The sequence below is a fragment of the Phormidium sp. FACHB-592 genome (assembly GCF_014695795.1).
GTDB lineage: Bacteria > Cyanobacteriota > Cyanobacteriia > Leptolyngbyales > Leptolyngbyaceae > Stenomitos.
This window is the reverse complement of record NZ_JACJOZ010000069.1, coordinates 1-57,671: the sequence shown is the minus strand read 5'-3', so window position 1 is coordinate 57,671 and position 57,671 is coordinate 1. Positions and strand designations below refer to the sequence as shown.

General features: G+C 49.3%; 48 protein-coding genes and 1 riboswitch (1 of these 49 running past the window's edge). Of the genes, 23 read left to right on the top strand and 25 right to left on the bottom strand.

Annotated elements, in window-relative coordinates; genetic code table 11:
- A protein-coding gene (locus H6F86_RS17810) for a hypothetical protein (protein WP_190450067.1) crosses the window boundary here: on the top strand, positions 1–642 show its 3' portion. 150 nt of this gene lie to the left of the window's left edge; only the last 642 of its 792 coding nucleotides appear in the window; its start codon lies off the left edge, out of view; it ends in the stop codon at positions 640–642.
- A gap of 225 nt (positions 643–867) precedes the next feature.
- On the opposite strand, the gene H6F86_RS17805 is transcribed toward H6F86_RS17810, so the two are convergent.
- The 3 genes from H6F86_RS17805 to H6F86_RS17795 all read right to left on the bottom strand — a co-directional run bounded on the left by H6F86_RS17805 (position 868) and on the right by H6F86_RS17795 (position 3,646).
- The gene (locus tag H6F86_RS17805) at positions 868–1,311 is read right to left on the bottom strand and encodes a response regulator (protein ID WP_206756053.1); all 444 of its coding nucleotides are present in this window, start codon (positions 1,309–1,311) and stop codon (positions 868–870) included.
- Between the two features lie 77 nt (positions 1,312–1,388).
- Positions 1,389–2,339, bottom strand: a complete 951-nt coding sequence (locus H6F86_RS17800; RefSeq protein ID WP_190450065.1) for a branched-chain amino acid ABC transporter permease — start codon at positions 2,337–2,339, stop codon at positions 1,389–1,391.
- A gap of 68 nt (positions 2,340–2,407) precedes the next feature.
- Positions 2,408–3,646 (bottom strand): ABC transporter substrate-binding protein, encoded by a 1,239-nt coding sequence (locus tag H6F86_RS17795; RefSeq protein ID WP_190450064.1) that lies wholly within the window; start codon positions 3,644–3,646, stop codon positions 2,408–2,410.
- A 603-nt stretch (positions 3,647–4,249) separates the two neighbouring features.
- Between H6F86_RS17795 and H6F86_RS17790 the strand changes: the two genes are divergently transcribed.
- The 4 genes from H6F86_RS17790 to H6F86_RS17775 all read left to right on the top strand — a co-directional run bounded on the left by H6F86_RS17790 (position 4,250) and on the right by H6F86_RS17775 (position 8,484).
- Positions 4,250–4,567 (top strand): hypothetical protein, encoded by a 318-nt coding sequence (locus H6F86_RS17790; protein WP_190450063.1) that lies wholly within the window; start codon positions 4,250–4,252, stop codon positions 4,565–4,567.
- A gap of 79 nt (positions 4,568–4,646) precedes the next feature.
- Entirely contained in the window at positions 4,647–5,270 is a 624-nt protein-coding gene (locus tag H6F86_RS17785; RefSeq protein ID WP_190450062.1) for a DUF3859 domain-containing protein, read from the top strand.
- A gap of 29 nt (positions 5,271–5,299) precedes the next feature.
- Positions 5,300–7,150 (top strand): asparagine synthetase B family protein, encoded by a 1,851-nt coding sequence (locus H6F86_RS17780; protein ID WP_190450061.1) that lies wholly within the window; start codon positions 5,300–5,302, stop codon positions 7,148–7,150.
- Positions 7,144–8,484, top strand: a complete 1,341-nt coding sequence (locus tag H6F86_RS17775; RefSeq protein ID WP_190450060.1) for a decarboxylase — start codon at positions 7,144–7,146, stop codon at positions 8,482–8,484. Before H6F86_RS17780 ends, H6F86_RS17775 begins: the two co-directional genes overlap by 7 nt.
- Before the next feature lie 33 nt (positions 8,485–8,517).
- On the opposite strand, the gene H6F86_RS17770 is transcribed toward H6F86_RS17775, so the two are convergent.
- Positions 8,518–9,096 (bottom strand): Npun_F5749 family FMN-dependent PPOX-type flavoprotein, encoded by a 579-nt coding sequence (locus tag H6F86_RS17770; protein WP_190450059.1) that lies wholly within the window; start codon positions 9,094–9,096, stop codon positions 8,518–8,520.
- 128 nt (positions 9,097–9,224) lie between these two features.
- Positions 9,225–9,935: a SprT family zinc-dependent metalloprotease gene (locus tag H6F86_RS17765; protein ID WP_190450058.1), complete on the bottom strand. Its 711-nt coding sequence runs from the start codon at positions 9,933–9,935 to the stop codon at positions 9,225–9,227.
- Between the two features lie 122 nt (positions 9,936–10,057).
- On the opposite strand from H6F86_RS17765, the gene H6F86_RS17760 reads away from it, so the two are divergent.
- From H6F86_RS17760 to H6F86_RS17740, 5 genes are all read left to right on the top strand, one after another.
- The gene (locus H6F86_RS17760) at positions 10,058–10,204 is read left to right on the top strand and encodes a hypothetical protein (protein ID WP_190450057.1); all 147 of its coding nucleotides are present in this window, start codon (positions 10,058–10,060) and stop codon (positions 10,202–10,204) included.
- A 94-nt stretch (positions 10,205–10,298) separates the two neighbouring features.
- Positions 10,299–10,970, top strand: coding sequence for a GNAT family N-acetyltransferase (locus H6F86_RS17755; RefSeq protein WP_190450056.1), 672 nt, complete (start codon positions 10,299–10,301; stop codon positions 10,968–10,970).
- 53 nt (positions 10,971–11,023) lie between these two features.
- Positions 11,024–11,281 (top strand): TIGR03643 family protein, encoded by a 258-nt coding sequence (locus H6F86_RS17750; RefSeq protein ID WP_190450055.1) that lies wholly within the window; start codon positions 11,024–11,026, stop codon positions 11,279–11,281.
- Positions 11,282–11,424: 143 nt separating this feature from the next.
- On the top strand, positions 11,425–12,372 hold the full coding sequence (queG, locus tag H6F86_RS17745) for a tRNA epoxyqueuosine(34) reductase QueG (protein WP_190450054.1): 948 nt from the start codon (positions 11,425–11,427) through the stop codon (positions 12,370–12,372).
- A 133-nt stretch (positions 12,373–12,505) separates the two neighbouring features.
- Positions 12,506–13,216: a HAMP domain-containing histidine kinase gene (locus H6F86_RS17740; protein ID WP_190450053.1), complete on the top strand. Its 711-nt coding sequence runs from the start codon at positions 12,506–12,508 to the stop codon at positions 13,214–13,216.
- A gap of 16 nt (positions 13,217–13,232) precedes the next feature.
- Here H6F86_RS17740 and H6F86_RS17735 read toward each other — a convergent pair whose 3' ends face one another.
- Together H6F86_RS17735 and H6F86_RS17730 are read right to left on the bottom strand one after the other, a co-directional pair.
- Positions 13,233–13,739 (bottom strand): hypothetical protein, encoded by a 507-nt coding sequence (locus tag H6F86_RS17735; protein WP_190450052.1) that lies wholly within the window; start codon positions 13,737–13,739, stop codon positions 13,233–13,235.
- Positions 13,740–13,908: 169 nt separating this feature from the next.
- The gene (locus H6F86_RS17730; RefSeq protein ID WP_190450051.1) at positions 13,909–16,641 is read right to left on the bottom strand and encodes an RNA helicase; all 2,733 of its coding nucleotides are present in this window, start codon (positions 16,639–16,641) and stop codon (positions 13,909–13,911) included.
- Positions 16,642–17,117: 476 nt separating this feature from the next.
- Positions 17,118–17,248: riboswitch (cyclic di-AMP (ydaO/yuaA leader) on the top strand.
- Between the two features lie 128 nt (positions 17,249–17,376).
- Here H6F86_RS17730 and H6F86_RS17725 point away from each other — a divergent pair.
- Positions 17,377–18,051, top strand: a complete 675-nt coding sequence (locus H6F86_RS17725; RefSeq protein WP_347240604.1) for a universal stress protein — start codon at positions 17,377–17,379, stop codon at positions 18,049–18,051.
- Between the two features lie 89 nt (positions 18,052–18,140).
- Here H6F86_RS17725 and H6F86_RS17720 read toward each other — a convergent pair whose 3' ends face one another.
- Positions 18,141–19,127, bottom strand: a complete 987-nt coding sequence (locus tag H6F86_RS17720) for a M48 family metalloprotease (protein ID WP_190450050.1) — start codon at positions 19,125–19,127, stop codon at positions 18,141–18,143.
- Between the two features lie 74 nt (positions 19,128–19,201).
- Between H6F86_RS17720 and H6F86_RS17715 the strand changes: the two genes are divergently transcribed.
- Positions 19,202–19,360 carry a hypothetical protein gene (locus tag H6F86_RS17715; protein ID WP_190450049.1) on the top strand — a complete coding sequence of 53 codons (159 nt, stop codon included), beginning with the start codon at positions 19,202–19,204 and terminating at the stop codon, positions 19,358–19,360.
- A 69-nt stretch (positions 19,361–19,429) separates the two neighbouring features.
- Positions 19,430–19,975, top strand: coding sequence for a GUN4 domain-containing protein (locus tag H6F86_RS17710; RefSeq protein WP_190450048.1), 546 nt, complete (start codon positions 19,430–19,432; stop codon positions 19,973–19,975).
- A 61-nt stretch (positions 19,976–20,036) separates the two neighbouring features.
- On the opposite strand, the gene H6F86_RS17705 is transcribed toward H6F86_RS17710, so the two are convergent.
- The 5 genes from H6F86_RS17705 to H6F86_RS17680 all read right to left on the bottom strand — a co-directional run bounded on the left by H6F86_RS17705 (position 20,037) and on the right by H6F86_RS17680 (position 24,459).
- Positions 20,037–20,711, bottom strand: coding sequence for a carbonic anhydrase (locus tag H6F86_RS17705; protein WP_190450047.1), 675 nt, complete (start codon positions 20,709–20,711; stop codon positions 20,037–20,039).
- 369 nt (positions 20,712–21,080) lie between these two features.
- Positions 21,081–21,305 (bottom strand): transposase, encoded by a 225-nt coding sequence (locus H6F86_RS17700; RefSeq protein WP_190450046.1) that lies wholly within the window; start codon positions 21,303–21,305, stop codon positions 21,081–21,083.
- Between the two features lie 832 nt (positions 21,306–22,137).
- The gene (locus H6F86_RS17690; protein WP_190450044.1) at positions 22,138–23,316 is read right to left on the bottom strand and encodes a YeeE/YedE family protein; all 1,179 of its coding nucleotides are present in this window, start codon (positions 23,314–23,316) and stop codon (positions 22,138–22,140) included.
- A complete protein-coding gene (locus tag H6F86_RS17685) occupies positions 23,313–23,456 on the bottom strand; it encodes a hypothetical protein (protein WP_190450043.1) in 144 nt (47 codons plus the stop codon). Before H6F86_RS17685 ends, H6F86_RS17690 begins: the two co-directional genes overlap by 4 nt.
- Before the next feature lie 10 nt (positions 23,457–23,466).
- A complete protein-coding gene (locus H6F86_RS17680) occupies positions 23,467–24,459 on the bottom strand; it encodes a sulfurtransferase (protein ID WP_190450042.1) in 993 nt (330 codons plus the stop codon).
- Between the two features lie 566 nt (positions 24,460–25,025).
- On the opposite strand from H6F86_RS17680, the gene H6F86_RS17675 reads away from it, so the two are divergent.
- Positions 25,026–25,943: a PhnD/SsuA/transferrin family substrate-binding protein gene (locus H6F86_RS17675; RefSeq protein WP_242033579.1), complete on the top strand. Its 918-nt coding sequence runs from the start codon at positions 25,026–25,028 to the stop codon at positions 25,941–25,943.
- Positions 25,944–25,983: 40 nt separating this feature from the next.
- Here the strand turns inward: H6F86_RS17675 and H6F86_RS17670 are convergent, their stop codons facing one another.
- The 3 genes from H6F86_RS17670 to H6F86_RS17660 form a co-directional block, all read right to left on the bottom strand.
- The gene (locus tag H6F86_RS17670) at positions 25,984–27,282 is read right to left on the bottom strand and encodes a tetratricopeptide repeat protein (RefSeq protein WP_199305355.1); all 1,299 of its coding nucleotides are present in this window, start codon (positions 27,280–27,282) and stop codon (positions 25,984–25,986) included.
- A gap of 176 nt (positions 27,283–27,458) precedes the next feature.
- Positions 27,459–28,796 (bottom strand): vanadium-dependent haloperoxidase, encoded by a 1,338-nt coding sequence (locus H6F86_RS17665; protein WP_190450041.1) that lies wholly within the window; start codon positions 28,794–28,796, stop codon positions 27,459–27,461.
- Positions 28,797–29,049: 253 nt separating this feature from the next.
- The gene (locus tag H6F86_RS17660; RefSeq protein ID WP_190450040.1) at positions 29,050–30,711 is read right to left on the bottom strand and encodes an iron uptake porin; all 1,662 of its coding nucleotides are present in this window, start codon (positions 30,709–30,711) and stop codon (positions 29,050–29,052) included.
- Positions 30,712–31,116: 405 nt separating this feature from the next.
- Between H6F86_RS17660 and H6F86_RS17655 the strand changes: the two genes are divergently transcribed.
- The 5 genes from H6F86_RS17655 to H6F86_RS17635 all read left to right on the top strand — a co-directional run bounded on the left by H6F86_RS17655 (position 31,117) and on the right by H6F86_RS17635 (position 36,248).
- Positions 31,117–32,160 (top strand): sulfonate ABC transporter substrate-binding protein, encoded by a 1,044-nt coding sequence (locus H6F86_RS17655; protein WP_199305354.1) that lies wholly within the window; start codon positions 31,117–31,119, stop codon positions 32,158–32,160.
- Positions 32,161–32,228: 68 nt separating this feature from the next.
- Positions 32,229–33,278, top strand: a complete 1,050-nt coding sequence (locus tag H6F86_RS17650; protein WP_190450039.1) for a sulfonate ABC transporter substrate-binding protein — start codon at positions 32,229–32,231, stop codon at positions 33,276–33,278.
- A gap of 153 nt (positions 33,279–33,431) precedes the next feature.
- Entirely contained in the window at positions 33,432–34,571 is a 1,140-nt protein-coding gene (ssuD, locus tag H6F86_RS17645; RefSeq protein WP_347240650.1) for an FMNH2-dependent alkanesulfonate monooxygenase, read from the top strand.
- A gap of 82 nt (positions 34,572–34,653) precedes the next feature.
- Positions 34,654–35,439: an aliphatic sulfonate ABC transporter permease SsuC gene (gene ssuC / locus H6F86_RS17640; protein WP_190450038.1), complete on the top strand. Its 786-nt coding sequence runs from the start codon at positions 34,654–34,656 to the stop codon at positions 35,437–35,439.
- A gap of 11 nt (positions 35,440–35,450) precedes the next feature.
- Positions 35,451–36,248: an ATP-binding cassette domain-containing protein gene (locus H6F86_RS17635; protein ID WP_190450037.1), complete on the top strand. Its 798-nt coding sequence runs from the start codon at positions 35,451–35,453 to the stop codon at positions 36,246–36,248.
- Positions 36,249–36,418: 170 nt separating this feature from the next.
- Here the strand turns inward: H6F86_RS17635 and H6F86_RS17630 are convergent, their stop codons facing one another.
- On the bottom strand, positions 36,419–37,600 hold the full coding sequence (locus tag H6F86_RS17630) for an RtcB family protein (protein ID WP_190450036.1): 1,182 nt from the start codon (positions 37,598–37,600) through the stop codon (positions 36,419–36,421).
- Positions 37,601–37,642: 42 nt separating this feature from the next.
- On the opposite strand from H6F86_RS17630, the gene H6F86_RS17625 reads away from it, so the two are divergent.
- Together H6F86_RS17625 and H6F86_RS17615 are read left to right on the top strand one after the other, a co-directional pair.
- Positions 37,643–37,852 carry a hypothetical protein gene (locus H6F86_RS17625; RefSeq protein ID WP_190450035.1) on the top strand — a complete coding sequence of 70 codons (210 nt, stop codon included), beginning with the start codon at positions 37,643–37,645 and terminating at the stop codon, positions 37,850–37,852.
- 330 nt (positions 37,853–38,182) lie between these two features.
- The gene (locus tag H6F86_RS17615; protein WP_190450034.1) at positions 38,183–38,332 is read left to right on the top strand and encodes a hypothetical protein; all 150 of its coding nucleotides are present in this window, start codon (positions 38,183–38,185) and stop codon (positions 38,330–38,332) included.
- A 197-nt stretch (positions 38,333–38,529) separates the two neighbouring features.
- On the opposite strand, the gene H6F86_RS17610 is transcribed toward H6F86_RS17615, so the two are convergent.
- From H6F86_RS17610 to H6F86_RS17595, 5 genes are all read right to left on the bottom strand, one after another.
- Positions 38,530–39,984, bottom strand: a complete 1,455-nt coding sequence (locus H6F86_RS17610; RefSeq protein ID WP_347240597.1) for an alpha/beta fold hydrolase — start codon at positions 39,982–39,984, stop codon at positions 38,530–38,532.
- Between the two features lie 67 nt (positions 39,985–40,051).
- Complete coding sequence (locus H6F86_RS32880; protein ID WP_277881686.1) at positions 40,052–40,180, bottom strand: hypothetical protein; 129 nt, start codon at positions 40,178–40,180, stop codon at positions 40,052–40,054.
- Positions 40,181–40,243: 63 nt separating this feature from the next.
- Positions 40,244–40,528 (bottom strand): HNH endonuclease, encoded by a 285-nt coding sequence (locus tag H6F86_RS17605; protein ID WP_190450033.1) that lies wholly within the window; start codon positions 40,526–40,528, stop codon positions 40,244–40,246.
- A gap of 498 nt (positions 40,529–41,026) precedes the next feature.
- A complete protein-coding gene (locus H6F86_RS17600) occupies positions 41,027–43,384 on the bottom strand; it encodes a response regulator (RefSeq protein ID WP_190450032.1) in 2,358 nt (785 codons plus the stop codon).
- Between the two features lie 9 nt (positions 43,385–43,393).
- On the bottom strand, positions 43,394–49,420 hold the full coding sequence (locus H6F86_RS17595) for a hybrid sensor histidine kinase/response regulator (protein ID WP_190450031.1): 6,027 nt from the start codon (positions 49,418–49,420) through the stop codon (positions 43,394–43,396).
- A gap of 756 nt (positions 49,421–50,176) precedes the next feature.
- Between H6F86_RS17595 and glgX the strand changes: the two genes are divergently transcribed.
- A complete protein-coding gene (gene glgX / locus H6F86_RS17590; protein WP_190450030.1) occupies positions 50,177–52,306 on the top strand; it encodes a glycogen debranching protein GlgX in 2,130 nt (709 codons plus the stop codon).
- 386 nt (positions 52,307–52,692) lie between these two features.
- Positions 52,693–52,863: a hypothetical protein gene (locus tag H6F86_RS17585; protein ID WP_190450029.1), complete on the top strand. Its 171-nt coding sequence runs from the start codon at positions 52,693–52,695 to the stop codon at positions 52,861–52,863.
- 64 nt (positions 52,864–52,927) lie between these two features.
- Here H6F86_RS17585 and H6F86_RS17580 read toward each other — a convergent pair whose 3' ends face one another.
- The 3 genes from H6F86_RS17580 to H6F86_RS17570 all read right to left on the bottom strand — a co-directional run.
- The gene (locus H6F86_RS17580) at positions 52,928–55,915 is read right to left on the bottom strand and encodes a PAS domain-containing protein (RefSeq protein ID WP_190450028.1); all 2,988 of its coding nucleotides are present in this window, start codon (positions 55,913–55,915) and stop codon (positions 52,928–52,930) included.
- Positions 55,912–56,211, bottom strand: coding sequence for a helix-turn-helix transcriptional regulator (locus tag H6F86_RS17575; RefSeq protein WP_347240593.1), 300 nt, complete (start codon positions 56,209–56,211; stop codon positions 55,912–55,914). Before H6F86_RS17575 ends, H6F86_RS17580 begins: the two co-directional genes overlap by 4 nt.
- A gap of 593 nt (positions 56,212–56,804) precedes the next feature.
- Positions 56,805–57,671: GspE/PulE family protein (locus tag H6F86_RS17570; protein WP_190450027.1), on the bottom strand; the 867-nt coding region annotated here is incomplete at its 5' end.

Sequence of the window (57,671 nt, the reverse complement as noted above, 5' to 3'; positions counted from 1 at the left end):
AGTGAAGTCGTGCTAGTCACGATCATGCCGGATGATTCTGGCTCGATCGAGTATGGCGGCAATGCGGCGATCGTTCGTGCTGGGCACAACACCGTTCTGGATGCCTTGCTCAACTCCAACCAGCAAGACAACATTCTGGTACACAATCGTTACCTGAATGGGTTTGTCCTGTATCCCTACTGCTCCGTCTCGCAAGCCGTGCGGATGGACGCTCAGAACTATACGCCCAATCAGGGAACGCCCTTGTATGACGAAGCGGTTGTGCTTTTGGGAACCGTGTTGGCAAAAGCGCAGGAGTTTGCCGATAACGGAGTACCTGTACGAACCGTAACCCTGATCATTTCTGATGGAGCCGATGCCCATTCTCACCGAGCGTCTGCTAAAACCGTGCGATCGCTCGTTCAAGATCTGCTGCGAACCGAAAATCATATCATCGCTGCTATGGGCATTGACGATGGTGGCACCGATTTCCATCAGGTTTTTCGAGAGATGGGGATTCGAGAGCAATGGATTCTTACCCCAGGCAACAGTCAGAAAGAGATTCGGAATGCCTTTCAGGTCTTTTCGCAATCGGCTGTGCGTGCCAGCCAAAGCGCGGGTGGCTTTAGCCAAGCGTCATTAGGCGGGTTTAGCGCTTCATAGTAAAAACCCCTATTAAAGAGCATGATGAGTTTTTTGAACTGCACCAATTGATGCCGTTGATGCCGCAGTTGAAGCTAGAGGTAGGGTGTTTCCATGAGCTTTTGCCTGTTCCAAATCTGGCTAATGCAGTCCCATCCGGTTGCTAGATCGATCGGCTCTTGAGGCTACTTGCTGGAGATGAAGGGGTATGGTGTCTGCAAGTGGAAACGGCTGTAATGGCTGGTTTCAAGGACGTTCACCAGTAGCCGCAATTGCTGCCAGGACTTTAGTTAACAAAAGCTGGTAGTCAAAGGGTTTATCAACGAAGTCTTGAAAGCCCGCTGTGACTGCCCGACTTTTGTTAGCCTCGGTGACAGCAGCAGTCAGAGCAATGGCAGGAGTCAGAACAAGACCTTGCTCTCGTTCCCGTTGTCGCCACTGCTCAAGAAACATATAGCCGCTGGCATCAGGGAGCACGATATTAACCAAAATAATGTCAAACTTTTGCTGTTCGAGTATGGTTAGTGCCTCCTGCCCCGTGGTGACAAGGCTAACAGTAGCACCGGCATAGTCCAGAATATCCAGTAGGAGTCGTTGCGTCGTCGGCTCATCTTCGATGGCAAGTATGGTTAAGCCCTGAAGAGCAGGGGCGTTCTGAGTCACAGCATTACCACCTGTAGCGAAAGACATCCGTTGCCATTTTACTGCGGGGCACTGACAGGCCTTTATTAAATAAGACTGTTAGAACCCTCTGTCTCGGTCTGAAACTAAACTTTTTGCACGAACGATCGTCCTAGCAAGCCCTGGGGTCGTACCATCAGCATGATGAATAAAAGCCCAAAGGCGATCGCATCTCTGTAGGCAGAGTAGTCTCCTGGCACAAACGCTTCTACCAACCCGATGACCAGACCGCCCACAACAGCACCGGGAATACTGCCCAAACCACCTAGCACAATGACTGCTAGCCCTTTTAGCCCAAAGCCAATGCCAAAATACGGTCCTGCAATGCTGACGCTGGAGCCAACGAGCGTGCCTGCCAAACTGCCCAAAAAGCCGCTGATAAAGAACGTCAGGACGATAAAGCGATCGGTATCAATGCCTAGCAAACTTGCTGTCGTGGCGTCTTCCGCCACTGCCCGCATTGCTTTGCCATACTTGGTGGCATTAATTAAATAAGTAAGAAGGGACAAAATCACGACCGAAACGGCGAAGATTACAATTTGCACACTGCGGATCGGGATAGGATTCTCAACTGTCCCAAAATTGATTGCAGGCGGCAAGTTGCCATAAATATCTGCCGGAAAGGTATAGCTCTCTGCACCAACGAGATACTGAATCACGTTGACAATCACGAACGCGACACCGAGGCTAGAAACAACTGTTAGCAGAGGATCTGCGCCTCTTCGTCGGAGGGGTCGAAACGCCAAACGCTCGACCAGCACACTCACGAAACCAGAGAGAATGCTACTCACGACGATCGCCACTGCAAACGGCATTTTCACCGGTAACATCGCATTTGCCAGCAAGCCGTTAAACCCAAACGCTCCGCCAATCAACACATAGGTAAAGTACGCACCCAGCGTAAAAATTGCGCCGTGGGCAAAGTTGATGATGCCCAAAATGGAAAAGACGAGCGTGTAGCCTAAGGCAAAAATGGCATAGACACTGCCGATCGACAGCCCATTCAAAAAGTTTTGCAGAAAGATAGTCAGACTCATGACGTGTGTTCAATGTTTCAAACCGTCAACCGATAGACAGATGAATTAGCATTCCCTCTTGGCAAACCTCATTTCAAATAAGCAAACGTGCCGCTATTACCGTTTGCATCCATCTTGATTTGGGCAACGTAGAATTCTTTCTGCACAATTTCACCTTCAGGCGTAAACGAAATTTCGCCTAGTGGCGTGTTGTATTTGCCAACAAGCAGTTGCTTATTGAGTGCGGTTCGTAACGCTGGTAATGCAGTTTGGGTTACTTTTGACTGTTTATCTAATACCCTTAACGCCTCTACAAAGACCTGCACACCTGCAAAGGTTTGGGCACTAAACTGCGGCGGCTCTTTTTTGAACTGGTTACGATACGCAGTGCGAAAGGCAGCGTTCACTTCACCAGGTTGCTCTGGGCTATAGGCTTGGGCAATCAACACACCGTCACACAGCGCTTTGCAAACGGAAAACACATTGGATGTATTCAGCCCATTGCCGCCAATGATGAGCCCTTTGTAGCCCAGCTCTCTAAGTTGACGCACGAGATTACCACCATCTGCTGCCAGCCCAGAAATGATGACTAAATCAGGCTTGAGATTAATGGCTGCCGTTGCTTGACTTTGAAAATCAGTGTCGGTGGTAAGGAACTTTTGAACGGTGGCAAGTTCGAGGTTTTGTTCCTTCACCGTCTGCTGAAAGATCTCGGTTTCGGACTTGTTGAAGGCATCGTTCTGAGCGTAGAAGACTGCCACTTTCTTGATTTGAGGATTGATTTTAAGTGCGGCTTTGACAGCATTAGGAGCCACTACCGAAACGGGTGCAGACACACGAGCAATGTACTCACCAATTTGTGGAATGCCTTTAGCTGTGTTGGAGGGTCCAAGAACAGGCACTTTCGCACGATCGGCGATCGGATCAGCACTAAACGCCTGCTGCGACAATGTGGGTCCAACAATGCCAACTACTTTATCTTTTGTAATCAGCGCCTGAAACGCATTGTTTGCGCCCTGCTCATCGCCGCCCGTGTCTTGAAACACAAGCCGAATCGGTGTGCCATTGATGCCACCTTTACTGTTGAAATATTGCTCGGCAATTTTTGCGCCAGCGACTTCTTCTTGCCCCAGCAGCGCCACGTTACTGGTTTGAGCGACACCAATGCCGATCGGAATACCCGTAGTTGCTCCGTTCGTTGGAGACGCATTTGACGCACCAGATGCCTGCGGTGATGCACCCGTCGTTGCCGGAGGCGTATTGGGACTACAGGCAGCGATCGCGATCGCCAAAGCTGCTAAAACTGAGAGCCGAGTTGTTACTTGCATAAACCGATCGCTTAAGTCCTTTCACACATAGCATCTCACAAACCGATGGCATGACTGAAGCCAGTGTTAAAACCCTTACCAATGCTCCGAATCTTGCATCTAGCCTCGATCATCTTCCCACTTTTTAAGTAGGGTGACGCGTCAGGACGATTATGCCGAGCAATTCTGATTTCTAATCAACCATCAGCTTATAACTTAAGATTGATTTCATCATTCAACCCATCAATAGGTGACTCGTTTTTTTTTAAGAACCATGTCGTCCTGTGAAATAGTGTAAACCTGGAGAAAAGACAACAACTTAATAATGCCTAGAGTCCCTATAAGAAAACGTTTGCAGACTTTAGATAGATCTATTTCTAGTTACTAAAAGCTTTGTATGACAAATTGTTTCAGCATTCTTGAAGCACGTAAACTTTGATTTCTTCGACCGTTGTCAAAGGAATGGCTCTGCTAGGCTCAAAGGGTATAAAAAGCGTGTTGGATTCATCTGTCATCTTGGTGCTTTAGCAAGCTTGATGAATCTCTCAATCGCTAGATTGTGCCCCACGTAGCGTTTATCTATCCTTTTAATCTCGTCCTATAACTCATTGATTACGCCGAGCTATGAATCATTACGCTGCACAATGGATTGAAGATTGGTGTGCTGAAAACGGTTGGACTGACCTGTTTCAGGAACGTACCGATTATTGGGCGTTTCCTCCTAATGCGGTCATGCCAGTGCCCATTCCAACTCAAGTGCTGCGATCGATTAAGGCAAATCAGGGCTTATGTGTTGAAGAAAAGATCTGGTGCACTGCTGCTGGACTCAGCGCGATTATTGCTGCCTCGTTAAGCTATTTCTTTGCGACACCAATGCCATTGGTGGCTGCGTTTGCCTTTTGTGCGATCGTCGTGGCACGTATGGAAGACGACGACCTTTAACTTGAGTTACAGCTTTCGAGTGGATGCCATACCGCAACAGCTTTAATAGCTATAGATCTATAGCCGTAGACGTATTGGTATGGAAAACCGCTTAACCCCACAGCAATTAACAAAACTGGTTGGCGAAGTGGAACGCCTCTCACAACGCCAGCAGGACGAACTCGATCGCGACCAGGTGCAAGACATTCTGCGGGAACTGAATCTGTCGCCAGATTTGCTAGATGAAGCGATGATTCAGTTGCAGCGAAAGGAAGCGCTGGTGGTACAGCAGCGCCGTCAGCGTTGGATCATTGGTGGCACGCTCGCCAGTGTAGTCGTTGCGATTGCGGCAGTTACTGTTTTTATGCAGCAGCAAAATCAGGCGCTCACTCGTGTAGCAGTGCAGCAAAGCTGTGTTGGATCAGCACAAAAAAGTTGCGGTGTGCCAACAGCACTTAAGCGTCAAAGTAACCCAGAGGTGTTTTACAACGTGACGCTGAAAGATGCGCCTGTGGGCAAAACGCTTTCTCTCACCTGTGACTGGCTTGCTCCTGGGGGACAAGTTGTAAAGCAAAACCGTTACGAGACCCGCCAAATTGACACACCAATCTGGAATACTCACTGTCGCTATCAGCTTGACCCAACCGCACCAACGGGCAACTGGCAGGTTCGACTGTTACTCAACGGTCACGAACTGAGCAATAACCAATTTGCTGTGCAATAGCTGGATGTGCAGTGGTTAAAAGGCAGTCTATGGGACATGCGATCCCGTTGCAGGTGTTTAAGGGGCATCAGGTGATTGGGTATTGGGGCTTTGGCACGCAAGTTACCTTGGAACAGCAGCTAACGAACACATTGCGCCAGCTTGGGGAGCCGTTTTGTCAGAAGAATGTGCGGCGGTGCGGTCGATCGCCTCAGATAGAACAAACACAACACACGCCTACAAATGATGCCATTACCTGCGTTTGGGGTGCTGCCTATCTGGGATGGCAGCCGACAGACTGCAACCGTTTACCAGAGGGCACGATCGCTGCTTTATCCGCATCAGGGTTGGGGGATGGCTCCGGCGACACTTTGGATGCTTGGGCAACAGTTGACGACCAGTGCTTGCATCTAGGGCGAGAACCCTTCGGTCATGTGCTGCTGTATTGGACTCAGATGGGACAAGTGCTCTGGTTTGCGTCGCGCCCAAGCCTGCTGCTGCCCCTTATCGAAGCGCCTCAAATCAGCATTCCCGCTGTCTATGGCTATAGCTGTTTTTCCTACGTGCCTACCCCGCTCACGCCGATCGCTCAGATCCACTCTATTGCGGCAGGTACGGAGCAGACCTGGATTGCTGATTCTGATTCACGAACGCTGCTGGCACCGAGCGTTACTCGATCGCTGGAATGGCAGGAAGCGCCAGAGCAAATCCAGGAGGAGACGCTTGCCATTGCCGAACTGCGATCGCTACTGAAGGATGCGGTGGCTCGTCAAATCACTGACCTTAACGATGAGCCAGTCGGTGTTTTGCTTTCTGGTGGGCTGGATTCATCGATCGTCGCAGCCCTCCTGGTGGAAGCAGGTGTGAAAGTGCGTGCCTACACCCTGGATTTTGGAGCCGATAGCCCTTCTGAGTCTTCCTACGCTGCCCAGGTAGCTGAGTTTCTCAATATCCCGTTGGTGAAAGTCGATGCCAGTCCACGCTGTATTCGTCAGGCTCTCAGAGCCACTGCCCAGGCATTAGATGTGCCCTTTGGCGATGGTGTGACTGTCCCACTTTTTCTATTGATGCAAGCAGCCAGCCAAGACGTTCAGGTGATCTTTAATGGTGAGGGAGGCGATCAACTGTTTGCTGGCTGGACGAATAAACCGCTGATTGCAGCAGATATTTATCGCTCGACGCATCAAGCCAAAGAGACTTTCGAGCGGCAGTATCTCCGCACCTTTCATCGGCTCTGGGGCTATGAAAATCAGCTCTTTCAGCCTGATTTTGCTGCCCAAATGACAACCATCATGCCAGAAGACTGGCTTCAGGACGCGCTCAATCCTGCCTTTTCTACCACCTTGCTGCATCGTCTGCGCCGTGCCACGCTGATGCTCAAAGGCGCACAAAATATCCATCCCCGCGCCACCAATTTAGGCATGGCTCATGGGCTACAGGTACGATCGCCCTTCTGTGACTTACCGTTGGCACAATGGTCTTTTCAGGTCTCTGGTACACTTCATCTGCAAGCCGCCTGCGAAAAGTACATTCTTAAGCGTGCTGTCGAACCCTGGTTACCACCCGAAATCGTTTGGCGACAGAAACGTGGCATGGGCGTGCCCTTAAACGCATGGTGTTTCAACGAGCTGTGGCAAGAACTGGGATGGTTACAGCCCGATCGCCTACGCAAGCAAGGCATCTGGCAACCCCAGGTTGCAGCACGTATTGCGGCTGGCACCTTTGGCACGCTGCAAGGTCGCCGCATTGGTGAAAGTCTGTGGCTGCTACTGATGTGGCAAGTGTGGCATGACACGGCTCTTGGTTCACTGCCTGCCTTTTCGCTGAATCATCCCTTTTGGCTGCCGTCCTCGCTGGGGCGGCTCTATCTGCAACTGCAACGAGAGCGTCAGCAATGGTAGCAACTCCAACCCCACGACCTCCCTTCTCGCTCGCTCTGGCAGAAACACTACTCGATACCTACGGCTCACCGCTGTACGTCTACAAGGGCGATCGCCTGCGTCAAACCATTCAGCACATTACGCAAGCCATCTCCTATCCCCAGACTCGCTTTCATTTCGCTAGCGTCACCAATGGCAATATCGCCCTCCTGCAAATCTTCCGCGAGGCTAGCTGGGGACTTCATGCCAATACCCCCGGTGACATCTACCTCGGACTCCACGCAGGCTTTCATCCTAGTCAAATCCTTTACAGTGGCAGCAACCTTAACCGCCCCGAAATGGAGCAGCTTTTTCGCTGGGGCATCACCACACTGAATCTAGACAGCCTTGCGCAATTGCAGTTGTGTTGTGAAACTTGGCAAGCGTTAGCGCTGGAAAGAGCGCAGGAGCACGAAAGCGCTAAGACAGCGCACGATTCCACCACCCTTCTATCCCTTCACCCTTCCAGCCCTTCCCCCTCTCCTCCCCCTCTCCTCTCCTCCCCCTCTCCTCTCCTCGGACTCCGCCTCAACTTCCCCGCTCTCACTGGTGATAGCCGCATTGGAGTGCATCCAGATGACTTTCCCGCTGCGGTAGCTTTAGCCCACCAAGTCGGGCTCCAAATCAAAGGGCTGCATTTCTATCGCGGTACGGGCACTAATGCGACTGCTGCCTTTACCGAGGCGATCGACACTGTTCTAACGCTTGCTAGTCTGTTACCTGATTGGTCATATCTCGATTTTGGTGGTGGTTTTGGCTATCCCTATCATCACGGTGGTGCAGCGTTCGATTGGTATGAGTTTGGCACTGCCTTGAGCCATCGCCTGAACCAGCTTGATCGCCCACTTGATCTCATTATTGAACCGGGGCGGGCTGCAATCGCTGGCTGTGCGTCCTTACTGACTCGTGTTGTCTCGGTGAAATGGCAGGGCGAGAAACAAATACTAGGTGTTGATACCACCGTTGCCAATCTCTCTGTGCCGTCTGTCCACGGCGGTTATCGAGCCATTGTGACCTGGCAAAACGACCCAGAAGGAAAGCCAAAACAGCCCTTGTACCTGACGGATATTTGCGGCAACACGACGTATTCTCGCGATTATCTCGGCAAAAATTGTCAGCTACCAGCACTCGCGATCGGCGATGTTCTTGCTGTCTTGGATGTAGGTGCCTATGGTTACGCAATGTCATCTCACTTTTTGCATCGTCCGCGACCTGCTGAAGTGTTAATTGAGGGTAATAACCATCGCCTCATTCGTCAGCGAGAAGAGTACAGTGCGCTTTTGTCAAACCAGGTTTTCGTTAGTGGTGTTTTGTAATGACACTACCTTCATCTTTAGGCGCAGGTTGAGTTAAGGGTTGATTGCCTGCACAGTCCAAACTGCATTGTCACATTGATGTAGCCAGCGATTTTGGGGATCGCCCCGCAATTCCAGATGATCGACTTGGTATGGATCCAGCAGCAGCAGGCAAAAATGTGGCAAGGGCATTGTTGCATCTGGCGCGGCTACGTTGAAGGTTTCCTGATCCGTTCGGGGCTTACCTGGATGTGCCCAGGCAAACTGAGCACGAGCCGCAGCGGATAGCGCCTGCCACGCTGCCCATCGGGCTTCTTGTAGCGCTGCATCTGGGTGCTGCTCTCTCACCAACAGCAGTGTGCCAGCCAGACGAAACTGTTCGCGAGTTTCAGGGAAATACCAGCACGCCTCGCCCCACGGTAGTCGATCGATCTGTTCTGCTTTTTCATTACGAGCATCAGTAACAAACTGAAGCTGGTTTGTGCCGTCTAGAAAGCCCCGAAATACAAGTGTTCGGTTAGCAGGACGCTGATCAGCACGGACGGTTGCGAGCTGTAAATAACGAGCATAGACCAACGCTCGATTGCGATGGAGAGCACGGGCAAGGGGCGATCGCCAGGAAGCTAGAGACATAGTGAGAAGGCTTAAGGATAAAAACCTAAGGATAAGTAAAAAGACAAGAAAGGCTAGATTCTACTTCTTGCTCATCCTTTATCCTTCATCCTTTTATCTTTTCCCTGATTCACCCTTTGTCTTTTCCCTCACGACTCCAGCCATAATGGCACGTGGTAGCGGGCATCCCGTAAACCAGCATCCAGTTGCTGATAGTTTGGCTCTTTTTGAGCCACCAATGCCCAGAAAGCCGCCGAATGGTTCAAATGCACGGTATGGCACAACTCGTGAATTAAGACGTAGCGCACTAGCTCACTCGGTAGAAACAGCAGTTTGCAGTTGACGCTAATTGTTTGACGGCTAGAGCAACTGCCCCAACGAGTTTTTTGACCTCGGATAGAGGCGCTGGCAAAGGGTAATTCCAGTTCTTGGCTGATTGTCCTTAACCAGGGCAGTAAGTGCTTCTGCGCCTTGTCAGTGACCCATGATCGCAGGGCGTTTTTACATGCAGTCTGGTCAGTGATTTGTCCAAAAAGGGTCAGCTTTAAGTCAGGCTGCTCCACAGCTCGCACTCTTGGCAGCGCTGTCGGGCAGTAGTCAACCTGCCAGGTTTGCCCGATCGCTTGCAGGCAGAGATGCTGAGGCAACTGGTCAGATCGTTCTAAGCCGATGAGTGCATGACGTGTTTCAATTTGCTGTGTAACGCGATCAATCCAGCGCTGCTTACGCTCCAAAATTGCCGGAATCGTCGTGCGATCATACCCTTTTGGCACCACAACTTCTAGACTGCCTGCAACCGATATTTTGAGAGAAAGATGCTTTGCTTTGGGGCTTTCCCGCACAGTGTAGCTCGGAAGCATAGCAATATCAGTTCATTGGCTAGTTTGCGACATTCCTATTAATGCATTCGATCGCTCAAGTGTCACCCCTTTTTCTATAGAGACTTCAGCGCCTCTCCACGCCTCAGAACCGCCTATAATCAATGAAACATCCTGAGCTAATACCACTGGATGAGATCGCATTGGATGAGATCAACCTTGAGAGTGACGAGTACCTAGAGAACGATCCAGTGTTTCATGGCTTACCGCTTTGGCGATCGCTGGACCATACACTCTGGCTGCCACATTGAAACATCGACCTTAAGCTAAAGCTGCATTGCCAGAAGTGTTGGTTCGTCATGGTATCAAACATCGGTATACTGATTGACGAATAGAGCGCTAGCCATGTTATTGCAACCGTTTGCACAAAATATCACTCTCCGTCCGGCGATCGCCGACGATGTAGCCTGGGCTGCCCCACTCTTTTTTGCAGCGGGTCCAGCGGTGTTTAGCTATGTCTTCGCGTCACCATTCGAGGAATCAAAGGCGATTTTTTGCCAAGCGTTTGCCTACCCACAGCACGCCTTTAGCTACGAACATGCTCAAGTCATTGAGGTTCTCAATCAGCCTGCGGGTGTCATGATCAGCTATCCTGGCTCTTTGAAGCGCCAAGCTGACGAAAAAGTACACCAGGTGATGGCGCGCATTCTGCCGCTGCGTAAGCTACCTAAGATTTTGGTCAACCTGGCAGACCTGACGCGCATCAAGCAAGAGGTTGCCGCTAAAGACTACTACATCTTGGGCCTAAGTGTAATCCCAGAGCTTCGTAATCAAGGCTTAGGCACCTATCTTTTGCAGCAGGCAGAACGGCAGGCGCAAACGCATCGCTGTCAGGCAATGGCGCTGGATGTTACTTATACCAATACTGCTGCTAGGCAGCTCTTTGAGCGTCTTGATTACCGGGTTACGTGTAGCAAATCTACTCATCGATTTGACCAGTTAACTCGCTCTGGTGGGCTGCATCGCCTGGTCAAACCTCTGGCAAGTCCAGGTGCCGAGAGTGATGAGCAAGGCTGACGGCTGACGACGATCGACGTTAGGCTGGTGTTGGACTCCACTGTAACGTTGGTATGAATCTTCCAGACCTTGATAGTGCAACGATCGATCGCGTTCTTGAAATGGCATGGGAAGACCGCACACCGTTTGAGGCGATCGAACAACAGTTTGGGCTGCTCGAAAAACAGGTGATTGCCCTCATGCGCCGAGAAATGCAAGCGTCGAGCTTCAAAATGTGGCGCAAGCGAGTCACGGGACGCAGTACCAAACATCTTAAAGAGCGAGAGTTTTTTGCCGGACGCTTTCGATCGCACCAACAGAAAGGCTCTTGAAGCAAGCTTAATGAGTAAGCAGTGAAGGGGTAGAAGGGTGAAGGAGTGAAAGAATAAGGTGATGCAGTCGGCAAGCGGTGGAGTCATGAGCAAGCTGATTCATCCGCCTTAACGAATGCGCTATAAATCTGGAGGCTCAGAACATGGAGGCTCAGAACTTAGAAACTCAGATCAAACAAAAAGCGCTGGAGCTAGGCTTTCATAAGGTTGGCATTGCAGCGATCGACTCTGCACCAACTGAGCTAGCGACTAAGCCAACTATGAGCTTAAGCACCTGGTTACAGAAGGGCTATCACGCCGACATGAACTGGATGGAGAACCCCAAGCGGCAAGAAATTCACCAGGTCATGCCCGATGTGCAGTCTGTCATTTGTGTGGCGCTGAACTACTACAGTCCAGCCGATCGTCCTGACAGCGCCACTGCAAAAATTGCCCGTTATGGCTGGGGACGCGATTACCACAAGGTGCTGCACAAAAAGCTGAAAGCGCTGACAGCCTGGATTCGACAGCAGAGTGATGCTGTGGAGGCTCGTTTCTATGCTGATACAGGACCAGTGCAGGACAAAGTATGGGCGCAGCAAGCGGGCATTGGCTGGGTGGCGAAGAATGGCAATCTGATTACACGCGACTACGGCTCCTGGGTGTTTTTGGGAGAAGTGCTGACGAATCTGACGCTTGCACCCGATCGCCCACACACAGCCCACTGTGGCACCTGTACGCGCTGTATGGATGCGTGCCCGACGGGTGCTATTCCGCAACCGCAAGTCGTGAATGCAAATCGCTGCATCGCGTATCACACGATCGAAAACCGGGCAGAAACGTTACCAGAGGCGATCGTTCCTCATCTTCAGGGATGGGTTGCAGGCTGCGATGTGTGTCAGGATGTCTGCCCCTGGAATCAACGCTTTGCCCAGCCCACGGATGTGGCTGACCTCCAACCGCATCCCTGGAATGTCACTGCTACATTGCCAGAACTAGCTGACCTGACTGATGAAGAGTACGAGCGACGCTTTACAGGCTCCGCCTTAAAACGAATCAAACCCTGGATGCTGCGGCGTAATGCTCGAGCAAATTTAGACAAAAAATCGTGAGATGCGACTGCTGCGCTTTCAACGCCTAGCCTTAAGAAAAGGTAAATTTATGGGAAAACCTGGCAATTCTGTTACTTTTCTTAACAATGCAGGCTATAACTGTCAGTAGAGATCACTATTGCTCCTGGACAAGATGTCCCCATCAGTCGCTTCTACTCAACCACAATCTGCTTCACTGCAACAGTTGCAGCTTGAAACCGAGGCGCTAAAAAAGTATTTAGCAGCCCAAAAAGTGATCATTGCTTCGCTTGAAAGACGGGTAGGACGATCGCTTGATACGCTAGACGTACATTTACAGTCGCTCATTACCACAAGCGAAGAATCAGCTCTTTGGTACGAGCACCTGCATTCGATGCAAAACGAGGTCAATAGCCTGTGTGACCTAATGTCAGACACGATGCTGTTGCAAAAATTAGAGGCGGGTAAGGTTGAGGTTAAGCTTGAACCATTGACGCTGGAACCGCTTTTAGTTGCGGTGAGCCGCCACTGGCGGAACCCCAAAGACGGTAGTACTAACCGTTTAATCTACGAGATTGCCTCTGATTTACCACCGGCACTTGCCGATCAAGAACTCGTTGAGGCAGTGTTGACCGACCTTTTAGCTAGAAGCCTCAAATATTCCGACGCGGTTTCACCTGTTGTCTTGGGGGCTGAAAGCCTTGGCGATCGTATCAATCTCCGCATTACAGCACAACGGTTTGCTCCTGCTGGTAGTCGAGACTTCGCGACTGAAATTATCCTTTGCTGCCGCCGTATTGAAGTGCAGCGAGGCGAAGTAACCTGTCAACAACATCCCGATGGGCTACAAACAGTGACGATCGCGCTCTGCATCGCGTCTCACTAGGGTAACAGCACTCCTCCTAAAACCTGCCCCGATCGCGCTCTAGATCATAGATGACTTTCTCGACGTACCAATTGGGCGAGTTGCCTGCGTACCTGAGCGTTGCTTGCGTAAACAGGCGTTCTGCCAGTGCACGATCGTCATGCACCAAGCGAAGAAGCTTGCGCCGAAGGGAGCGACTTGCTTGCGTAAACGTAGCGCCATTGGCTGGGTGAAAGGCTATCGTTCCAAACGATCGCTGTGTAGACGGCTGGAGCTGACCACGATCGAGTAGCTTATTTGCTCCCAAACAGATTGCCACGCTGCCACCGAAGGCGATCGCCATTACAGAGACGCGCTCGGCTAATGGTACTTCTGGTGCTCTGGTTGCATTAACCAGTTGTATTCTCTCTGGCGCAGACGATGTTGCGACTGCAGGTACCCCAGACGTTGCCAACAAACTACTGACGATCGCACTTATGCCTAAAGAAACGGCTGGCGCAAGCTGACGCTTTAGAGCAGAACGGACTAAAACAGAACGGAACATGATTGGTTTATCAACTCAATATATTCGGTTTACTCTTTTAGTTTGACTGCGAACTATGACAACGGTATGACAGCAAGGGGGTGGCTAGATGCACTGCTGCACGATCGTCTGAAGGTACTTCTGATATTGCTCAAGGTCTCCTATTAATGACAGCAAAAGGGATTCTCTATCAAACGCCCTCTTTCACGGGGAAGCGATCGATGAGTTGCATAGCGCGTTTAGCATTGTTTTTAAGCTCAGTAGGCACATGGGGCACGTGGGGAATTTGTGAAAGCACATCTAGCGTACGGCGCAAAATGCGGACAACATCGCCTTCATCGAGACTGGTATTGGAGCAGAGTTCTGTCCATTCCACACCAAGCGCCCACTGCTCTACCAAGCCGACTAGCTCATATTCTAGCCAGACTGGTAGCACCACCTGATACTTACGCTGAAACTGGAACAGGCGACGACGAATGCCCCGCAAGCCTCCCAGTGCTTCTTCGACTTCGCTGGAAAGGTCATAGCGCGTCCAGCTATCGGGGCGAGAAACTTCGGTAACCAGGGCAGCGCAGGCGGTTGCCAGATGGTGTGGATCGAGGACGTTGAGTTCACCCGACATGAGCGCTAGACCGAGCCAGAGTTCGTTATCGCCCCGAATGGCAGCGGCTGCTTGCCCTAAGGGCGTCGGTGTTAAGTCATCCAGGCAACCAAAGTGTTGCAGAATTTCAATCAAATCAAGAAACTCTCGCCAGTGCTGCTGAGACTGTCGATCGAGCTTGCTTTTGCGATCAGCAATTTCGGTTTGCACCGCGCTGATCCGCTTTTGCCGTTTGAGAATGGTCGGGCGATTGCCCCAACTGTTGACTGGATGAGACTCGATTTGTCGCTGCACTCCTTCCATACGCTGAAGCTGCTCATACACTTCGGGTGCATCGTCCATTGGGGATGGTAAAGCCGGAATTTGGCGAGCGATGACGGCTGTTGCCTCGTTCCCAGACTTCATCTGTCCTGGTTTCAAGGGCAGCTCTGGCGGTGGAGCCAAATGATCGACACCACTCAGTCGAGGAATTTCGCCCCGTAGCCCCACAACATCGCCAACAGTGACGACATACCAGCGGTTGTTCTGTCCCAAGCAAATCAGGTAAGGAAACTGACCAGAACCAGGAATTTTCATCACGAGCGCGGCTGGCATCGGCTGAGCAACTGGCACATTGCTACCCTTAAGGCTCAGCACCGTGCCCGCGATTGCAAATGACAATGCCACAGGCAAATCACCTGCGCGCAGTTCGTTTGCCTGGTCTTGCAGAATTTTTAGCAATCGGCGCTCTTCCTTCATGCGCTCTTGCAGCTTTTCATACTGCGCCAGCAGATCCCAGTCCACGGCTTCTAACTGCGATCGTAGTTGGGCAAGCTCGGCTTCTAAGTGGGCGATCGCTTCCTGTTGCGGGCGTAGATACAGCGTCGAGAGATATTGCCCAAAACTGCGCTCCACCAACTCCTGAGCTTCTTCCAGCGTATGGGTTTGCAGCAAATTCAGCACCATACCGTAGCTGGGTGTAAATTGGCTTACCAGCGGGTCAGCCCCCACAGTGGTTAAGTATGCCGCCTCTTTTGCTCCCTCAAACGGTGTTTGTACCGTGACTACGTGCCCCTGGCTATCCATCCCACGCCGTCCTGCCCGCCCTGCCATCTGCAAGAACTCGGAGGCGTTTAGAAGGCGGTGCCCCAGATCGGTTCGCTTCGACAGGCTAGAAATCACCGTTGTTCGAGCCGGCATATTGATACCCGCTGCCAGCGTTTCTGTGGCAAAAACAACCTTAATGAGGCCCTGCTGGAAGAGTTCTTCTACCAGCCCTTTCCAAGCTGGTAAAATCCCGGCATGGTGTGCAGCAATCCCTTGATACAGCGGCTCGATTTGTCCCGCTCGTCCAGCTTCGGGGTTCAGCGCTAGAAAGGTATCAATCTGGGTTCGCAATTGTGCGGCTTCTACCTCATTCACCATTGATAACGGCGCATCGCTGACCGTTGACACTGCCTGGTCGCAGCCCCGCCGACTAAAGATGAAGTAGATCGCAGGCAGCATATCCTTTTGCCGTAGCTGACTTAGCACAAACGCCAGGTTTGGGCTTTCCTGCCGTGGTCCTCGTTTTCCTGGTGCAGCACCTCTGCCCCCCTTGAGCTTGAGGCGAGGATTAATGCGCTTCTGACTGTCATCGAGTAGTGGAAACAAGCCCTTGGGGTTGCAGAAGTGAAACTCTAGCGGGACGGGTCGAAAATCTGAATAAATTAGATCGGTAGGACCATGAACTTGATGGATCCAATCGGTCAACTGATCGCTATTGGCAACTGTGGCAGACAGTGCCACTAATTGAATTTCGGGTGGACAGTAGATAATTGACTCTTCCCAAACAGTGCCCCGCTGGCGATCGTTCATGTAGTGGCATTCGTCTAGCACAACTGCTTCCACACCTGTAAGGGAGGTGCCTACTTCCCCGATCGGCGTGCCGTACAGCATATTGCGAAAAATTTCCGTCGTCATCACCAGGATGGGTGCATCCCGATTCACGGAAATATCACCCGTCAACAGTCCCACGTTGTCGTTGCCAAAAAGCTCTCGAAAGTCACGCAGCTTTTGGTTCGAGAGTGCTTTAAGGGGAGTCGTGTAAAACACTCGCCGCCCTCGCTTCAGCGCCCGATGGATGGCATACTCTCCAATCAGCGTTTTACCCGATCCTGTAGGGGCACAGACAACGACCGATCGCCCTGCTTCCAACGCAGCGATCGCCTGCTGTTGAAAATCATCCAGATCGAAGGGAAACAGAGTTTTCAGGTCTAGCCCTGACGCTAAAGGAGAAACAGTCACGCCCAAAAATCCTAACCGTGGTGGAGACAAAGCAACCGACGTTTTACGATCGTTCATCCATCATATATCTTGACCCTAAATCCACTCTCTCGTGTTGCGTCTTCGTGGGGTCGCTCTCCATTAATGCCACTTGCTTGCAGCGTGTAGCCGTTCCTAGCTCCGGTACGGTTTATCAAGTCAGTGCCTAGAAGCGCGGGTGCCAATGAAAAGTGGTGCGACGAGTAACCTCAGACTTAATAGCTTCCTCCTTGAATAAGGAGAAACCGGGGATCGCCTCCTTCAAGGTCTTTTACGCTTTAAGCGTTCCTTTGTAAATAGCACTTGAGGGCAGATGGCAATCTGTCTGCTGTGGGCTATATTGTCAAAGGGTGATTAGCGTTTAGTCAACACAGTCACAACGCCTCTGCCTTAAAAGCAGTAAGCTAGTGGCTCAATGTGATGATTCAAGCGCATCAATGAGGCATCTTGCCCTTTGGCAGCGGTGCTTCCTTAACCAACATCAGTGGGTAAGCCTAATTTGAGTGGACGCTGGACAGGAAACTGCGCCCGTTATGTAACTCAAGCGGAGGAACCAATTTATTGGGGCTAATCTCGGTCATGCCGAGAGAGACACCTTCCAGTCTTAGCCCGGCAGCTAACTCCGTCGGCAGTGGGAGGAGTAACCCAAAACTATTGCTTCACCAGCTATGGTTATGGAGTCTCCTTGTGGGTACTAGTTGAGCGCCAGGCAAGCGTTACTGTACCCGTTACCTGACCCACCTCTCGTACACTTTATTCTTGAGAGGTTAAACCGTGAATATCTTATCAATGCTTGCACGTCTGCAAGATGCATTAGGCTGCTCTGACCTCACCAAGCAAATGGTGCTAGTGCCAGCTACTTCATCGGAAGCGCGATCGACGAAAGAAATTAATCTACTGGTTGGCTACAATGGTTCTCCGCGTAGTCAGACAGCACTGGATCTAACTCTGTGGATCGCCCATCAGACGCGGTTGGCAACAGGCAAGCAGGTGGTTGTGCAGGTTGTCTATGTTGTCCCTCTAGAAGAGAAATGTCAACCCTTTTCTTCGCTGCCCGCACACCTTGTTGGTGATCAGGGTGGTGACGAGGCGTTGTATCCTAGCGCGATCGGTAGAAGTTATCGTCATGCCGAAATAGGAAATCGTGCCTATGGTGCTGTGGCTGAATTGCCCGTAAGAGCGACTGCTGCCTGCCAGTTAAACCAGTTTGACCAGGCAGATCTAATTCTTTGGCAGGCTCGTCACATGGCAGACGAATGGCGTGGGTCGCTAAAAACGCATCTTCGCTTTGGTTCAGTTGCTGCGGAACTGCGATGTGTCGCTCAGGCAGAATCAGCAGCACTGCTGTTGTTAGGCTGTGAATCGGCAGCACATCCACTGATAGAACAGTTAGGAAGTGGGTTCCCTTATGCCATTCTTGGCATTCCACCTGCAACTGCAACTCATTAGACCTGATCGGTTAAGCACGGTTGCCCAAAATGACCCATTAAAAGGATTCCTAAAACAGCCATTAGGAATCCTTTTTTGTTTGAAGTCAGTTACTCCGATCGCTTAGCGCGATCGATCTCACGTTGCAGTTCCTCAATTTGACGGCGCAGCTCATCCACTTCGGCTCTGGACGTTGACGAGGGGTTTGCCGCTGTTGCTGAGGGTACGTCAACAGAGCCTTCAGCCCCTGCACGGGGATAGTTACCTCGCTGAATCTGCCGATAGTCATCCGAAACTGACCACTCGCGCAAAAAATGCACACGCTCTACGGTAAATGGATGGGTGAGAAAAATGCCTGTTGAAAGGTTGTTGTATAGAAAAAATTTGTAGACCTGGTTTAGCCCATCCTGGTCAAGTTCCTGATAGCGTTCTGATTGTCGGATAAATTCATCTAGACTAATTTCATGAGCGTGTTTGCTGCTGCCGCCTGCAATCTTCATCATGCTGTGCAGCACTGGGCTGAGGTCGTCTGCTACCAGGAGAGCGGCGCGATCGGCAGAGAGTTCCGCTTTGCGCTTCCATTCTGCAAATGCCAGCAGTAGCCCCGTTGTCACTAGATTGCTCAACCCAAAGGTGCGCTCTGCCAGCCCAGAAATAATTTGATTCACCCAAAGCGCCATCCGCACTAGTGTGGTGTGACCGCACTTAATATGACCCAGTTCATGAGCAATAACGGTTCGCAGTTCGTGGTCGTCGAGCAAATCCAGCAAGCCGCTGTTGAGAACCATGCTGGGAAACTCCTGCCCCAGCGCCAGCGCATTCACAAACGGATCTTGGGAGATAAAGAGAACGGGTTCTGGATGCATATCCAGGTCGCGGACACATTCTCGAAAAATTTGATAAATGTTGGAGTATTGGCGCGGTCCTACCTGGATGCTGTTGCCCATCTGATAGACAAACTGCGGACGCTCAGAGAGAAACTCGACAAAGGTACGTGCAACCAGATCAAAACCAGGAACGCTACGAAGCGCTTGTTCGGCTTGACGATCGAGCGGATGGCGGAAGGCTTCGCTGGAAATTCCAGTGTAGGTAGGCATGGGGAAAGAAAGAATAAGGGATAAGGGCTGAAGGATAAAGTGATTGGCGGGATCTGGCTTTTGATCCTTTCGCTTTGCTCCTCAACTTACGTCTTTCTAATTTAGCCTTTACGGCTGCTGCAAATGGCAATGGGAATGCCGATGTTATTCTGTCCAATCAGAGTGTGGTGAGTAACAACAGCACGTTTGCGGCAGGTAGAAATGAGCAGTCATCCAAGCGCGATCGCTGGTAAGGGCTATCCTGTGGTGCTAATGGCGATCGTACTGGCTAATTCGATGCAGAAGAGGTGAAACAAGTTTGAATGTTAAAAAGTAGATGGTTGGCAGGATGGGCAGCTTTAATATTAGGATTATCAGTCATTTTCTATTGGCAAACTCGCCCTATAAACTACTCCCACTTAGAGAATTTGTTGATAGCAAAAAACTGGAAAGAGGCAGACCAAGAAACTGCCCAGGTCATGCTTAAAGCTTCTGACCGGAAGTGGTGGCAATCAAAAGATGAAAACTTAATAGAAAGAATTTCTTGCAATGACTTACAAAAAATTGATCGGTTATGGATTAAGCATAGTAGAGGAAATTTTGGTTTTAGTGTACAGCGACCAATTTGGGAACGTGCTGCAAAGATCTATGCCAGCGATTGGGATGAAGCCTTTGAAGTTTTCTCCACTCAAGTTGCATGGAAAGCTGCAAATAACTCGTACCAGTATCCTGAGCTAACTTTTTCCTCAAATGCCCCTCAAGGTGAACTTCCATCATTTTATTGGATGATGGAGATGACTGAACCAGGTTCTGCTTGGACTTGGCAAGCAGAACGCCTTTTTCATCGCATGAAGGCTTGCAACCTGTAAACCTAATCTCCATTGTGAAACGTGATTTCAGTGTGATGACCGATCATTATGGTTTCCCTGCTTACGCTGGAATCGTTGTAATCAAGGGGTCAGGCACCGGGAAGGAGCGTTGCCGCAGCAGCGTAAATTGTCGTAAGCCCGCATCATAAGCGAAAACCTTACCAGTCTCGATTTCGTACATCCAAGCATGCAGATTCAGTTGCCCGCTATGCAATTTGGACCGCACGACAGGATACGTTTCTAAATTCTCGATCTGCGTCAACACATTCTGCTCGATCGCGATCTTGAGCAAGCGCTCAGGCTCCACGTGTGCATAATTATCTAACACCAACCGCCGCGTCGCTTCGCCATGGCGCTTCAACCAGTCGTAGACCAGCGGCATCTGCTCACTCAACGTGCCGATTTGCAGCAACCCCTTCATAGCCCCACAGTGGGAATGACCACAAACAATGATATCCCGCACACCAACTCCAGCGACCGCATACTCTACCCCAGCAGCTTCAGCACTACTAGCGGCACCATAAGACGGAATGATGTTACCGACATTCCGCATCACGAAGAGTTCACCGGGCTGAGACTGGGTGATTAAGCAGGGATCAATCCGTGAATCGGAACAAGTAATGAAGAGAACTTCAGGTGTCTGCCCATTCGACAGTCGTTCAAACAGTGCTCGATTGGTGGTGAAGTAGTCGCTGTGAAACGCATTGAGTCCTTGGATCAGACCGGTCACTGACATAAATCGCTTCCTACTGCCGATAAGGCTAGTGAGTGTACTCGCACTACATCCTTAAAGCGGATGTTGTTCTATTCTTCCCTTACTACACGCGAAGCATAACATTTTCCGTACTTCTGTAAAGAAATGCTAATAAGTGACTGGATCAAGGGGTGCACGATCGCACGAAAAGTCCTTAGGTGCTGCCTAAGTTCAATGATGAAAGGATGGCAGCCTCAGCATTGCTGCTATGGGCAAACGTGACTTCAAGGTATGGTCATGCACTGACGTCAAGGGCAGAGCAAGTTGACTAGGGAATTTGAACCAACGGCGTTCCCCAAGGGTGTGCAAAGCACTGAGGCGTGAGTATTCAATCTGACTTATGTGCTTGAGCTAGTTGTTAGTCGATGCAATGAGTGCCTGCTTGCGTAGCAAGATTTTGTCGATGCGCTTAACCAGGCAGCTTTTCATGTTCTTCTTAGACTTCGTGATGAGTTGTAAGCCGCGCTCGTATAGCTGTTGAAACAAGGCTTGCGAGACATAGCCACGATCGCCGAACAGTTTGCCCAGTAAGACCTGGCTCAAGTCAGGCACGGGCTTACGGCTGTCGGTGTTCAAGGCGTCAGCTTAAGCATCAGCAACTCGCCTTCATTGACAATCAGGTGGAGTTTGAAGTCAAAGTGCCAGCCCACGGAGTACTTACCCCATTGCGCTTGTCCTGAGAAAACCTTGTGTGCGTGCGCCCTCGCAGGATGACACACCGCAAGGGGAGTTGAGTCGATGAACGCGCTTCCGGTGCAGTTGCCTTGGCGCATGTGTCAGAAGCAGCACAAGCGCATCAAGCACTACGGCATCAGCTCGATAAAACGGGTGTAACGAAACACCTTAGGAAAGGCACATCGCCAGTGCGGCAACATACACAAAGTATAAAACGCCTTGAAGGTGCGAAAACCAGAGCCGTGAAAGGCGACAGCATTGACGAAGCCGATCCTTTGGAGCATCGTCATCACTTCGCTCAAGCCCAAGCGAGAAAGGCTCCGGCGTTCAACGAACTTACGTTAACAAACAGCATTGCGAAACCAATCAATTGCAGTAGAACTGCATCCAAGTTAAAGATGTGGGATTGTTTGAGCACCTGTAAAGTGCTAACTCTAATCATCAATGCCCCCACCAAAGCTGAGGGCAGACAGGAGAAGGGTATCTGTCATCACTTTTCCTATCACTTGGCTGAGTAAGCGGAAGGTAACAGAGTATCTAGATTTAATATCTGCTCAACAGCAATAAAGGCTGAAATATCCACAATTTTTAGTTGCACCGTCAGCACAATAAGAAGGGTGTGAAACTGCCACACCCATTAAAAGTTCTTGTTTGAGATGACGTTCTTTTGATCTGTTCTGGAACATATCGATCGCCCCAAACGGTATCAAGATAATGCCAACAGGTTAGACAACTAGTAGCGAAACAAGGGACGCAAACGTAGTCCTACCGCTGTTCCAACTAGAGCGCAGAGAATCCAAACCCAACCGTGCAGGCTGGTTGAAGCAATCCCACCAAAAAAGGCGCTGACATTACAACCGTAGGCAAGAAATGCGCCATAGCCCATCACTAAACCGCCGATCAAGGTTGCTACTAACGATAAGCGTGAAAGCTGGAATTTGAATAGCAACCGTCCTGCTAAGGCTGCTGCCGATAGTGCCCCCAAAACAATCCCCATATTCATCACGGAACTGACATCGGCAAACACTCCCCGGCTAAGAGACTGCTGTGCCGCTTCACTACTCCAGAAGGGGCTAGTGGTTGAGTCCCAACCTAGAGAACTGGCAACTTCGGCTGACCAGAGAGCAAAGCCCCATGTAACGCGCCAAGGCTGCCCAGATAATATTAGTGTCAGCCAGTTAAGCACAGCCAGAACGATCGCCCCTGTGACCAAAGACCAGGGACCGCGCAAGAGAGAAAATGGTTGCGCTGATTTTGTCTGTTCACTGCTTGGTGCCTCTTGCCTACGATTGCTCCACCAACGCAAAACTCCAGCAAGTAGCATGAACACCACAAGTTGAAGCACGACTGCCCCCACCCAGCCGATGCTTGTACCGAGCGCGATCGGTGGAGTGGCGGGTAAGCCAGCCCATAGCTGACGAGTCAGACTTGCCCAAAAGGCACCGATGCAGAAAGTAATCAGGGTAATCACCATTGGAAGACTGCCACCGCCAAGAGTGTAGAGTGTGCCACAGCCACAGGCTCCACCTAGCTGCATCCCAATGCCGAATAGAAAGGCACCGATCGCTCCCTGTACCCCTACTGGGGAAATTGCCCCTCGTACCGATTGGTCAAAGACAGAGCCATTCGCCAAAACAGGAGCAAATAAAAGGGTTGCGATCGCCAGCATCACAAGTTGGGCATACATGCCACGCACATCGCGATCAACCAGAAGCTTGCGGTAAGCCGACGCAAAGCCAAAGCTGGCGTGGTAAAGCGTCATGCCCAGCAAACCACCAATTAAAAAGAGAGCACTTTGCTTCCATCCATAAGGGGTAAGGGCAATCGCGCCTGCTGTAAAGAGAGAAAGTGCGATCGCAACAATCAAACGTTGCGATCTCAGAGGGGTTGTGAATGAATCAGTCTGAATCACTTCTTTGGAGGTTGCTTAGGAGGGTCAGAGGGTGGTGGATCGCAGCTCGCTTGGGCAACGGGATGACCCATTGTGTTGATCAGGGCAATGGTTCCCAGGCTCAGTGCAAGCGCGATCGTCATTGAACGCACAAAATTCATGGTAAATCTCTCAATTTGTTGTTGAGGTTAACGTTTTTTCAGGTCCAGTCGCAACTGGTAAGTCGGTTGTGCTGTACTCTGTCCAGGAGCCTTCATAGACCCGAACTTTGGGATAACCCAACAGGTGCTTCAGCACAACGTACTGTAGAGTTGCCTCACGTCCCGTGCTACAAGAGACGACGATGTCATCAGATGGCTTAATACCCCGCTCAGCAAGCAACGCACGGATCTCACTAAGAGATTTTAGTTTGTGTGGATTCTTTAAGCTTTCCTGAGCATTATTAGCTTCAGTGAAGGTAGGCCACGGAATGTTTTTAGCACCAGGAATATGCCCGTTACGAATCCAGATGTCTTTCTCGCCCCGGAATAGTTCCGGTGGGCGTGGATCGATAAACACTACTCCTGGCTTGCCGATCAAATTCTGCACCTGGCTTAGATTCACTCGAATTGAAGGATCATCTTTCAAGACAAATTTACCAGGGGAATAACGGAGAAACTCTTTGGTGACAGGCTGGTTAGCGTTTTTATAGCCAGCGTAACCGCCATCTAAAACAGCGATCTCCTTTACCCCAGAGCGCTCTAGTAGGTAAGCTACCATCGTTGCACCCAACACATCATTGCCACTGGAATAGACCAGCACCTTACTGCGATTGGATACGCCCGCCTTTGAAAAGGTATCAGCCAACTTGGTGTTATCCCAGTATTGCACCGGTAAAACGCCGTTAGGTCCTCTAAAATTGCTATCAGCAATATTAACTGCACTGGGCAGATGTCCAGCAATGTACTCCAATGGAGCTGTTCGGACATCCAAGACGCTCAAATTAGCATCTTTAGCATGAGCCGCAACCCAGTCAGGAGCGACAAACTGAATCGTTGCCTTAGAGGTGGCAGCTTGAATAGAGGCAGGCAACACCGGAATCACAAGCAAACTGGCAACTAGAGTCGCGAGAAACGCAAATGTACGCGGCTTCTTCAACTTCGCCCAAAGAGAGTTCAGTCGCATGATCGGTCCTTCAAGAGTGGATGAATTTAATACTACGGCAACCTTGTAGAGAAACCGTATTTTCTACGCCTTATGCATACTGCCATAGGAAAACATCTGATGCAAGGAATTTTGATAAAAAAATGCAATTTGTCGATCGATCAACGCTTATTGCACTACATGTACCATTGCAATGGCGGAGATTCAGTCTCAGTAGTGAGCGTTACCTCTACACAATTTAAGTAATTGCTTTGGCGAACCGTTGATTAAGAAGCTAGCCTTGCTCGAGACGTTGCAAGACGCTCGCCGGACATACTGAATTACGGCAGAGTAAAGATTGGAATAACCGCTTGGAATGACATCTTGGAAAAACATTACTAAGCAGGAGCACAGAGCGAGCAAGTGCATAGTGGAGCCGATGCTGAGATTTAAGACGTTCAATACGGCAGGACAAACCTTGAGTGAAATTAAAGTGATGAGTATGATTTGCACAAGCCAAGTGCAAGGATTCGATCGAGGGGACAGCATGTCTCAAGTGAAAGTTATCGAAGCCCTCTTTAACACTGCTGCTTAGAACAATGTGAACGATGCAGAGCGTTCATCCAGCAGAAGTATTTGCGACACAACCACTGCTAAAACCCAGCTCTCATGCCGATATGCTTCATACCTTCAGCGATGCCGAACTGCAATCTCAAGGATCACCCACGACAACACCAATTAAATTGAGGGCGGTTTCTTACCTTGCGCCGAATTGGTTTGAGTTTTATCAAGCAGTCGTTTCTTCTTTGGGGCGCAGGCTGCAAGTAGAGACTCAGCTTGTGCAGGCCCATTGTGATCCACTTCACGACCCTTTATTAGATCAGGATCAATGGGATCTCGCGTTTATCTGCGGTCTACCGTTTGTGCGTTATCAACGGGTAGCACCTAAGCAGCTCCGTGCGATCGCCGCACCCGTCATGCAAGCGTCTCGTTATCAAAACCGTCCGTTTTACTTTGCCGATGTGGTGGTTAAGGCTGACAGTGGCTTTCACAGCTTTGCAGATCTGGCAGGTGCCACTGTTTGTTACAACGATCCTGGTTCTAACAGTGGCTACTATTTATTGTGCGATCGTCTGCTGCAAGAAAATGCCCCTCGTTTTTTCAGCAGCGCGATGCAATCGGGTTCACACCAGCACTCAATGCGTTGGGTTTTAGAGGGAAAGGTGGCTTGTGCTGCGATTGATAGCACCGTCCTGGAACAAGAATGTCGCCTCTTTCCAGAGCTATCCGGGCTGCGTGTAATTGAATCCATTGGTCCCTGCATGATGCCGCCTGTTGTGCTCGCTCAACATTTGGGTGAGGCGCTTATCCAACAGGTGCAAGCAGCTTTGCTCAAACCGAATGCACTACTGCAAGCAGCAATGAACCGGATGGCAATGGAACGCTACGCCGCTGTGACTGATCACGAGTACGGCGCGATCGCTCAAATGTTTGATGCGGTGGTAAATGCAGGCTATGCGTTGTGAGTTGCCTGTGATGGAATGGTAACCACCGCTTGACTGGCTTTTAGGCTGATAAGGCTGACAGCTTGTAGCCTGATGGCTGCTTTCGCAAAGGCACACGGCTCAAAGACGACAGCGCTCCATCACCTTGCTCACAATGGAACAACGCCTTCTGATAAAGCTGCTGAAACAATGCCTGTTGCGTCCGACTGCCACCAACATCAGGCATTTGTGGCAAAACGGGCTTCAGTTGAGTTACGGCGGCTGTCCAATCACCGTTGGCATAGGCAACCATCCCTTTCGCCGCAGGGAGAACAATGTCAGACCAAGTTTTTTGTCGGGAAGCCTTGACGGTTGCAACGTGGTTTAAGCTGTCGAGCATTTCCGTTACCCAATCAGAGTAGCCAGCACGGGATAGGGCACAGATGTAATGCAGATCTTGAAAGGGCAGGGTATGTTCGTGTAAACGCTGATGGAGATAGGGGGCAAGCTCCTGCCAATGGTTTCCCACATTGACCCCTCGTAATTCTAGACGCAGCAACGTGGCGATCGCACCCACCTGATCTTTAGGTGAGGTCTTGTTTGCCTTGCCCCAGATGTGGGTGTCATAGAGCCGCAGTACCGTTTGCAAGTCTCCTAATGCCAGGTAATACAACGCAGTATGCCACCAGTTGTGGGTGTAGAGCATAGAGTTGCAACGTTCCCAGGTATCGGCATGGCTCTCCATCCAGGCGAGACCTTCTGCCACCCGACCTTGCGTTTCCAGCACATGGGCGACGGCGTGCTGTGCCCACGGGTCGTAACGGTTTAAGGCAACTGCCTGTCGCCCGATCGCTTCTGCTTGGCTTAAATCACCGCACTGCTCCAACCCAAAAGCCATCATGCCGTACAGATAAGGCTTTGACTGGTTGGCAGGCAACACCGTTTCGGCAAGCCGTAGCAGGTTTGTGGCATCCCCCCGGTAGAAGTGATGATATTGTCCCTGTTGGACTGAAAGCAGGTCTTGCGGATAATCTTGAGCGATTGCCCAGTGCAACCGTAGCGCCTCATCAATGTCGCCTGCTGCCCACGCCGCAATCGCCTGTATATACCACCGCTCCCGTGTCGTTTCAGGACGATGGCGTTGCGCTGCCTTCAAGTGCGGCGTTGCGTGCTGGCGATCGTTGGCATTCTCTTGACACAGAAAGTAGGCGGCAGCATACGCATGAGCAATCGCGCAGGTGCGATCGGCAATCACTGCTTTGAGAATGGCATCTTCTGCCTCTTTGCCGTAGCTCAGTGCCTGGTCGATGAAGCGATTGATCTGGGCAATGACGACTGGTGAATCAGTCGTCACCGCAAGCCCTTGAGAGTCATACAGCATAAGGGGGTAAGGGTAGCAAAACTGCAATGAAGTGCCGTGCAACGATTAAAATGCTTGCCTCATGTGGGGATGCCAAAACTTTTGGCAAAGCGAATTTGACGAAGTAGTTTAGACATCCCAGAAGGCTGTAGCTGAACACGTTTTAGGGTGGTAAAAAACTGAAGGGTTAGTGCTCACTAACTTTTCAGAGGACGGAGCGCATTTTGGAAAACGTAGTCACCCACTGCTTTGCCCAAGACATCACCCTGAGTATCAGCAGTACGGGTATGGACACCTGCCCAAATGCGGGTTTCTCCAAGCTCCTTGGAGATCTGCGAGAAGCTAGTAAAACTGCGGGTTACGCCTGCGTTTGCCGGAAAAATGATGTTGACTTTCACGGCATCACTACCAAAGAAGTTTTCTAAGATGCGTTCATCCGCACCAGCGGTAACGCAGTGCCCAGAGATATAGTCTGGGTGGTTCGGTGTGACGATCAAGGCTTCCCAGTTTGGATCGGCTGTGATACCAGGATTGCCCAGTTGATCTGCCTGTGGGATGGCGATCGCAGGTCGCCAGAGTTTGTATTTGTACTTCACGTCGTAGCCAGCAATATAGGCATCAACCCCCGCCAGGTTGAGTAGTGCAAACAGTCGAGCATTCTCGCTAAGGCTATTTCCTTTCGCGGTAGCGGCGGCTTTCGCGGTTGTATTCCAAAGGACGACTGGAGAAACCGCTGACCAAATGGCTGCTGCTGTTTGGTCAGGAGTGCGAGCGGTACTGTTTTTACCTCCAAGCCGTTTCACCTCATTCAGCTCTTTTGCATAAGCGGCACTGTTTAGAGGCAATGGTGCCGGAATCTTAAATTGGTCAGCGCGTTTAATCACAAATGGCGTGACCGTGCTCCAGTACGGCAACATAGCTGGTAGGAAGAGTGGTGGCGTTGGTTGCCATACGCCAACCTTTTGCTCGGCACTGTAGCCTACTTTCTGATCAGCACCATCATTGTTGCGAAGCGACAGCAGCTTTTCGGCAACGGTTTGACCCAGGGTAATGCCGTCCGTTTTTGGCTGCCCTTCGCTAAGCTTTGCCAATGCTTTAGTAAACGCTACAGCCAGTGTGGCTTTTTGGAGTGGATACAAGTTTGTTAAAACAGTGTGCGCCGCTGCTGCGACGGCTGCATCAGGGGAGGCTCCTGCTGCTTTGATATCAACAGCATATGGGGTGTATTGCCGATCGATCGCATTCACAGCGTCAAAGATGGCAGCATGAACAATGGCTAGTGTGCGATATTGCTGCGGCGCAGGTGCCGCAGCTGTCAGTACGGTAGTTTGGGCGATCGCATTCCAATCCAGCACAGCGTCAGTCGGCTTGTTAGGTTGAGCGACCTGAGCCACCGGAGCCTGAGTCCCTTGAGCCTGAGTTGGAGCGGCGATTTGCAAAAGGCTTGTTACTGCTAAAACTGCAAACAAAGAGGCTAAAACGTATAGCCCGAACCGTTTGATTGAGAACCGACCAATCTTGCCACCGTAGTCCATCTGTATACTCCTATTATTCAATCGATTAACCGTATTTTTGAAGCACATGAGAGGAAGGCGTATCTGAGACACAATGTCAGCCTTAGTTGAGCCAATTTTGTTAACGCAGCGTTTGCAGAATGAGCTTACAAATCCTATACATTCAGAGCGTTAGCCTCAAAACCTTTGGTGCAGAAGGGTTCTGGCTATGCTCAACTCTGACTCTATAAACTTGCAGCGTGTGCTGCCTCGGATGGAAAGTCCTGCGATCGACCTAAAACGTAAAGGTCGTCCGTAGCACGCCAACCACAATGTCACCGTTGCTATCATTATGATTGGGTGCCGTGAGCCAGATTATGCCTGGTGTAATGGCAATATTATTGTTAATGCGGTAGCGATAAAACGCTTCAAGATGGAAACCTGTATCAGAATCGCGTCTCTGCGCTAAACCAATTGAACGATCAGAGCCAGTCAAGCGGGGCTGCATCCCAAAAATAATGCCACCCAGGTTCCCTCGCTTACCTAAATCAGGTAGTGCCAGCGTTAAGGCAAAGTTCCAGACATCGGCATCACCTCTCCTACCACGGGTTAAAGAACGAGCGCTTGTGTAACCAACCCAGCCGCCTACTTCTAGACCTTTAATCAGCTTAAAGTTAGCCTCAACCCCGTAGGAGTTAGACGAAACAGTTCTGCCTGATAGGTTCGAGAGCAAGCTGCCAGTGCCATGCCCCAAACCATTATCGTTATAGGCATTAACGTAGGTAAAAGCGATTTTGCCTAAATTTCCAGGCGAAAAAACTATCTGTGCTAAAGCAGCATAATCGCCATTGAACAAGCCATTGCCAAAGCTAGAATTCTCCGCTTCACCTGCCAGATAACCGAGTTCAAGCTTCAAAGACTTGCTCAAGCTAATATTGGTTGCAATGCCAGCACCACTGCCGTAGCGATAAAGTGGGCTAAAGCGACCAAAGCGAGAAATGGTGCCGCCCGAGTCGCTCTGCAAAGGATTGATTACATCAATGATGTCAACGTAACTCACACCAGCACCGACAAGCGTGACACGCACATTGTCAGTAAGTGGAAAGCTATAGCGCAGTTGTTGGATAGCAACTGAGTTGTCGTCAATTGGTTGATCAAAACTTATTCGCGCCTCATTGCCAGGAGCCGTAAAGCCGCTGGCAGCAGTCGGACCAGGATCAATGACGTTATTAGCTTGTAAACGAGTGAAAAGTAAATCCTTACCACTAAAGCTCGTCAACAAATTTAACCGAATACGATCGGAGACTGTAGTGTTGTAATTGTCTTGGTCTCTATTAGGGGAATTACTGCTAGCATCGCCAAATAAATCAACAACCGCAAAAATCGCCTCTCCTACCAGCTTTGTCGTAGTTGAAAACTGCTGTTTTTCGAGTGTAGCAGCACGAATTTCTAGTGCATCAACTCGACCGCGCAGCGTTGCCAATTCGGCTGCAAACTCCTCCTGCAATTTCTGCACTGCCGCTAAATCTTCCTTCTTCACCAGATCTGCGGTTCCGGCTGCTAATAGTTCATCAATGCGGTTTAGCGCAGCATTTAAACCTGCTGCGAATTCATAACGTGTTAGGGCACGATTACCACGGTAGGTTTGATCAGGATAACCAGCAATAACTCCATAGCGTTCAACCAGCGATTGCAATGCTTGAAAAGCCCAATCTGTAGGCTGAATATCAGAAAGCTGTGAAACAGATGTCACTTGATCTATGACATCTGGCTGCGCTTCATTTGATGCGGTAAGCGTCGATTCGGACACGTCTACCGTCTGGATGTTGCTGGTAGATGCTGGTGAAGCCTGAGTGAGGCTGATTGATCGATCGCCTGCCCTTGCCGCAGGCATAACGACACCAATGCCCAAAACTGTAACGATTATCCAGCCAAAATTCCACGGCGCTTTTGCCATGTCTTAACCCCTCACAACCGAGAATATTGATTTACCTAAAAAAAGGTTTGGCAACTCGCTGAGTGCACAACCGCCAATACTACAAGCAAATAACAATTAAATCTATCGACTTACCGTAGTTTAGTGATTTATCATCACATAAGCTTTTTGGGAAAGCAAGTCTATTTCTTAGGAAACAAGCCCAGTGTGCATTCAAAAGAACCGCCTTGTGACTTGACCGTATGCCTTGAGAATTCTATAGTCCGGTAAGTCAATCGACAAACTATATCTTTTGTTGAGAGTATCTTGAAAAGATTTTTCATTTGTGCCATACTGCCTTTTCAACAAGGTAAGTACACTAATTTGATCGGCTTACTGTGGTTTAGGAAGTGTTGCAGTTTTAAAGTAAGTTGAGGAGTTAATGTAATGAGACTCGGGCAAAAGGTCAGTGTGTGGTGGCAACGCATTGGGAGATTGCAGCGATCGCTGCCAGTTTTGCCGATGTTATTTGTGATCGCCTTGGTTCTAACGCTGACCACTGCTGCCTGTAGTCAGACTGCAACCACTACATCAGCAGACAGTACGAGTACCGCACCGACGGCACCAGTTGTTTTACGTATCGGTCGGCAAAAGTTTGATCCACTAACGCTGGTGAGAGCAAAAGGCAAATTGGAAGAGCGACTCAAGCCGCTGGGTATTACGGCGGTCGAATGGATCGAGTTTCAGTCAGGACCACCCATGTTAGAGGCACTAAATGCTGACAGCATCGACATTGCCCGCACAGGTGATGCGCCGCCTGTCATTGCTCAAGCCGCAGGAGTACCGCTGGTTTATGTGGGTGGTAGCGCCCCTAAAGATAAAAGTTCAGCAGTGCTTGTCAAGCAAGATTCTCCCATTCAAGCGATCGCTGATTTGAGGGGTAAGAAAATTGCTTTTGCTAAAAGCTCGAGCGCTAATTATTTAGCCGTTAAAGCGTTAGAAGCGGGTGGCTTGAAATGGGAAGACATTAAACCTGTTTATCTATCGCCATCAGATGCGCGCTCGGCTTTTGAGCAAGGCAACGTGGATGCTTGGGTGATCTGGGATCCTTTCTACGCAGCGGCACAAAAGCAGGCAGGGGCACGCGTCGTTCGTGATAGTGCTGGCTTGGTTGCTAACCGTGATTTTTATCTGGCGACCCGCAAGTTTGCTGACAAGTATCCTGATGTGATCAAAGCGATCGGTGAGGAAGTTCAAGCCGTTGCCAAGTGGGCAGATGCTAACCCTAGTGAGGTGGCTGCGCTGCTGTCACCGCTATTGAAGATCGACCAACCCATTTTAGAAACGGTCAACCAGCGCCGGAACTATGGCTTTGAAGCAATTACGCCAGAAATGATCGCCGAACAGCAAGCGATCGCCGATACCTTTCACACACTCAAGCTGATTCCCAAACCCATCGACGTTAAGAATGCAATCTGGAAAGCGGTGTAACAGCAGCATCACAGAGCTTCAAAACAGCGTTTCAATGCATTGATTCAATTCATTTAACAGGATTCATTATGGCTTCAATCCAAGCGCTTAGAGGTTCAATTAAGCAATGGCATGGTTTAGGGCGAACAGTCGTGCTAGCGATCGCCCTAGGTGTTGGGATCTCCCTCACCGCTTGCGGCAAGCAGTCGGCAACATCGCCTGCAAACGCCCCCAGTGCAGCCTCAGTAGCCAGTAGTGCACCACAGGGTGAAACTAGCACGGTTGTGAGAATTGGCTACCAAAAATACGGCACGCTGGCACTACTTAAAGCGCGAGGTGAACTAGAGCAAGAGTTCAAAGCGCAGGGCGTTTCGGTGCAGTGGGTGCAGTTTCCAGGTGGACCGCAACTGCTAGAGGCATTGAATACAGGCAATCTTGACTTTGGCAACACAGGGGAAACGCCACCCATTTTTGCTCAGGCTGCGGGTGCGCCGTTACTCTACATTGCTAATGAATTGCCCGACCCCAAAGGTGAAGCCATTCTTGTTAAACAGGATGCAGCGCTTAAAACAGTGGCAGACCTAAAGGGCAAAAAAGTTGTGCTCAACAAAGGCTCTAACGTCCACTATTTGCTGGTCAGGGCTTTGGAAGATGCTGGTTTGAAGTACACCGATGTTAAAACCATCTTTTTGCCACCCGCAGATGCACGCGCCGTGTTTGAAAAAGGTGATGCTGATGCCTGGGTTATTTGGGACCCGTATTTAACTGCGGCAAAGCGATCATTGAATGCTCGTATTCTTAAAGATGCTGACGGTTTAGCCCCCAATCGACAGTTTTATTTGGCAGCAAAACCCTTTAGTGAGAAATATCCTGAGCGGGTGAAAGCCATTATTACCAGCTTGGAAAAAACAGGCGAGTGGGCAAAAGCAAACCCTAATGAAGTTGCCAAAATTCTTTCACCGCAGCTTGGTATTGATGAGCCAACACTACAAGAAATTGCCCAGCATCTGCCCTATGGCATTCAACTCATTAAACCCAATGTTATTGCTGACCAACAAAAAATTGCTGACACCTTCTACGAATTGAAGCTCTTGCCAAAACCTGTGGAAGTTAAAACTGTTGCTCAAATAACGAAATAGCTGTGGTCAATCATGCAGCAGCGGTTAGCGGTTGGAGAAAGGTTGATAGCTGACCGCTAACAGTTAAAGCAGCAATGATTTTTTGCTGTTTCTAAGTAGTCCTCGATCGCGCCACAAAGATTCACTTGATTTACTATGCAGCTACTTTGATTTATTCCAACTCATGGCGATGGACGCTACCTGGCAACGAGTACAGGGGGACGCAGTACCGATTTTGCCTACCTGCGCCAGATTGCTCAGGCGGTCGATCATCTTGGTTATACAGGCGCGCTCTTACCTACTGGTCGATCGTGTGAAGATGCATGGGTTGTAGCCTCTACTCTCGTAACGCATACCCAACGGATGCGGTTTCTTGTGGCAATTCGCCCTGGGCTGATGTCGCCTGGTGTCGCAGCGCGCATGGCAGCAACGTTCGATCGTCTTTCTGGTGGGCGTTTGTTGATCAACGTCGTGACAGGCGGTGATCCAGTCGAACTGGCAGGGGATGGTGTGCATCTCAGCCATGACGATCGCTACCATGTTACCGATGAATTTCTCACCATTTGGCGACAAATGATGACGGGCAACGTGACCGATTTTAGCGGCGAACACATCCAGGTAGAAGGGAGCAAATTGCTGTTTTTGCCTGTACAAACCCCTTATCCACCCTTGTGGTTTGGCGGTTCGTCTCCGATCGCACAACAAATCGCAGCGAAGCATGTCGATGTGTATCTCACCTGGGGCGAACCACCTGAGCAAGTTGCAGCAAAGATTGCAGCCGCTCGTAGGTTGGCAGAAATTGAAGGACGCACACTCAAGTTTGGCATTCGTCTGCATGTGATTGTCCGCGAAACCACAAGCGAAGCCTGGGATGCTGCCGATCAACTCATTCGCTATGTGGATGAAGCCGCGATCGCCACTGCCCAAAAAGCCTACGCTCGGATGGATTCAGTGGGACAGAGCCGGATGACTCAACTACATGGGGGCGATCGCTCTGCCTTAGAAATTAGCCCTAATTTGTGGGCAGGGGTTGGGCTAGTGCGTGGCGGTGCTGGCACAGCATTGGTTGGTGATCCCGCTACTGTCGCAGCACGCATGCTGGAATACAGCGAGCTTGGTATCGACACCTTCATCCTTTCTGGCTATCCCCACTTAGAAGAAGCCTACCGTGTCGCCGAATTACTCTTTCCCCGCTTGCCACTAGACAATCTACCAACCACTCAGCAACAAGTTCTCTTCAGTCCCTTTGGTGAAGTGGTTGCCAATGAGGCGTTTCCTCAGCAACAACAAATTTCTCAATTAACGGTCGATTAAATGCTGCTAGCAGACTGTTTGTCTGCGACACGACCGCCACTTAACTCACCAAACATCTTTCTCTTACCGTACCGTTCCAGCAATGTCTAATTTCCTTTCTAAACAGTTACAGCGACTGATTCCGTGGAGTGTTCCGGTTCTTCTCCTCCTGAGTTGGCAACTGCTTGTGCAAACAGGCATCGTTCCGTCACGGGTGCTACCTGCACCAACGGCGGTTGTGCAAGCAGGGTTGAATCTTGCTGCAACTGGTGAGCTGTGGCGAAACCTGTATGTCAGTACAGCCCGAGCGCTGATCGGCTTTGCGATCGGGGGCAGCCTCGGCTTTGTTTTGGGCTTGCTCAACGGTATTTTTCCCTTTGCCGAAAAGCTGCTCGATACCTCGTTACAGATGTTGCGAAATATTCCACATTTAGCACTGATTCCATTAGTGATTTTGTGGTTTGGCATTGATGAAGAGGCGAAGATTTTTTTAGTGTCGATCGGGGTTTTGTTTCCGATTTATCTCAACACTTATCACGGAGTACACACCGTTGATCAAGGCTTGTTGGAGATGGGTAAAGTTTACGGGCTAAAGCCTTTTGAATTGTTTTGGCAAATCATCTTGCCAAGTGCGTTGCCAGCGATTTTGGTCGGTGTGCGCTTTTCGCTGGGCATTATGTGGCTCACGTTGATTGTGTCAGAAACGATCGCGGCTGACTCGGGCATTGGATATATGGCAATGAATGCTCGCGAGTTTTTACAAACGGATGTAGTGGTCTTTAGTATCTTGCTCTATGCACTGCTGGGCAAGCTAGCGGATATTTTGGCACGACTCCTAGAACAATGGCTGCTGCAATGGCATCCAAGCTATCAATCGGCACAAGCGTAAGGACGTAGGCAATGACAACAGTAGTAACAACTTCAGCCAAGGGCGCAAGCTTGAACCTTATCGGGCTTGAGAAACGCTTTGGACAACATCCAGTGCTGCGAGGCATTAACTTAGAAATTCCACCGGGGCAATTTGTGGCGATCGTCGGGCGCAGCGGTTGCGGCAAAAGCACATTGTTGCGGTTAGTTGCTGGACTTGATCGACCTACTGCTGGCGGTGTGTTGCAGGATGGGCAACCCATTAAAAAGTTGAATAGCGACGCACGGGTAATGTTTCAGGATGCTCGGCTGTTGCCCTGGAAGCGAGTCCTCGAGAATGTTGGCTTAGGTCTACGTGACAATTGGCAAGAACAAGCGCTCTGGGCACTGCAACAAGTTGGTCTAGCGGCTCGTACTCGTGATTGGGTGGCAAAGCTATCAGGTGGACAGCGGCAACGGGTAGCTCTGGCACGTGCCCTTGCGCGACAGCCCCGCTTGCTGCTGTTAGACGAACCCCTAGGTGCTTTGGATGCGTTAACTCGCACCGAAATGCAGAGCTTGATTGAGTCGCTGTGGCAGCAGCAACAATTTACGGCACTGTTGGTCACTCATGATGTGGAAGAAGCAGTAGCATTAGGCGATCGCGTCATTATGCTAGATGAAGGTCGCCCTGCTCTCGATCTACCGATTAACTTGCCCCGCCCTCGCTACCGACAAGATGCTCGCTTCGTGAGCCTAGTCGAAAAAATTCTCAAACACATCACAAGTTCCGGTTTAGAACTGGCTCAAACTGAAGTTCTAGAATCCCATGCATCGCGTCCCCACACTTAGTGGTTCTGTTGCAAAGATTAAGCACAGGGTTTTGTCAAAATTTGAATTTGAACATGCATTTGGCTTTGTAAGGGAGGCACTCTCCCTACTGCGTTACAGGATTATAAGAGCGATCGCCATGACGATCGCTCTTGTAATCCTGAACAGCAGGCTAATTGCCGCCGCTAAGGCTAACCTTTGACACAGACAACTTGCTTGAGCGTAGCAACCACCTCAACCAAGTCCGACTGATTTGCCATAACCTGTGCGATCGGCTTGTAAGCGCCCGGAATCTCATCAATGACCCCAGCATCCTTACGACACTCTACCCCTGCTGTTTGCTGAATCAAGTCATCTAGGCTGAAGTGGAGTTTCGCCTTGTTGCGTGACATTAGCCGTCCCGCCCCATGCGCACACGAGCAATAGCTGTGGGCGTTGCCTTTGCCCTTGACGATGAATGACTGGGCACCCATCGAACCAGGGATGATGCCGTAATCCGCTTCACGAGCACGCACTGCACCCTTGCGAGTTACATACACAGACTCGCCGTAGTGGGTTTCCTGTTCCGCGTAGTTGTGGTGGCAGTTCACCGTCAGCAACGCTTTCATGGGCTTCCCGCCTGCCAGATGACGTTCAACAATCCGTTGGAAGCGTGCCATCATCACCACTCGGTTGTAGAGGGCATAGCCCTGTGCCCATTGCAGGTCATGCCAATAGGCAGCAAACTCTGGTGTGCCCTGCACAAAGTGAGCCAGGTCAGGATCAGGTAGTTTAGCTCCCGCCAGCTTCGCCAACTCCTTCGCAGTTTCGATGTGCCGTTGCGCCAAGACGTTACCAATGTGCCGCGAACCAGAGTGCAGCATCAACCAGACCTGATCCTCGGTGTCGAGGCAAACCTCAATAAAGTGGTTGCCGCCGCCAAGTGAACCCATCTGTTTGCTTGCCTTTCCTTCCAGTCCTTGCACTTTAGGATGCAGATGCTTGAAATCCTGCCAGCCCTGCCAGTTGGAGACGGTCTTTTCAATTTCCTTATTATCGTTAAAGCCCGTGGGAATTGCCGCCTCAATGTCCAGGCGGATCTGCTTGAGCTTTCCTTCTAATTGCGCGGCAGTGTAAGGCGTTTTGACCGCTGCCATCCCACAACCGATATCCACACCGACCGCAGCCGGCACGATCGCGTCCTTGGTTGCCACCACGGAACCGACCAGCGCCCCTTTGCCAAGATGCACATCGGGCATCAGGGAGACGTGCTTAAACACAAACGGAAGTGAGGCAACATTGCGTGCCATCCGCGCTTCTTCGTGTCCCAGCGCGTGCCCTGCCCAAGAGAGGACGGGGGCGCGAGTGTCTAAAGGCAAAGTTTCGTAAGGCATGGTTTCGTATCCTTGTTGATCTTGCGGGTTTACTCTGTATGAGTGGATGGGTTCCCATTCCTGTTGCTGCCATCCAGTGAACGGCTCCGGGTAAGCGCTAGGGGAAGACAAGAGCGATTGCCTAGCGGCACGCCCAAGCGATCGATGGGACTCGTTCGCGTAAGCGTCTCCAAAAAGGATACCCATACGCTGAGACTGGTAGACTCAGATGCTAGCCGTTACATCACGATCGCCTACGGCACACCAACGTGAATGCGTTTTAGGGCGAAAGACGAAACTGCTGGATCACTCCTCTCAAAAGGGGGCAGCGTTACCCGCAGCATGAGTCTTGCTAGCCCCTAAAGGCTTCGAGAGCAGCTTTGTGCTTAGAAGGGCGCGAGTAGTCATTGCTTTAACTGCTTAGCGTCTCACCTCATACCACAACATACTACAAGGCGTCAAGGGCTTACTAACGTGAGTTTTGAGTTTTGGCTAAGGGCATTAGGCTAAAACGTCGTCCAGGTTAAGGGTGGGTTTCTTAGGCTGACGACAGTAAGCAATCAAACTGTACAGAACATCGACGCAGAAGTGAACGGGGCTACGATGGCGCAAATGCTCGATCTGGGAGATGTTCTTGAGTTGGTCAATGATCGATTCAATGATGGCGCATTTGCAAGCCTGTTTCTACAAACCGCTGGTGAGTCACTGCTGTTGCCAGATCGGTTCAAAGCGTCAGCAGCAGTCATCGATTGAGCAGAACAACGCTTCTAAGCTAAACATAGGGCGAAGGGGCGAAGTATTTTGGTTAATTTCAGCGTACTTCCCTCCCCTTTCCTTATCCAATCACGTTAGATAGAGACTGCCTTGCGCGATGGAGACTGCTTCATGACTGTAACCAAATCGTTGCAAGAGGGGCTGAGTCTCAAGGGCGAATTGCCAGCGCACACAGATCAAGCAGAGAGGGGAAAGCCTGCTGCCAATAACCAACCAAAGAACAAAGCAGAGCCGATCGCGTAGACCCATGCTTGATTTAGCAAGCCAGCAACCAGAGACAAGATACCCATCAGTAGCGGAAAGAGCGGCAAGAGCAGAAACATAAAGCCCAATTCCGGTAGAAATTTGAGCGTTAACACGAAGCCGCCAATCAGGACGACGCTCTGTCCCAACCACCAGAGAAGACGTTTGCCGACCCCAATATGCTCTTGCACGATTCCCGCTGCCAGAAACCAGGGAAAACAGGCGATCGCGATTGGCAACCACACTCTTAGCCGAATGGGAATGAGCCACCACTGAAGCCAAACCACCTGCGCCATTGCCCCAAAGGCAACCCAGAGGATGGCAAACAGCAAAACTCCCAGCCCAACAGCACGAAGGGTCGGACGAGGTAGACGTGCCAGTACTCCTAGCCAGGTTAACCCGGCAAGCAAAAACCAGACTCCAACCGCTCCACCCACTTGAACCCCACCTAAATTCTGGAGTTCAAACCGTTGGCTTAGAAGGACTAACCCTGCGGTTGCCGCCAGTGGTGCAACGATTAAGCCTGCCCAGCGTCGGACAGGAGCTATTTTTGTGACAAGCGTTTGGGGTTGGGTTAGAAGCGGTGCGATGGCTGCCAACCCCACTAGCCAGCCCAGTAAATGTAAGCTGTACCAAGCCATGCGGCGATCAACGTACTGACTACCGTTGGTTTTGCCAAATGTTGCATCCAGCCAGCGCAGTGCTGCCTCATGACTCCTATCACTAAACAAAATGGTGATGTGTTCAACACCGGGAATGACTACCAATGACCGCCCCTGCCCTGTTGCCAGGTTCGTGTTTTCACCCCCCGCCTGTGCCAGCAAGCGTTCGGCATTGCTCACAAAGCGTCCCTCTCCACTCCCTGCCTGTAGTTGCAAATTGCGGGGAGATTGGGGAGTCACGTTCGCCCCGGTTGGGGAAACGGCAACTGTTGCGGCGAAGCGATTAGGGTTAAGAATCCCAGCCGTCATCACAATCCCGCTGCCCATCGAGTGTCCCAGCAATGCCAAGCGATTTGGGTCAACCTGGGGTTGTTCTAGGAGAGCTTGCAAAGCAACATCTAGATTCTGCTGTAGCTCATAACGCTGTAAGCGAGTTCTATTCGCGCCATGCCCGTCAAAATCCCAGAGCATGACTGCGTAGCCTGCATGAGCCAGAACGTGTGCATAGCCCAACATCAACTGTTTGGAGCCTGCAAACCCATGTGCAACCAACACTCCTGGGACTGCCTTTGCCCCTTGAGGAGTCAGGTAGAGCAGAGGAATACCCTCTTTTTGGAACGACCGCACCGCCAGTCCCGATTGGGCAGTCGCGATTCCTAACCAGGACGAGACAACCAGCAGAATCGCGAATATCAGGAGTCCCAAGCGTTTATAGTTTAATTTCACAGGCTTCAGCTAACGTCCAACCACCATCTACTGGTGTAACGCAAAACAGTCTTAAAGCTTTGGCACTCTACTGAATATCCCGAAATGGCGACCCGTTGTCAGAAGTGAAAATCAATTTCTTCTTAGCGATCGCTCCACCAATGCGATCCAACCCGCTCTCCTTGAGCGTGAGGGGAACCGGAGCAGTGAGTTTCACGACTTCAGTTCACCCGCGACAGATTGCCAATCTGGAACCGATTGTAACGGCTTCAGGCAAAATCTACCGCTTTCGATCTATTTTCACTCGTTTATTTGGGTCTTGCTTGTGAACCCAGGCGAGAAATTTTTGTAGCTGTATGTCTTGCTTTAGCTTTTCTAGAGTATTCAGGTGTAGTGCTAAATGGGAGTTGTCGTAGAGCGTGTGAATTTGTCGGTGACAGGCAGAGCAAATTTGAATCGTGGGACTGGGGGCAAGCCCCTTGCGTTTCGTCTTTTGACGCGGAATCAGGTGATGTTCGGTGAGAGCAGACATCTCGCGCTGGCAAAGTTCGCAGAGTTGCGGCATCGCTTAGAAATTCAGTGGATGGTGCGGAACAGTGACACGTAACTTGATCTTAGCGATCGCCCTCGGGTACGACACTACCAACTCATTCGGTTTACCTCCAACACACAGCCTGCAAGGATTTACTTTATGACGAAGTGAATGGATCTTTGGAGGCGATCATCACTCTCCATCAACTTAGATCGACGGCGGTTTGCTCATCTCCTATTCTATTGGGACAGATTGAAGACGTTTACTCCTTCAGCACCCCCACAAATGACATGGAATCTTTTAGTTGCGTTTTTCTAAAAGCTGGCGACTAAAAAATCTCAAGCCTTACTCTGTAAAGCTTTAAGGCAAAAGCGATTGTGGCATTTATTCCTTCAGTTGTGACACTTATTTCTTCGTTTTGCATAAGCTGACTGTGCCGTTGCCAGGCGATCGACAATTGCCCGACTCCCATACCTTCAAGAAGCTGAGAGATGGTGTAGGTATGAAGCTGATCAACGTTCAAATTTCTGCTTAAAAAGGCTGTTCTAATACGGTCTGTATTGTTTGCAGCAGTTGTTGAATGGTGTAGGGCTTAGCGATAAAGTTTTTGATTTCGCCTACCCCTCTCAATTTATCATTAGGTACAAAGCCACTGATTACAATCGCTTTAAGCTGCGGGTTGATTTTTTGCAGGGTTTGAATTGTTGTTATGCCGTCCATTGATGGCATCATCATATCCACCAGTGCAACAGCAATTCTGTGCTTGTATCGAGCATAAAGTGAAATCGCTTCAATGCCATCATTAGCTGTCAGCACGTGGTAGTTGTAGGCTTCTAGCGAAACTTTTGTTGTTTCTAAAATTTCGATTTCATCATCGACAACAAGGATCCATTGTTGATTTCCATCAAACAGATTAGGAGGTTCTACTTGTGGAGAAACAGTCGCTTCTACGGCTGGTAAAAATACTTTAAACTCAGTTCCTTGACCAACTCTGCTAAACACATCAATGAACCCGTCGTGACTTTTAACAATACCCCTCACGGTAGAAAGGCCTAACCCTGTCCCTTTACCAATCTCTTTCGTTGTAAAAAATGGTTCAAAAATTCTATCCATAATTTCGGCTGGCATGCCATTGCCGGTGTCTTTAACTGTGATACTAATATATGAACCAACGGATGCATCAAGATTCATACGGGCATAGTACTCATCGACGAATAGATTTTCGGCAGAGATGGTGAGTGTACCGCCATGCGGCATCGCATCACGAGCATTAACGAACAGATTCATCAGCACTTGATGCAGGTGGGTTGCATCTCCAGAAACCAACCAAAGCCCTGGTTCTACATTGGTCAGCAGCTCAATAGATTTAGGAAACGTCTTCTCAGCAATCTGCTTAACTTCATGGATCAGATGTTTCACGTCCACGATCGCCCGCTTACCCTCTACGCCACGAGCGAATTGAAGTACTTGCTTAACCAAAGCAGCCCCGCGTCTGGTGTTTGTTTCAACAATTTTAAGCAAATGCTGACTTTGCTCACCGGCATCAGGAAACTTAAGTTGTAACAGTTGAGCCGTACTGAGAACAGGGGTCAGAATATTGTTGAGATCATGAGCAATGCCACCTGCTAAGGTACCCAAACTTTCGAGCCGTTGCATCCGCAGAAATTGGCTTTCGAGCTGTTTTTTTTCAGTGATGTCTGTATTAACCGTTAAGACAGATTTGGGTTGCCCCTGTGCATCACGCATGAGGGTCCAACGGCTAGCAACAATGGTTTCCTTACCCTGTTTATTAATTTGATATAATTCACCTTGCCATGTACCAGACTCGATTAAACTGCTTTGAGCAATTTCAAGTTGCTTGAGCGAGTCTGGTCGATACAGAAGTTGATTCGCATTTTGGTCGATCGCTTCTTCAGCCTTCCACCCATAGACGTGCTCTGCGCCCTTGTTCCAATACTGAATTTTGTTGTCTAAATCTCTTACTAGAATGGCATCTGTTGTGATGTTGAGCAAAGCCGCTTGTTCACGAATTTTGTCTTCTGCTTGCTTATGCTGAGTTAGGTCAAGAATAAAAGCAACGATAGCCTGAGATTCATCAAGCAACGCTCCGCCAATGAGGACAGGAATGCGGTGACCATCTTTGCAAACGTATTCCTTCTCAAAGGCGGTAAACGCTCCAGTAGTGCTTAATTCTGCCAATGCTGCTTGATGCAAATGGGCATATTCTGGAGGCGTCATTGCCTGCCAATTAATAGCCCCAGCTTCCATATCGGCGCGATCGTAGCCAATAATTCGGAGAAAGGCATCATTAGCATCTGTAATGCTGCCATCCATCTTGCTAAAGATAATGCCGATTACATTGGATTCAATTAAACGTCTAAATCGAGCTTCACTACGCTGTAGTGCTCTAAAGGCTTGCTCGCGTTCTGCTTCTACCTGCTGACGCTGCCGGATTTCCTTTTCTAGTCGCTCATTCTGTTCCGTTAATCGCTTAGCCAGAGTTTGCAGCCGAAAGTGGGTATTGACTCGCGCTAAAACCTCTTCATGATTCAGCGGTTTAGTGATGTAATCAACGGCTCCAAGATTCAAGCCTTTGACCTTATCAACGTTATCGCTAACGGCGGTCAGAAAAATGACTGGAATCTCTTGTGTAGCTGAGTTTGTTTTTAAGCGGCGGCACGTTTCAAACCCATCGATTCCAGGCATGAGAACGTCTAGCAAAATTAGATCAGGTGGAGCATACTCTGCTAGAGCGATCGCTCTTTCTCCATCTTCAGCGATCACCACTTTGAACTCAGCAGTCTCTAGCAGATCAAGCAGCACGTTTAAGTTTGTGGGCGTATCATCCACGATCAAGATGACACCTTTTTCGGCAATCTCTGTATGCATGGACTCCTCTCAAACTTGCTTCAAAAACTCTAAAATTTGCCGTCCCTTAAATTCTTTGGCAAGCTGCCGCAAGTGGCTGGCAAAAGGGCTCCACTGCTGGTTCGACGCCTCTAATTGGGTTGCTCGTTTGGCGATCGCTCGTAAGTCTCCTCGCATAGCTAAATCTAGAAAGATAGCAATCTCTTCTGCGGGTGGAATAGCGAATTCAGAGGGAGCAGAGGAAAAACTCACTGAATCATTTTCCGTTTTAGCTCCCGCTTTTTGGGGTTCCCTAGATTCGCTCTCATACTCGTAAACCCATTCTAGTTTTAGATGGTCTTGCAACTTCTGAAGCAGCTCGTCTTCCCGAATCGGTTTCGGTAGAAAATCGTTGCAGCCCACTTTAAGGCTCTGTTGCTGATCGAATTCAAAGACACTAGCCGAGATTGCGATCACGACTACATCTTTTAGGGCTGGCATTGTTCTAAGCCGACGAGTTGCCTCAAACCCATCTATGTTTGGCATTACTAAATCAATTAAGATGGCATCCGGTTGAAATGTTTGTGCCTTCTTCAGTCCGTCTTCACCATCTACAGCGTCTAGCACGTCAAACCCGATCGGCTCTAAGAGATTGACAAGGATAGAGCGATTAGTTGGTTTGTCGTCCACGATGAGAACTTTTCGCTTGTCGCCTTTGATTCCAGTAATTGTACGTTTTAAGACATTTGCAACATCGGTTGAAGGGAGTACGCGTAGGTCTAAATCAAACCAGAAGGTGCTCCCTGTGCCCAGGACACTCTTGACCTGAAGCCGTCCTCCCATCATCTCAAGCAGTTGACGACTGATAGCTAATCCTAAGCCTGTGCCTTCCGTCTTACGGTTATTTTCGCCAACCTGGTGAAACGGCTGAAAAATTTCATCAAGTTGGTCAGAAGCAACACCAACGCCTGAGTCTTCAACTTCAAAGCGAAGCTTTTGTTCGTGATAGCCCACCTTAAAGACGATCGCTCCCTTTTCGGTGAACTTGATGGCATTGCCAAGCAGGTTCAGCAAGACCTGACGTAAGCGTTGGTCATCAGCTTGAATCACTTTGGGCAAAGGCGATAGCGTTTGATAAATTAATGGAATGCCCTTTTGTTCAGCTTTGATTTTGCAGATTTCTATAATGCTTTGTAAGAATTCATCCAAATGAACCTCTCTCGGATACAATTCCATCTTCCGAGCTTCAACTTTAGCCAGATCTAAAACATCATTAATCAGCGTTAGCAGATGTTCTCCGCACTGATGAATGATCGCAATACGATTCTTTTGCTGTTCAGACAACGCTCGGTCTTTTCGACAAATTTGGGTATATCCTAAAATGCCATTGAGCGGGGTACGAAGTTCATGGCTCATGTTTGCCAAAAATTCGCTCTTAGCTCGATTTGCAGCTTGAGCGATTTCTTCAGCCCGCTGGCGATCGCGCACCTCTTGCTGTAGTTGTATTGTCCGTTCTTCTACTTTCGCTTCCAGGGTTTTACTATAATCCTCTAACTGTTCATGCGATCGTTTCAAATTAGTATTGGCATCTTCCAAGTCAGTGTACAAACGAGCATTCTCAATGGAGATAGCAGCTTGTGATGATAAAAGCTGTAAAATTTCGACGCGCTCTGACGTGAAAGCACCGGCCGTCAAATTGTTTTCTAGATAAAGAATGCCAATGAGTTTGCCTTGATGAACGATCGGCGTACACAAAACAGACTTTGGCTGATGATTAAGAATATAGCCATCTGTTGTAAAAATCCCCTCACAGGTCGCGTCGTTCAGAACCACATTCTCTTGAGTCTGTCGTACATAGTTGATGATTGAAAGCGGTAGCTGACCCATTTCTGAAGCAAGCGATTGTTGAACGGTTATATCACCTTGATCAACACGTCCGGTTGCTTCGATCAGGAGTTTTCCAACCTTTTCTAGAATTAAGACCCCTGTTTCTGCACCTGCATTCTCAAGCAAAATCTGCATTAAGGTTGTCAGCAACTTGTCTAAAACAATTTCACCTGAAAGAGCTTGAGCTGCCTTCATCACAGTGGCTAAATCCAGGTTGTGATCCGTTTCAGGGTGAGTAGTCGTTCTTTGAGGACTTGTTGTTGCTGTGCCGCTCTTAACTGAAGTTCTAGCTAGAAGTTGAGGATATTTTTCTTCTAAATGCTCAACTTTAGCTTGGGCACCCCAAACCTGATATGCGTGGTATGCCTTCTGTAGATAGAGTTGACCGATCGCGTCTCTACCCCATCTCAGATAAAATTTAGCAGCAAGCTCATAAGCAAGTGCTTCTTCATTCAAATATTCGTTTTCTTTAGCTAAAGCAATGGCTTCATCATACAGTTCCGCAGCTTTAACTTTTTCGTCGAGTACGCGATGGCGTTCTGCTTCTACAAGGTAAAGTTTATGCAAATAATTCATTGGGGCATGGCGCGCCCATTTCTGCATCTTTTCTTGATTTGCGTTTACTCTATCAAGAAAGTTTTTTTGCTCTGTCTCTGGCATATTAAAATATACCGCTAGCTTAGTTAGAGAATCGTAGAAATGGAAGAGCGGAACATGCGGTGTGGCAACAACGGCATCTAAATAATTCTCTGTTATCGCAGCATTTTCAATCGCCTCTGAGTAACTTTCAAACCAATAACACAGTAAAAGTTTATTTAAGTAGATGTAGGCGATTGCTGCTTTATCGGCTGCTTGCTCATGAATTGGCAGTCTTATCTGCTCATCGCAGGCTTCACCTTGAAGACGGCAAGGATTTTCACTTTTTCCAAGCAAATTCAAAGTAGCTTGCCAATAAATTTCGTGATAATTCAGTGCTGTTTTTTGGTTAATTTTATCAATAGCATCTCTATTAATTGCCATCTCCTTTTCTAGACCTGTCAGTTCTTTACCGCTGTAGTAAGCGAAGTAGGAGTACACCAACAGACCAAACGCACCAAACTCTAAATCTCCCGTTTCCATACCGCTAGAGTAGGCTGACATCAAAGACGCTAGAGTTTGTCTCAGATGCTCTTTCCAGGGTCGGATAAAGATGTTGACTATAACAATTGTTTTGGTTTTAATATCCTGAACATTTAATGTTGACAGCAGATTCAATGCTAATTGACCAAATTGATAGCCTGAATCAATGTCTCCTACCACTCCACAAAGCAAAAGACCATAGTTGGCATAAGCGATCGGGGAAACAGAAGCATTTCCATATTGGACTGATAAATTAACTTGTTTGCATACCGTCAATGGCAACAGTGCAGGAGCCGCAATATAGGCGGGAGCAAAGATCCTGGCTAGGAGTTTGATAGTAGCTAGCTGGTAGGGATCACTCATTTGAGGCAGATCAATTAAAGCCTCAATTCGCTTGCTATGGACTATTGCCGCTGTTTCAGAGAGTGCTTGCTCTACATCAAAAAGTGCAGGATTTTCGGGAAAATCTACCCCTAACAATTTTAAGGTTTGTTGTGCTATGTTAACGGCTTCTAGCAGTTTGTTCTGCAATACACACGCTTGAATCTGAATTTCGTGTACTTTTACTTTGTCTAATAGGTTTTTAGCGCACTGTTGTACGACATCAACGAATTTTGGAATCGCTTCAAAATCACCGCTCAAATAGGCTGACTCAGTGGCTTCAGTATGAAGTGCCAATGCCAAGTCGTACCGATCAGTCCAGCTATCGTCTGCTAACAATCCTATCCCTACCCGCAGATATGCTGTTGCCACAGCATAAGCTATGGCAGCTTTTGCTTTCTGCCCAGCCATTAAGTTTAGTTGAGCGATCGCCGTTCGTTCTGCTTTGTCTGTAATTCGCCTGATTCCTAAATTGAGGTGATCAACGATCTCAAATAACTTTTCTGATAACGTCTCTGGTGATGTGTTTTGCCACAGCAATCGACCTACTTGTAAATGAGTAGCCTGCTTAGAACTGTCATCAATTAATGCGTATGCTGCCTGTTGCACACGATCGTGGAGAAACCTCAATTCCAAGTCTACTAAATGCGGATCGGTCAAAACTGCTGGTGCAAGTGTTAACTCAGAGGTTGGAAAGATTAAATCTTCTTCAATTGCTGACCAAAGATCTTGATATGTCTCGGTTGGCGATCGCTTATAAATGATTGAAAGCGTCTGCAAGTCAAAGATATTTCCCACACACGCTGCTAACTGTAAGAGACGCTGAGTTGATTCAGGTACTTTTCGTAACTTCTGAATCATCAGTTCAACAACATTATCTGTAATATCAAGCGCTTCAATTTGGTCCATAGACCATTGCCAGCAAGCCTTCACTTGATTTGGTAGAGGCTTAAAAGTCAACAAGTTTTCCTGATACAGCGTTCTGAGAAATTGATTTACAAAAAAGGGATTGCCTGATGTTTTGCGGTTAACTAATTCGGCTAAGGGCTGGGCAGCCATTGCATCAGTGTGAAGCGTATTAGCAACGAGATTGCTAATATCCACAATCGCCAAGGGAGCCAAGGTAATTTCATGCATGACAACGGCTTTAGACCGAAGAGCGTTTAATGCCATGATCAAAGGATGACTCAGGCTAACTTCATTATCTCGATAGGCTCCAATCAAAAACAAATAGCCCGCTTCTGTATTGGTCAGGATCACCTCCAGCAACCTCAGCGTAGCGGAATCAGCCCATTGCAAATCGTCGAGAAACAAGACTAAAGGATGCTCTGGTGAGCAGAAGACACGAATAAAATTTTGGAAAATGAGGTTAAATCGATTTTGTGCTTCAGTGGGTGCCAAGTTTAAAGGGGCAGGTTGTTTACCAACGATTAGTTCTACTTCTGCAACCACATCAATAATGACTTGAGCATTGCTACCAAGAGCAGTCAAAAGATCGGTGCGCCATTGCGTCAGTTGAATTTCGCTTTCAGTCAAGAGCTGTTTCACTAATGATTGAAAAGCCATAATCATGGCAGAGTAAGGAACATTTCGTTGAAATTGGTCAAATTTACCAGAGATGAAGTAGCCTCTTGCTCCAACAATGGGTTTGTGGATTTCATGGACTAGCGACGATTTACCAATACCAGAGTAGCCCTTCACCAACATGACTTCCGTAGTGCCAGCACTGACGCGATCGAAGGTTTCCATCAACAACCCAACTTCGTGATCGCGCCCATATAACTTCTCTGGAATCGAAAACTGGCTAAATAAATCGAACTCTCCCACCTCAAAATGAGAAACCGCACCCGAGGTTTGCAGCATCTCTAGACAAATCTCTAAGTCAGCCTTCAGCCCTAGGGCACTTTGATAGCGGTCTTCCGCCGTCTTAGCCAGTAGCTTCAGGACAATGTTAGATACAGGCTCTGGAATATCCGCATGGACAAGGTGGGGCGGAATTGGTGCTTTAGCAATGTGGCAGTGAATAATCTCTAAGACATCAGCAGCGGCAAATGGCAGCTGCCCAGTTAACATCTCGTAAAACGTAACACCCAGAGAATAAAAATCTGTGCGGTAGTCGATCGAGCGGTTCATTCTCCCAGTCTGCTCGGGAGACATATAGGAAAGCGTTCCCTCAAGGGCATTGACATGACTAATCGTTGAGTTTTCTCTCGACAGACGTGTAGAAATACCAAAATCAATCAGTCTGACTTCACCCGTTTTTTCGTTAATAAGGATGTTATGAGATTTAATATCTTTGTGAATAATAGTTTGCTGATGAAGCTGCGCCAAAATTGAGGCTAGACGAATTGCAATTTGTAAAAAATTGTTTAAGGTAAACCGTTTTTCTGCAATCACTTTTGCCAACGATTCCCCATCAAAATCAGACAAGATCAGAGCTAGCCCGTTACCATCACTTTCTAACGCTAAAGGCTTGACAACTTCTTCGATTTCTAGGTCTTGTAGAATTTGGTACTCGCGTCTTAAGCGATTCAGTTGCTCAATTGTTGGATACTCGGCTTTCAGCGTTTTTATAATGACAGACGTTTCTCCTAACTCGCTTTCAGACACTGTCTTTGCCCGATAAACGCAAGTGGTGGCTCCTTCATGAAGGACATCGAGCAATTTATAGCCCGCGATCGTAGTACTCATTATTTTTTTGCCTAGGTAGTACGCTTAGATAGAAAAAGTCTGGTTTCGGGAGCTTTATTGTGTAAAAACTTTAGGAATAGGACCATTCTTTAAGAAAGAGGATCAGGTAGGTAGCCCAGATCAGATTATCGATGCAGCGTAAATTACTTGCCTTAACAGTGAGATGTTCGCGCTATCAATATCTACAAATCAATTATATGCACCTACTTACTTATGCTTGTATCTAAGTAAATGGTCGACGTTCATCACGCTCATTACAGAGACGGTAATCTGATAGGCTTTTGAGCTTAACCAATTTATTAGTATACGCTTATCCTTATACCTACGATAGATGACGCGCTTTTGAATCAGTGCGGCAGCAATATTACTTCACTTCTTAACATTTAAGAAGTAGGCTCATTGTATGATTTACAGCAGTTCTTAGATGAATTAGCGACAGTGAGCGAACCAGTCGAGGCGATTAATAGCGGGAAAGCATTTGTTAATAATCTTGGTTAAAGCTTGCTCTAAGACTTCACTTGTTGGAGTTTTAGCCAAACGCAAGAGGAGCAAGGGCGGCAAATGAATTTGCTCTGGCTTGAGATAGATAGGCAAAAGAAATAAGGCTCGCTAAAGTCTAATGTAAAGCTTTTGGGCTTACCATTTTCGTCCGAAGTCGCCACCGCATCACGTTACCGTTGAGCAGCGCTGTCTGTTTAACGACTTAGTGTGCTATCAACTCCACTAAAGCTCCACCTTTCTACTGGTATAACTATCATGTATCTTCCCCTTTGGCCTGGCAGTGTTTATCCTCTGGGTGCATATTGGAACGGCAAAGGCACTAACTTCGCGCTTTTTTCGGAGTACGCTACGGGTGTAGAACTCTGTTTGTTCGATCGTGACGATCGAGAAACACGGATCGCCTTCACAGAAGTGAGTAACTTTGTTTGGCACGGCTATCTACCGGGCGTTGGACCAGGACAGCGCTATGGCTTTCGGGTTCACGGACCTTATGAACCAGAGAAAGGGTTTCGTTTTAACCCAAATAAGCTCTTGATTGACCCTTATGGCAAAGCCATTGATGGGGATGTGCTTCCTGATGCAGCGCTCTCAGGCTACAACTGGGAAGATCCGGCAGAAGATCTATCGTTCTCGGACAGTGATAGTGCTCCTTTTGTGCCGAAATCGGTTGTGGTGGATCAAACGTTTGATTGGGAAGGCGATACGCTACTGCGAACTCCCTGGCACGAAACCATTATTTATGAGACGCACGTTAAAGGCTTCACCAAAAACCATCCAGAGATTCCAGCGGCATGGCGTGGCACCTATGCTGGGCTAGGGCATACAGCAGCCATTCAGCACCTACAGCGACTTGGCATTACCGCTGTGGAACTGATGCCCATCCATCATTTCCTTGCCAACCCAGGTCATCTTGCTGATAAAGGGTTGAGAAACTACTGGGGCTACGATTCAATCAACTATTTTTCACCTTATGCAGGCTACAGCGCCAGCGGTACTTTAGGGCAACAAGTCGTTGAGTTCAAGGCGATGGTAAAAGCACTCCATCGGGCTGGCATCGAAGTGATTCTGGATGTTGTTTATAACCATACTGGTGAAGGTAATCATCTGGGACCGACTCTTTCCTTACGCGGTATTGATAACTGCAACTATTACCGACTGATGGAAGGTAATGAGCGCTACTACATGGACTTTACAGGCTGTGGCAATTCTCTGTATGTGCGTCATCCACAAGTGCTAAAGCTTATTACTGACAGTTTGCGTTACTGGGTCACGGAGATGCATGTGGATGGCTTCCGCTTTGACCTAGCATCTGCTCTTGCACGTGAGCTTTACGAAGTTAACAGCTTGGCGGCATTCTTTGATATCATTCACCAAGATCCAGTGCTAGCAGATGTGAAGTTGATTGCGGAACCGTGGGATGTCGGTGATGGTGGCTATCAGGTAGGCAACTTTCCAGTACTGTGGTCGGAGTGGAATGGGAAGTATCGTGACACAGTGCGCGACTTTTGGCGCGGGGAGGATGAAACATTAGGCGAATTTGCTTACCGTCTCACTGGTAGCCCTGATTTGTACTTTCAGCAAAACGGACGGCGACCGAACGCCAGCATCAACTTTATTACGGCGCATGATGGTTTCACGCTAAATGATGTCGTGAGCTACAACGAGAAACACAATGAGGCGAATGGTGAAGATAATCGCGACGGTGAAAGTCATAACCGTTCGTGGAATTGTGGCGTTGAGGGTGAGACTGATGATCCAGATGTTTTGCAGTTGCGAGAGCGCCAGCGGCGTAACTTTCTGACAACGCTGATGCTGTCGCAGGGCATTCCGATGCTGTTAGGCGGTGATGAGATGGGACGCACTCAGCAAGGAAATAACAATGGCTATTGTCAGGATAGTGAACTTTCCTGGTTTAACTGGGAGCTAGTAAAAGAAAATGCAGAGCTGCTAGATTTTTGCCGTGAACTCATCTATTTCCGGCGACGGCATCCTGTTTTTCGACGGCGGAAGTGGTTTCAGGGGCAGGCTATTCGTGGGGTACCTGATATTGGTTGGTATAACCCCGATGGTACAGAGATGATGCCAGAGCAGTGGGATGTGGGCTACACGAAATCAATTGCACTTTTTCTCAATGGCAATATGATTCCGAGTCCGGGTCCACAAGGTCAAAAGATTAGCGATGATAGTTTTTTGCTGTTCTTTAATGCACATTGGGAAACGATCGAGTTTGTTTTACCCAACGGCTTTGCCAACCAAAAGTGGAAGATGATAATTGATACAAAAGAGTCGCGCTTTATCCAGGATGAACGAGTCTTTACAGGTGAACAAGTGTTACCTGTAGCGGGACGCTCCATTGTGGTGCTTATGGTGCTAAAGCCGCTATAAGCGATAGCACTGTTGACCATTGCCAGCGGTCAGCAATCAGCTTTGATGGCTACAGCAGTGGGTGTAATACCAAATCAAATTGTAAGGGGTACAGATCCTTTACCCTCATCCCAGCCCCTCTCCTGGAGGAGAAGGGTGCTAAAGGCAAAGTCCCTCTCTCCTTGGAAGAGGAATTGAGGGTGGATCGATTGGTCTGTAACGTCTTTTGGATTTGGTATTATGCCCCCGTAGGCGATCGTCTGAAGGCGCTGCAAGCAGGATTTCAAACCCATATCACTATCCATCTAAATGGGAGGGCTATGAGGCAATCAACCGATAGGACGACGTAAGGCTAAGAAGGAAAATGTGATCATATTTTCAAAGCAAGATATTAAGGGAGCAGTACAGTGACCACTACAAACCGAGAACGGGCTGAGATGCTCTTGAAGGCGTACGATGACTATTTAGCAGGCAAGCCAGCGCGTCGAGTGGGACAACCTTCATGTCCTTCTGAAGCTTCGGCAGTCCCTTTCCGTGTGCGCTCGCTGCTCTGGCTGTTGCCCATGTTTCAGGCTTAAGCCATGGGTCTGACCTTTCTACCCAGCTTTACGTTCCACTACGCCTCAAACCCAACATTACCGCTCACCTGCCTGCATCCTCACTCTGATTTGGTTTAAGCAGGCTGATAATTGTGCTTACGAAGCGTTCTGGGTCTAGCGGCTTCGTCAAGTGTCTTTGAAAGCCAGCTTGCATAGCTCGTTTTTGGTCAACATCGGTAGCATAGGCAGTAAGAGCGATCGCGGGTACTGTACCGCCCTGAGTAGGTGGACGTAAGCGAAGCCGCTGCATCAATTGGTAGCCATCCATGTCTGGCATACCCACATCGCTGATAACTACAGCCGGTGTAAAGTGCTCCAATGCTTGCAAAGCAGCGAAACCAGAGTCAACCGCTGTGACTGTTGCCCCCTGTTGTTCCAGCAGAAAAGCTTCAAATTTACGGGTGTCTGTATCATCATCCACCAGCAAAATGTGAACGTTGTCTAAGAGTCGTGCCGAGGCTGATTGAAGGTTGGTGACCGCAGCCATAAGCGGTGTTGTCTGTGGCAGAGTTGGTAGCTGTACAGTAAAGATGGCACCTTGCTGCTCACCCGGACTCTCTGCTGTAACGGTGCCGCCATGTAGCGTTACAATTTGCCGCACGATCGCCAACCCCAGACCCAAACCTCCAAAGCTGCGAGTGGTGGAACCATCTTCCTGCCGAAAATACTCAAACACATAGGGAAGGAAGGGAGCCTTGATGCCAATGCCTGTATCGATTACTCGAATCTGAGCTAATTGCTCCACTTGCCGCAGTTCAACTGTCACTTGTCCGCCATTGGGCGTGAATTTGACAGCATTGGTCAGCAGGTTCCAGACCACTTGCTGCAAGCGACTCGCATCACCAGAGACAAAAGAGACGGCTGCATCGAGGTCAAGTACGATCGCAACCTGCTTAGCATCTGCCGCCAAGCGCACGGTTTCGGCTGCCGCAGAAATGATCAATGCCAAACTAACTGGAGTTGCTGTCAAGGTCATTTTGCCCTGCATAATGCGGGAAATGTCGAGCAAATCTTCAATCAGTTGTGATTGCAGTTTGGCATTGCGTTCGATCGTGGCTAAGGCATCCCTTTGACGAGCCGGATCGAGGTTGCCAGTGCGTAACAACCGCGCCCAGCCCAAGATAGGGTTGAGGGGCGATCTCAACTCGTGGGACAGCACCGCCAGAAATTCATCTTTGATCCGATTGGCATTTTCGGCGGCTTCGCGTGCAATTTGCTCTTGTTGTAAGAGCTGTTCTCGTTCAGCCTGGGCGCGTCTAAACTCTTCAATGTCTGTGCTCGTGCCAAACCACTGCACGATTTGTCCTTGTTCGTTCTGAATAGCGATCGCTCGTGACAGAAACCAACGATAGGTCTGAGCCGTTCTGTGTTTCAAGCGAAATTCCGCTTGGTAGAGTGTCCCTGTTGCCAGCGCTGTCTGCCACAGAGCACTCGTGCCCTCAAAGTCATCGGGATGAATCACTTGAGTGGCATAGTGAATGTCTTGAGTCTGCTCTAGGGTTAGCCCGGTGTAAGTTGTCCATTGCTGGTTCACATATTGCGTGTTGCCTTGAGCATCGGTGATCCAAACCTGTTGTGGCATCGCATCTGCGAGTTGGCGAAACTCCGCTTCCCGTTGCAAAATAGTGGCTTCTGCCTGCTTGCGATCAGTAATATCGACGACCATGCCCAATAATCGATTGGGCGTGCCGTCAGAGTCACAGTAAATACTGCTGCGAACCCAAATCCAATGGATACTCTGATTCGGGTGAAGGATTCGACATTCAAAGTTCCAATTGGTACTAGCGGAGAGGGTTTCTTGAAACTTTTCATTCACACTAGCGCGATCGTCCGGATGCACATGGGCTAAAAAGATTTCGTAGCTCCATTCCGGCAGCAGCGATGCATAACCAAAGATTTGATCGTGTCCCAGCGAGCGGTGCGCTGTGTAAGGTTCCGTTGTCAGGTCGAGATCCCACTCGCCAATTTGGGAGGCATCCAACATGAACCGTAGTCGGATTTCACTTTCCCGCAACGCTTCTTCTGCCTGTTTGCGATCGTGGATATCTACTGCCGTTGCGTAAAGCACTTGTGCTTCTAGGTGTGGCTGCGCTCTCCAGAGCAACCAGCGGTAGGAGCCGTCTTTGTGTCGATAGCGGTTTTCAAAGGCAAACGTTTCGGAGCCAGACAGCACGTTGACGCTTTCCGCAACAGAGACAAGAATGTCGTCTGGATGAAGAAAATCAGTCCAGGGGCGGGATGTCATTTCCTCAGGTGTCCAGCCGAGAATATGCTCAAAAGCTGGGCTGACCCAGTGGAAATACCCGTGGCTGCTCATGATTATTTGCAAATCTGACCCAACGGCAAGAAAGCGATCGCGTTCCTGCTCCACTTTTTGGCGTTCGGCTTCAATGTGCTTCGCCTCAGTAATGTTGGTAAACAAAGCGGCAAACTGATGACTTTGCGGCTCACCAAGGCAAAAGGCGTGGACATTAAACCAGCGGTTGCTAGTGATCGCTTGCTGCTCAAAGCGAGCGGGTTCCCTGGTTCGCACAACTCTGCCATAGATCTCAAACCAGTAGGCTTCGTGATCGGGCACCAACTCCCGTATCGTTTTACCGATCACTTGCTCCAGTCCTGTTAACCGTTCAAACGCCGCATTCACTTTGAGAAAGCGATAATCAGTCGGTTCACCGTGCTCATCAAACAGCAGTTCGCAGAGGCAGAACCCTTCATCAAGGGACTCCAACACCATGCAGTATTTTGCTTCCGATTCGCGCCACTCGACTACCGCACGGGTAGGTTCAACGGGTGCTGCTGGGTTACTGTTGCAGGGTAGCTGGGGCTCGGTTTTTAATTGTGTTTTCTCTGGCTGCTGGGCTTGATCAAGCTCTGTCAACAGTATCTGCACACCCGCTTTTAAGCCCTCTGTCCACGTTTCGACAGCACCTAACGGTGTTTGTGACCAATCGTGCGATCGTAGAAATGCACCTAACTTACCACCACCGACAAAGCAATCTTCAGGCAGTTCCATATGTTCCTCTACACTCATGCTTTGAGCGTCCTTGAGAAACAGTATTTGCCTCGGCTTGCCTGACTACGTTCCCGTAAAGTCGCCTCAGGTGACGCAGCCAACTGGTTAAGCAAGATCTCAATTTGTCTCGAGGCTAATAGAGAAGGAGTAGCATGACCGTTTTCCCAACGATTGATAGTGGGAAAGCTAACTCCCAGTAGCGCGACAAACTTCTCTTGGGTTAGCGGCAAGGTTTGCCGCAGTGCTCGAATAAGCTGACCAATGGCTGGCTGTTCCACCCCTAAATAGTCCTGATGAAACGCCACAGCACTCACGATTTATAAAGTTCATTACTTTATAAGTCTTAGTGAGTTCGGAGGCAAGGTCAATCCATCATCCGAGAGAAGCTCTATAGCAAAAGGATAGAGGATAAAGGATGAAGAGAAGTTCTTGCTCAAAGGAAGTTGCAAGGTTGATGTCTGTCCTAACATTCTCTTCGACTGCTATGGCGATCGGGATGAGGACGCGCTGCTGGAGTGGCCCTGTGTGCAGAGGCTTTGACTAAATAGGTCGCCCTAATTAAACGTAGGATGTGTTAGGCGTAGCCGTAACGCATCAAATCCTTGAGCAGCATGGGTGACGCGATTGCTTTTCTAGAATGCCGGAACGGCTTTACCCATCCTACGAAAAGCCCTGTTTACTTATGACCATTTATTTAGTTTTTGTAGAGCAATAGGTTTAGCAAGCTTTTGTAGAGCAACTTTGAGTGCTTGTCGCTAACGCACTTGCTCTTTTGTTGCCAAATTAGCCTTACAGTGTGCTTGCAAGGAACGTTGTCATACATTCACCAGCAGCACCCGATGCTACTTACCCCCCTTGCTCTCTCGTCTCTTGTCTGTAGCCAAGCAAGTCAAGCAGATCAGAGTGCCTATCGCTCTAAGGCAGTCTTACGGCTTAAAGCACTGTGGGGCAGTACCCGTTTAACCTCTTCGACAGTGGTGACGCCAGTGGTCACTTTTTCGGTCGCCGCCACCCGAAAGGAAGCAAAGCGGCTCTTGCTAAGATAACGGTTAAGCTGCGTCAGCGAACCTTCGTAAATGATTTGGCGCACAGTGTCATCAACATGGAGTAGCTCAATCACCGCTTCTCGCCCTAAGTAACCAGAGTTAAAGCAATGAGAACAACCCCTGCCACGTCGCCAAGCGTGTGTACTAGCTTCCTCGCGCTTTAAACCCAGAACGTTTAGCTCGGCATCCGTTGGCACATGAGCCTCAGCACAATGAGGACACACCCGCCGCACTAAGCGTTGAGCCACGACCCCTAAGAGTGCATCGCTGATGAGCCCCGGATCAGGTCCAATATCTTTAAGACGGGGAATCGCTCCAACGGCATCGTTAGTATGTAAGGTGGTCAAAACTAGATGACCGGTTAAGGCGGCACGAATGCCCGTTTCGGCAGTTTCGCTATCCCGGATTTCGCCTAGCATCACAATGTCGGGGTCTTGACGAAGAATCGCCCGTAACCCACTGGCAAAGGTCATGCCTGCTGCCTCATTGACCTGGGTTTGAGTAATACCTGAAAGAACATACTCCACCGGATCTTCGACCGTAACAATGTTGACGGATTCAGTCGAGATGGCTAACAAGCTGGTGTAGAGGGTGCTGGTTTTGCCAGAACCAGTCGGTCCCGTAAAGATCACCATGCCCTGCGGCTGTTCTAACCAGCTTTTGTAGATAGGCAGCGTCTCTTGAGAAAAGCCCAAGTCATCGATCGTGTTGAACGTGTTTTGCTGACG

Bases quoted from the DNA above. Each gene is read 5' to 3' on its own strand.
- H6F86_RS17735 (WP_190450052.1), bottom strand. From the start codon at position 13,739: ATGTTCCGTTCTGTTTTAGTCCGTTCTGCTCTAAAGCGTCAGCTTGCG.
- H6F86_RS17605 (WP_190450033.1), bottom strand. From the start codon at position 40,528: ATGCCGCAACTCTGCGAACTTTGCCAGCGCGAGATGTCTGCTCTCACC.
- H6F86_RS17765 (WP_190450058.1), bottom strand. From the start codon at position 9,935: ATGCTTCCGAGCTACACTGTGCGGGAAAGCCCCAAAGCAAAGCATCTT.
- H6F86_RS17635 (WP_190450037.1), top strand. From the start codon at position 35,451: ATGACAACAGTAGTAACAACTTCAGCCAAGGGCGCAAGCTTGAACCTT.
- H6F86_RS17655 (WP_199305354.1), top strand. From the start codon at position 31,117: ATGAGACTCGGGCAAAAGGTCAGTGTGTGGTGGCAACGCATTGGGAGA.
- H6F86_RS17750 (WP_190450055.1), top strand. From the start codon at position 11,024: ATGAATCTTCCAGACCTTGATAGTGCAACGATCGATCGCGTTCTTGAA.
- queG (WP_190450054.1), top strand. From the start codon at position 11,425: ATGGAGGCTCAGAACTTAGAAACTCAGATCAAACAAAAAGCGCTGGAG.
- H6F86_RS17775 (WP_190450060.1), top strand. From the start codon at position 7,144: ATGGTAGCAACTCCAACCCCACGACCTCCCTTCTCGCTCGCTCTGGCA.
- H6F86_RS17740 (WP_190450053.1), top strand. From the start codon at position 12,506: ATGTCCCCATCAGTCGCTTCTACTCAACCACAATCTGCTTCACTGCAA.
- H6F86_RS17665 (WP_190450041.1), bottom strand. From the start codon at position 28,796: ATGGACTACGGTGGCAAGATTGGTCGGTTCTCAATCAAACGGTTCGGG.
- H6F86_RS17730 (WP_190450051.1), bottom strand. From the start codon at position 16,641: ATGAACGATCGTAAAACGTCGGTTGCTTTGTCTCCACCACGGTTAGGA.
- H6F86_RS17710 (WP_190450048.1), top strand. From the start codon at position 19,430: ATGTTAAAAAGTAGATGGTTGGCAGGATGGGCAGCTTTAATATTAGGA.
- H6F86_RS17705 (WP_190450047.1), bottom strand. From the start codon at position 20,711: ATGTCAGTGACCGGTCTGATCCAAGGACTCAATGCGTTTCACAGCGAC.
- H6F86_RS17800 (WP_190450065.1), bottom strand. From the start codon at position 2,339: ATGAGTCTGACTATCTTTCTGCAAAACTTTTTGAATGGGCTGTCGATC.
- H6F86_RS17755 (WP_190450056.1), top strand. From the start codon at position 10,299: ATGTTATTGCAACCGTTTGCACAAAATATCACTCTCCGTCCGGCGATC.
- H6F86_RS17600 (WP_190450032.1), bottom strand. From the start codon at position 43,384: ATGCATACAGAGATTGCCGAAAAAGGTGTCATCTTGATCGTGGATGAT.
- H6F86_RS17770 (WP_190450059.1), bottom strand. From the start codon at position 9,096: ATGTCTCTAGCTTCCTGGCGATCGCCCCTTGCCCGTGCTCTCCATCGC.
- H6F86_RS17720 (WP_190450050.1), bottom strand. From the start codon at position 19,127: ATGCCTACCTACACTGGAATTTCCAGCGAAGCCTTCCGCCATCCGCTC.
- H6F86_RS17685 (WP_190450043.1), bottom strand. From the start codon at position 23,456: ATGAATTTTGTGCGTTCAATGACGATCGCGCTTGCACTGAGCCTGGGA.
- H6F86_RS17790 (WP_190450063.1), top strand. From the start codon at position 4,250: ATGAATCATTACGCTGCACAATGGATTGAAGATTGGTGTGCTGAAAAC.
- H6F86_RS17615 (WP_190450034.1), top strand. From the start codon at position 38,183: ATGGCGCAAATGCTCGATCTGGGAGATGTTCTTGAGTTGGTCAATGAT.
- H6F86_RS17630 (WP_190450036.1), bottom strand. From the start codon at position 37,600: ATGCCTTACGAAACTTTGCCTTTAGACACTCGCGCCCCCGTCCTCTCT.
- H6F86_RS17660 (WP_190450040.1), bottom strand. From the start codon at position 30,711: ATGGCAAAAGCGCCGTGGAATTTTGGCTGGATAATCGTTACAGTTTTG.
- H6F86_RS17805 (WP_206756053.1), bottom strand. From the start codon at position 1,311: ATGTCTTTCGCTACAGGTGGTAATGCTGTGACTCAGAACGCCCCTGCT.
- H6F86_RS17795 (WP_190450064.1), bottom strand. From the start codon at position 3,646: ATGCAAGTAACAACTCGGCTCTCAGTTTTAGCAGCTTTGGCGATCGCG.
- H6F86_RS17760 (WP_190450057.1), top strand. From the start codon at position 10,058: ATGAAACATCCTGAGCTAATACCACTGGATGAGATCGCATTGGATGAG.
- glgX (WP_190450030.1), top strand. From the start codon at position 50,177: ATGTATCTTCCCCTTTGGCCTGGCAGTGTTTATCCTCTGGGTGCATAT.
- ssuC (WP_190450038.1), top strand. From the start codon at position 34,654: ATGTCTAATTTCCTTTCTAAACAGTTACAGCGACTGATTCCGTGGAGT.
- H6F86_RS17785 (WP_190450062.1), top strand. From the start codon at position 4,647: ATGGAAAACCGCTTAACCCCACAGCAATTAACAAAACTGGTTGGCGAA.
- H6F86_RS17650 (WP_190450039.1), top strand. From the start codon at position 32,229: ATGGCTTCAATCCAAGCGCTTAGAGGTTCAATTAAGCAATGGCATGGT.
- H6F86_RS17680 (WP_190450042.1), bottom strand. From the start codon at position 24,459: ATGCGACTGAACTCTCTTTGGGCGAAGTTGAAGAAGCCGCGTACATTT.
- H6F86_RS17670 (WP_199305355.1), bottom strand. From the start codon at position 27,282: ATGCTGTATGACTCTCAAGGGCTTGCGGTGACGACTGATTCACCAGTC.
- H6F86_RS17580 (WP_190450028.1), bottom strand. From the start codon at position 55,915: ATGAGTGTAGAGGAACATATGGAACTGCCTGAAGATTGCTTTGTCGGT.
- H6F86_RS17780 (WP_190450061.1), top strand. From the start codon at position 5,300: ATGGGACATGCGATCCCGTTGCAGGTGTTTAAGGGGCATCAGGTGATT.
- H6F86_RS17595 (WP_190450031.1), bottom strand. From the start codon at position 49,420: ATGAGTACTACGATCGCGGGCTATAAATTGCTCGATGTCCTTCATGAA.
- H6F86_RS17675 (WP_242033579.1), top strand. From the start codon at position 25,026: ATGCAGAGCGTTCATCCAGCAGAAGTATTTGCGACACAACCACTGCTA.